This window comes from Streptomyces sp. sk2.1, from assembly GCF_008120935.1.
GTDB lineage: Bacteria > Actinomycetota > Actinomycetes > Streptomycetales > Streptomycetaceae > Streptomyces.
In genome coordinates this window covers 61,122-117,809 of record NZ_RDBO01000056.1, presented here as the reverse complement: position 1 = coordinate 117,809, position 56,688 = coordinate 61,122, and the positions used below count along the sequence as shown (strand labels likewise).

43 protein-coding genes and 1 pseudogene are annotated in these 56,688 nt (G+C 71.2%); 27 read left to right on the top strand and 17 right to left on the bottom strand.

Annotated features, from left to right (window positions below):
• From EAO76_RS21320 to EAO76_RS21280, 9 genes are all read left to right on the top strand, one after another.
• A partial coding sequence (locus EAO76_RS21320; protein ID WP_148837551.1) for an ABC transporter ATP-binding protein occupies window positions 1–1,818 on the top strand: 1,818 nt, incomplete at its 5' end.
• Window positions 1,805–2,626, top strand: coding sequence for a thioesterase II family protein (locus EAO76_RS21315; RefSeq protein ID WP_148837550.1), 822 nt, complete (start codon window positions 1,805–1,807; stop codon window positions 2,624–2,626). The genes EAO76_RS21320 and EAO76_RS21315, both read left to right, overlap by 14 nt.
• Before the next feature lie 79 nt (window positions 2,627–2,705).
• A complete protein-coding gene (locus tag EAO76_RS21310; RefSeq protein WP_148837549.1) occupies window positions 2,706–4,373 on the top strand; it encodes a condensation domain-containing protein in 1,668 nt (555 codons plus the stop codon).
• Entirely contained in the window at window positions 4,373–6,625 is a 2,253-nt protein-coding gene (locus tag EAO76_RS21305; RefSeq protein WP_148837548.1) for a penicillin acylase family protein, read from the top strand. Before EAO76_RS21310 ends, EAO76_RS21305 begins: the two co-directional genes overlap by 1 nt.
• Complete coding sequence (locus EAO76_RS21300; protein ID WP_148837547.1) at window positions 6,622–8,178, top strand: amino acid adenylation domain-containing protein; 1,557 nt, start codon at window positions 6,622–6,624, stop codon at window positions 8,176–8,178. Before EAO76_RS21305 ends, EAO76_RS21300 begins: the two co-directional genes overlap by 4 nt.
• A gap of 73 nt (window positions 8,179–8,251) precedes the next feature.
• A complete protein-coding gene (locus tag EAO76_RS21295) occupies window positions 8,252–17,215 on the top strand; it encodes a non-ribosomal peptide synthetase (protein WP_148837546.1) in 8,964 nt (2,987 codons plus the stop codon).
• Window positions 17,193–17,405 carry an MbtH family protein gene (locus tag EAO76_RS21290; protein WP_148837545.1) on the top strand — a complete coding sequence of 71 codons (213 nt, stop codon included), beginning with the start codon at window positions 17,193–17,195 and terminating at the stop codon, window positions 17,403–17,405. Before EAO76_RS21295 ends, EAO76_RS21290 begins: the two co-directional genes overlap by 23 nt.
• A 4-nt stretch (window positions 17,406–17,409) precedes the next feature.
• The gene (locus EAO76_RS21285) at window positions 17,410–18,513 is read left to right on the top strand and encodes a DUF6421 family protein (protein ID WP_148837544.1); all 1,104 of its coding nucleotides are present in this window, start codon (window positions 17,410–17,412) and stop codon (window positions 18,511–18,513) included.
• Between the two features lie 14 nt (window positions 18,514–18,527).
• Window positions 18,528–19,367, top strand: coding sequence for a DUF6202 family protein (locus EAO76_RS21280; protein WP_148837543.1), 840 nt, complete (start codon window positions 18,528–18,530; stop codon window positions 19,365–19,367).
• Between the two features lie 197 nt (window positions 19,368–19,564).
• Here the strand turns inward: EAO76_RS21280 and EAO76_RS21275 are convergent, their stop codons facing one another.
• Together EAO76_RS21275 and EAO76_RS46445 are read right to left on the bottom strand one after the other, a co-directional pair.
• A complete protein-coding gene (locus EAO76_RS21275) occupies window positions 19,565–20,155 on the bottom strand; it encodes a hypothetical protein (RefSeq protein ID WP_148837542.1) in 591 nt (196 codons plus the stop codon).
• Window positions 20,156–20,238: 83 nt separating this feature from the next.
• A complete protein-coding gene (locus EAO76_RS46445; protein ID WP_262375630.1) occupies window positions 20,239–20,361 on the bottom strand; it encodes a transposase domain-containing protein in 123 nt (40 codons plus the stop codon).
• Window positions 20,362–20,932: 571 nt separating this feature from the next.
• Between EAO76_RS46445 and EAO76_RS21265 the strand changes: the two genes are divergently transcribed.
• The 9 genes from EAO76_RS21265 (at window position 20,933) to EAO76_RS46430 (ending at window position 28,638) form a co-directional block, all read left to right on the top strand.
• Window positions 20,933–21,466 carry a hypothetical protein gene (locus tag EAO76_RS21265; RefSeq protein WP_148837540.1) on the top strand — a complete coding sequence of 178 codons (534 nt, stop codon included), beginning with the start codon at window positions 20,933–20,935 and terminating at the stop codon, window positions 21,464–21,466.
• Window positions 21,467–21,483: 17 nt separating this feature from the next.
• Window positions 21,484–22,494 carry a hypothetical protein gene (locus EAO76_RS21260; protein WP_187438725.1) on the top strand — a complete coding sequence of 337 codons (1,011 nt, stop codon included), beginning with the start codon at window positions 21,484–21,486 and terminating at the stop codon, window positions 22,492–22,494.
• A gap of 21 nt (window positions 22,495–22,515) precedes the next feature.
• Window positions 22,516–23,850 (top strand): Dyp-type peroxidase, encoded by a 1,335-nt coding sequence (locus EAO76_RS21255; protein WP_148837539.1) that lies wholly within the window; start codon window positions 22,516–22,518, stop codon window positions 23,848–23,850.
• 17 nt (window positions 23,851–23,867) lie between these two features.
• Entirely contained in the window at window positions 23,868–24,743 is an 876-nt protein-coding gene (locus EAO76_RS21250) for a bile acid:sodium symporter family protein (protein ID WP_148837538.1), read from the top strand.
• A gap of 1,082 nt (window positions 24,744–25,825) precedes the next feature.
• Entirely contained in the window at window positions 25,826–26,188 is a 363-nt protein-coding gene (locus EAO76_RS21245) for a hypothetical protein (RefSeq protein WP_148837537.1), read from the top strand.
• On the top strand, window positions 26,185–26,844 hold the full coding sequence (locus EAO76_RS21240; protein ID WP_148837536.1) for a nucleotidyl transferase AbiEii/AbiGii toxin family protein: 660 nt from the start codon (window positions 26,185–26,187) through the stop codon (window positions 26,842–26,844). Before EAO76_RS21245 ends, EAO76_RS21240 begins: the two co-directional genes overlap by 4 nt.
• Before the next feature lie 102 nt (window positions 26,845–26,946).
• A complete protein-coding gene (locus tag EAO76_RS46440) occupies window positions 26,947–27,546 on the top strand; it encodes a transposase (RefSeq protein ID WP_262375629.1) in 600 nt (199 codons plus the stop codon).
• Entirely contained in the window at window positions 27,501–28,085 is a 585-nt protein-coding gene (locus EAO76_RS46435) for a hypothetical protein (RefSeq protein WP_262375632.1), read from the top strand. The genes EAO76_RS46440 and EAO76_RS46435 overlap by 46 nt, the downstream gene beginning before the upstream one ends.
• Window positions 27,976–28,638 carry a transposase gene (locus EAO76_RS46430; RefSeq protein ID WP_316248361.1) on the top strand — a complete coding sequence of 221 codons (663 nt, stop codon included), beginning with the start codon at window positions 27,976–27,978 and terminating at the stop codon, window positions 28,636–28,638. Before EAO76_RS46435 ends, EAO76_RS46430 begins: the two co-directional genes overlap by 110 nt.
• 256 nt (window positions 28,639–28,894) lie before the next feature.
• Here EAO76_RS46430 and EAO76_RS21225 read toward each other — a convergent pair whose 3' ends face one another.
• The 5 genes from EAO76_RS21225 to EAO76_RS21205 form a co-directional block, all read right to left on the bottom strand.
• A complete protein-coding gene (locus tag EAO76_RS21225; protein WP_148837534.1) occupies window positions 28,895–29,587 on the bottom strand; it encodes a hypothetical protein in 693 nt (230 codons plus the stop codon).
• The gene (locus EAO76_RS21220; protein WP_148837533.1) at window positions 29,584–31,797 is read right to left on the bottom strand and encodes a hypothetical protein; all 2,214 of its coding nucleotides are present in this window, start codon (window positions 31,795–31,797) and stop codon (window positions 29,584–29,586) included. The genes EAO76_RS21225 and EAO76_RS21220 overlap by 4 nt, the downstream gene beginning before the upstream one ends.
• A gap of 50 nt (window positions 31,798–31,847) precedes the next feature.
• Window positions 31,848–32,651 (bottom strand): hypothetical protein, encoded by an 804-nt coding sequence (locus tag EAO76_RS21215; protein ID WP_262375628.1) that lies wholly within the window; start codon window positions 32,649–32,651, stop codon window positions 31,848–31,850.
• Window positions 32,652–32,756: 105 nt separating this feature from the next.
• Entirely contained in the window at window positions 32,757–33,401 is a 645-nt protein-coding gene (locus EAO76_RS21210) for a Crp/Fnr family transcriptional regulator (protein ID WP_148837532.1), read from the bottom strand.
• 57 nt (window positions 33,402–33,458) lie between these two features.
• Window positions 33,459–33,977, bottom strand: coding sequence for a hypothetical protein (locus tag EAO76_RS21205; RefSeq protein WP_148837531.1), 519 nt, complete (start codon window positions 33,975–33,977; stop codon window positions 33,459–33,461).
• Between the two features lie 532 nt (window positions 33,978–34,509).
• Between EAO76_RS21205 and panD the strand changes: the two genes are divergently transcribed.
• Window positions 34,510–34,935 (top strand): aspartate 1-decarboxylase, encoded by a 426-nt coding sequence (gene panD / locus EAO76_RS21200; RefSeq protein ID WP_148837530.1) that lies wholly within the window; start codon window positions 34,510–34,512, stop codon window positions 34,933–34,935.
• Window positions 34,936–35,299: 364 nt separating this feature from the next.
• Here the strand turns inward: panD and EAO76_RS21195 are convergent, their stop codons facing one another.
• Entirely contained in the window at window positions 35,300–36,097 is a 798-nt protein-coding gene (locus tag EAO76_RS21195) for a family 1 encapsulin nanocompartment shell protein (RefSeq protein WP_148837529.1), read from the bottom strand.
• Window positions 36,098–36,111: 14 nt separating this feature from the next.
• Here EAO76_RS21195 and EAO76_RS46425 point away from each other — a divergent pair.
• The 3 genes and pseudogenes from EAO76_RS46425 to EAO76_RS21180 all read left to right on the top strand — a co-directional run.
• Window positions 36,112–36,246, top strand: a pseudogene (locus EAO76_RS46425) (encapsulin); the annotation flags it as partial.
• Between the two features lie 379 nt (window positions 36,247–36,625).
• Window positions 36,626–38,095, top strand: coding sequence for an ethanolamine permease (eat, locus tag EAO76_RS21185; RefSeq protein WP_148837527.1), 1,470 nt, complete (start codon window positions 36,626–36,628; stop codon window positions 38,093–38,095).
• Window positions 38,096–38,326: 231 nt separating this feature from the next.
• A complete protein-coding gene (locus tag EAO76_RS21180) occupies window positions 38,327–39,802 on the top strand; it encodes a transglycosylase family protein (RefSeq protein WP_148837526.1) in 1,476 nt (491 codons plus the stop codon).
• Here the strand turns inward: EAO76_RS21180 and EAO76_RS21175 are convergent.
• On the bottom strand, window positions 39,772–40,974 hold the full coding sequence (locus tag EAO76_RS21175; RefSeq protein WP_187438724.1) for a DMT family transporter: 1,203 nt from the start codon (window positions 40,972–40,974) through the stop codon (window positions 39,772–39,774). The genes EAO76_RS21180 and EAO76_RS21175 overlap by 31 nt on opposite strands.
• A gap of 218 nt (window positions 40,975–41,192) precedes the next feature.
• Here EAO76_RS21175 and EAO76_RS21170 point away from each other — a divergent pair, with 218 nt between their 5' ends.
• Window positions 41,193–41,876 carry a (2Fe-2S)-binding protein gene (locus EAO76_RS21170; protein WP_148837524.1) on the top strand — a complete coding sequence of 228 codons (684 nt, stop codon included), beginning with the start codon at window positions 41,193–41,195 and terminating at the stop codon, window positions 41,874–41,876.
• A 126-nt stretch (window positions 41,877–42,002) separates the two neighbouring features.
• Here EAO76_RS21170 and EAO76_RS21165 read toward each other — a convergent pair whose 3' ends face one another.
• Entirely contained in the window at window positions 42,003–42,458 is a 456-nt protein-coding gene (locus EAO76_RS21165) for an ATP-binding protein (protein WP_148837523.1), read from the bottom strand.
• A gap of 294 nt (window positions 42,459–42,752) precedes the next feature.
• Between EAO76_RS21165 and EAO76_RS21160 the strand changes: the two genes are divergently transcribed.
• Window positions 42,753–44,237: an SDR family NAD(P)-dependent oxidoreductase gene (locus tag EAO76_RS21160; RefSeq protein WP_148837522.1), complete on the top strand. Its 1,485-nt coding sequence runs from the start codon at window positions 42,753–42,755 to the stop codon at window positions 44,235–44,237.
• Between the two features lie 351 nt (window positions 44,238–44,588).
• Window positions 44,589–44,765, top strand: a complete 177-nt coding sequence (locus EAO76_RS44700; protein WP_187438727.1) for a hypothetical protein — start codon at window positions 44,589–44,591, stop codon at window positions 44,763–44,765.
• A gap of 108 nt (window positions 44,766–44,873) precedes the next feature.
• On the opposite strand, the gene EAO76_RS21155 is transcribed toward EAO76_RS44700, so the two are convergent.
• The 6 genes from EAO76_RS21155 to EAO76_RS21130 all read right to left on the bottom strand — a co-directional run bounded on the left by EAO76_RS21155 (window position 44,874) and on the right by EAO76_RS21130 (window position 51,496).
• Complete coding sequence (locus EAO76_RS21155; protein ID WP_148837521.1) at window positions 44,874–46,310, bottom strand: lipase maturation factor family protein; 1,437 nt, start codon at window positions 46,308–46,310, stop codon at window positions 44,874–44,876.
• Window positions 46,311–46,347: 37 nt separating this feature from the next.
• Complete coding sequence (locus EAO76_RS21150) at window positions 46,348–46,872, bottom strand: DUF1990 family protein (RefSeq protein WP_148837520.1); 525 nt, start codon at window positions 46,870–46,872, stop codon at window positions 46,348–46,350.
• Window positions 46,869–47,723, bottom strand: coding sequence for a YndJ family protein (locus EAO76_RS21145; protein ID WP_148837519.1), 855 nt, complete (start codon window positions 47,721–47,723; stop codon window positions 46,869–46,871). Before EAO76_RS21145 ends, EAO76_RS21150 begins: the two co-directional genes overlap by 4 nt.
• A 607-nt stretch (window positions 47,724–48,330) precedes the next feature.
• Window positions 48,331–49,395: an iron chelate uptake ABC transporter family permease subunit gene (locus tag EAO76_RS21140; RefSeq protein ID WP_148837518.1), complete on the bottom strand. Its 1,065-nt coding sequence runs from the start codon at window positions 49,393–49,395 to the stop codon at window positions 48,331–48,333.
• Window positions 49,392–50,429 carry an iron ABC transporter permease gene (locus EAO76_RS21135; protein WP_148837517.1) on the bottom strand — a complete coding sequence of 346 codons (1,038 nt, stop codon included), beginning with the start codon at window positions 50,427–50,429 and terminating at the stop codon, window positions 49,392–49,394. Before EAO76_RS21135 ends, EAO76_RS21140 begins: the two co-directional genes overlap by 4 nt.
• Before the next feature lie 17 nt (window positions 50,430–50,446).
• Window positions 50,447–51,496 carry an iron-siderophore ABC transporter substrate-binding protein gene (locus EAO76_RS21130; RefSeq protein ID WP_148837516.1) on the bottom strand — a complete coding sequence of 350 codons (1,050 nt, stop codon included), beginning with the start codon at window positions 51,494–51,496 and terminating at the stop codon, window positions 50,447–50,449.
• A 388-nt stretch (window positions 51,497–51,884) separates the two neighbouring features.
• Here EAO76_RS21130 and EAO76_RS21125 point away from each other — a divergent pair, with 388 nt between their 5' ends.
• Window positions 51,885–52,937, top strand: coding sequence for a chitinase (locus tag EAO76_RS21125; RefSeq protein WP_148837515.1), 1,053 nt, complete (start codon window positions 51,885–51,887; stop codon window positions 52,935–52,937).
• Between the two features lie 165 nt (window positions 52,938–53,102).
• On the opposite strand, the gene EAO76_RS21120 is transcribed toward EAO76_RS21125, so the two are convergent.
• Window positions 53,103–54,470 carry an FAD-dependent oxidoreductase gene (locus tag EAO76_RS21120; protein WP_148837514.1) on the bottom strand — a complete coding sequence of 456 codons (1,368 nt, stop codon included), beginning with the start codon at window positions 54,468–54,470 and terminating at the stop codon, window positions 53,103–53,105.
• Window positions 54,471–54,724: 254 nt separating this feature from the next.
• Between EAO76_RS21120 and EAO76_RS21115 the strand changes: the two genes are divergently transcribed.
• Window positions 54,725–56,688: SpoIIE family protein phosphatase (locus tag EAO76_RS21115; RefSeq protein WP_148837557.1), on the top strand; the 1,964-nt coding region annotated here is incomplete at its 3' end.

The window sequence follows — 56,688 nt, the reverse complement described above, 5'->3', positions numbered from 1 at the left end:
CCACCGGCATCCGCCGAACCCGCCCCCCGCTCCCCGCACGGAGGCCCGCTGCGGGCCGCCATCGGCCTCTCCCTGGAGGCGGACCGGCGGACCACGCTGCTCACCTTCGTCAACTTCGGGCTCAGACCCATCGTCCCGGTCGCGATCCTCTACCTCGTCAAGGTCGTCGTGGACGCCGCCGTGGCCCACGACAACGCCACCATGATCGCCGCCGCGGTGACCGTGGCCGTCGTCACGGCACTCACCGTCGGCACCTCGGCCTACGCCGTGGAACTCTCCATCCGGATGATCGAGAGCACTTCGGCCGTGGTCGACCACCGGCTCATGCGCCTGGTGGGCACCCTCCCGGGCGTCTCCGACCTCGACAATCCGGAGGTGCTCGACCGGATCGAGGTGCTGCGCCAGGAACGCGTGTACCTGTCCGAGGGCGCCGACGCCTTCTCCCTGGTCCTGGGAGCGACGACGCGAGCCCTGTTCACCGGCGTCATCCTCGCGCTCGTCGCACCGGTGCTGCTGCTCCTGCCGCTCCTCGCGCTGCCCGCGCTGCTCGTCACCCGCCGAGGTCAGCGGCGTCGGGCCGACGCGGTCGAGGCGGCGGCGGGGACCGCCCGGCTCGCCCAGCACTTCTACCGGACCGGCAGCGAGGTGCGGCACGCCGACGAGCTGAGGCTGTTCGGCACCGGCCGCCACATCACGTCGAGGTACCTGGCCTCGGCCGAGGCGGCCGACCGGACCGTCACCCGCGCCGTGTGGCGCAACCAGCTCGCCACCTCCGCGAGCGGCGCCGTCTTCGCCCTCGGCTACTGCGCGGCGCTGCTGCTGGTGCTGCGCGACTTCTCGCACGGCGCCGCCTCGCTCGGCGAAGTGGTGCTGATGCTCGGACTGGTCACGTCGATCAGCACCCAACTCGGCCAGGCCGTCCACTTCTTCGGCTTCCTCTCGCAGACCGTGGCGTCCTCCCGCCGACTGCTCTGGCTGGAGCGGTACGCCCGGGAAGCGGCCGGACGCGACCGGGGCACGAAGGCCCCCGCGGACCGACTGACCGACGGCATCCGGTTCGAGGGCGTCGGACTGCGCTACCCCGGCAGCGACACCTGGGCCCTGCGCGACATCGACGTGCACCTGCCCGCGGGGGCGCTGGTGGCCGTCGTCGGCACCAACGGAGCGGGCAAGTCCACACTGATCAAGCTGATGGCGGGGCTCTACTCGCCGTCCAGCGGCCGGATCACGGTCGACGGCGTCGATCTGGAGGAACTCAGCACCCAGGGGTGGCACACCCGGACCAGCGCCTGCTTCCAGGACTTCGGCCGCTTCGAGTTCGTGGTCCGGGAAAGCGTGGGCGTCGGCCACCTGCCCCATGTCGACGACGAGGAGAAGGTCTTCGAGGCCGTGGCCGCGGGAGCCGCCGCCGACATCGTGGAGAAGCTCCCCGACGGCCTGGACACCCGCCTCGGCCGTTCCTTCGACGACGGCACGGAACTCTCCGGCGGCCAGTGGCAGCGGCTCGCGCTCGGCAGGGCACGGATGCGCAGATCGCCCTCCCTGCTGGTGCTGGACGAACCGACCGCGGCGATCGACCCGCTCACCGAGGACGCCGTGCTCTCCTCCTACCTGGAGCAGGCGCGTCAGGCGTCCGCGGACGCCCGCGCCGTCACCGTCTTCGCCTCGCACCGGCTGGCGCTCGCCCGGCGGGCGGACCTGATAGTCGTGGTGGAACGGGGCGGGATCTCCCAACTCGGCTCCCACGCGGAGCTGATGGCACAGCCCGACGGCCTGTACCGCGACCTGTACGAGAGGCAGGCCCGTGCCTACACCTGACGGCCGGCCGGGCCCGCCCCGGCAGGAGGCGGCACACCACGCGGACTGGTTCCTCCGACCGGGCGGAGCGGGCACGGCGCCGGTACGACTGGTCTGCCTGCCCTACGCGGGCGGGTCGGGAGCGGTGTTCCGCACCTGGGCGGCGGGCCTGGACGGCGCGGCCGAGGTGCACGCCCTGACCCTGCCCGGCCACGCGCACCGCTGGCGGCAACCGCTGGCGGAGGACCCGTACCGGCTGGCCGACGACATCGCCGACGCCACCGCCTCCCTCCAGGACGAGCGGCCGCTCGTCCTGCTGGGGTACAGCCTCGGCGGACTGCTGGCCTTCGAGGTGGCGCGCAGGCTGCACCGGCGGGGCAGGGCACCGGAGCTGCTGATGGTGGCCGCCTGCCCCCCGCCCGCCCTGCTCCCGGAGGGCAGGAGCCGGCACACGCTGCCCGACCGGGAGTTCATCGCGCTGCTGCGGGACATGGGGGCGACCCCCGGGGCCATCCTGGACGAGCCCGAGATGATCGGGCTGCTGCTGCCCATGCTCCGCGCCGACTTCGCCCTCTCGGAGCGCTACCGGTACACCCCCGGGGAGCCGCTGCCGACACCGATCGTGGCGGTGGGGGGAAGCGACGACCCGGAGATCGCCCCGGCCACGATGGCGGGCTGGGCGGAGGAGACCGCCCTCTCCCTGACGCAGATCGTCGTGCCCGGCGGACACCTCTTCCTCCACGAGGACGAGGCGGGCCTGCTGGCCCACGTGCGCGACGCCGTGCGCACCGTCGCGAACACACCCGCGGGGGGCGGCGCGCGCTTCTGAGCACCACCCCGGACATGGACACCGCACCTCCGGCTCGCGGAGGGCGGTCACGACGCAGGTACGGGAAGGAGCACACAGCATGACCGAGGCACGTCCCGCTCAGGCGAGCGGCCCGCACGCCGAGGAGGTCACGACGGCGGAGCGGTGCCGCAGGATCTGGGGCGACCTTCTGCACGTGCCCGAGATCGGGGACGAGGACGACTTCTTCGTGCTGGGCGGCCACTCGATGCTCGCCACCCGGGCGATGACCCGGCTGCGCAAGGAACTCGGAGGCTTCGAACTGCCCGCCGGCATCATCTTCGAGCACCCGGTGTTCCACGAGTTCGTCACCGGGGTCGAGACCGCCCTCGGCCGGACGGCGGGGGACGCCTCCCGCGACACCGGCCGCGACAGCGGCCCGGTCTCCCTCCAACAGGAGGAACTGCTCCGGCTGGAGGCGGCTCTCGGCCCGTCGCCCGCCAACAACGTCGTCGTCCTGCTGGAGGTCCACGCCCGGCGGGACACCGAGGTCCTGCGGCGGGCCCTGCACGGCTTGCTCGATCGCCACCCCGCCCTCAGGACGGCCTTTCGGCCCGTCGGCGAGGGTTTCGAGCAGGCCGTCGTCCCGCCCCCGCCGGAACCGGGCGTGGAACTGGTCGTCCACGACGTGCCGGGCGCGCAGGAGGCCGCCACCCGGCGGATCCGCGCGCTGCTGCGGGAAGCACACCTGCGGCCCTTCGACCTGACGGCCGGCAGTCTCCTGCGCGCCCAGCTGTTCCGGCGCCCGGACGGTCCGGACCTGCTCGCCTGCCACCTCCACCACACGGCCTTCGACGGAGCCTCGGGACGGGTGCTGGCCGGGGAACTGGCCGGGGCGCTCGACGGCCGGGAGGACCCGGCGCCGCCGTACGGGGACCCGGTCACCGGCACGTCCGGGGCCGGACCCACCTACGTCGACTACGCCGTGCGCCAGCGGGAGGCGCTGGACGGGCTCCTCGCCCGAGGACGCGGCCACTGGCTGCGGACGGTCGGCGACCTCGCGGCCGACATGCTGGAACTGCCCCCGGCGGGCGACCGGCCGTCGCGTCACGTCCGGGCCGCGGCACGGGTGGAGGGCGATGTGCTGCGCCGTGTCCGGGAGTGGGCGCGGTCCGGCGGCGCGACCGACTTCGTCGTACTGGCCGGTGCCGTCGCCGCGGCCCTGGGGCGGCTGACCCACCGCTCCTGCCTGGGCATCGGCACGCTCCTGGACAACCGCGACCACTTCGGCCTGGACCGAACCGTCGGCGCCTTCGCCAACAGCACCCTGCTCGCCGTCCCGGTTCCGGACCGCACGACACCCGGGGAGGTCGCGGCGGAGGTGCGGCAGCGGCTGACGGAGGCGCGCCGCTGGGCCGACGTCCCGCTCGGCGTCCTGATCGAGGAGCCCTGCGGGAGGTTCGGCGTGCATCCGTCGGAACTCGTCGACGCGGTCTTCTGGTTCGACGGACCACCGGCCGAGGAGGAGGACCGTGCGGCGGTCCGGATCGCCGACCTGCGCGAGGTCGACGCCCGCCTGGTCGACCTGCCGTTCGGTCCCCGCCTCGGGATCGGCCTCTCCGTGGGACGCGCGGACGACGTGCACGTGTCGGTGGAGTACGCGGCACCGGAAGCGGGACCGACGGCCCAGGAGGTCGTCGACCGGATCGTGACGATGCTGAGGTTCTTCGCGGACGCGCCGGACGGCACCATCCCCGCGTCGGAAGGCCACCCGGCGGCGGTCCTGTGATGGCGCGGCCCGCCGGCGGACCCCGGCCCGCCCTGACCCTGACCTCCCCGTACGGACCGGTCGGGATCGAGTACGACGAACGGGAACGGCCGACGGTCCGGGCCCCGGACTGGACGGCGGCCGCCTTCGGCCTCGGCTGGGTCACCGCCCGGCACCGGCGCACCCAGATGGAGCTGCTGTGGCGGCGCAGCCACGGCCGCCTCGCGGAGGTGGCCGGCCCCTCCGCGCTGCCCGGAGACATCCGGCAGCGCACCCTGGACCTCGCCGGGGCCGCCCGGGAGTGCTGGTCGCTCCTCCCCGAGGAGGAACGGCGGATGCTGTCGGCCTACGCGGCCGGGGTGAACCTGGCCGCGGAGCGCACCGGGACCGGGGCCCCGGCCGACGCGGACCGCCCGCCGGACGTCACACCGTGGGAGCCCCCGCGCTCCATCGCCGTCGCCCAGGGGATGTTTCAGGAACTGGCCTCGGACGGAAGCGACAACCGGATGGTGGAGGTGATGCGGCGGACCCTGCCGGAACCGGTCGTCGACTTCCTGCTCGACCCGAGGGACGAGTACGCCACGGAGGCGGACGGCAGCCCCGCCCGGGAGACCCGCGCGGACCCGCCGCCCATGGCCGAGCTGCGTGCCCTGATGGCCGAACCCCCCGACGGCGGCGGGCGCCTGGTCGTGGCGGACGGGCGGCCGGTCGGCAGCAACGCGTGGGCGACGGTCCGGGACGGCCGCACCGTCCTGGCCAACGACATGCACCTGGAGCTGACCCGGCCCTCCGTGATGTACGCGGTCCGGCTGGCCGTTCCCGGAAGGACGGTCCAGGGCGTCACCGTCCCGGGCCTGCCCATCCTCGTCTCGGGCACCAACGGCTCGGTGGCCTGGGGATTCACCCGCCTCCCCGCGGACGGCTGCGACCTGACGGAGCTCGAACCCCGCGGGGACGGGACGCACCGGCGCGGGAGCGAGGAGGCGGCCGACCGCACCAGGACCGAGCGGATCGCCGTGCGCGGGGCGCACGACCACACCCTGGAGGTGGCCGACACCCCCTGGGGACCGGTCGTCGACCGCCTCGGCGACGCCGACATCGCCTTCAGCGCCACGTACACGGATCCGGCGGCCCTGGACTTCGGCGCCTGGCGGCTCTACGAGTCCGACAGCGTCGCCGAGGCGGCGGACGTCGTGAACGACAGCGGACTGCCCGCGCTGAACGCGGTGCTCGCCGATGCCCGCGGCGACATCTGCTGGACCGTCGCCGGCCGTTATCCGCACGGGCGCACGGGCACACCGCGCGGATTCGCGGACCGCGCCCCGGCCCGGGGCCCGGCCGACTGGGTACCGCCCCGCCTGCTGCCGCGCCTGCTGACACCCGCGAGCGGTGTGGTGGTGAGCTGCAACAACGGCAACACACCGATACGGGAGGCGGGCCTCGGCTGGAACCTCTTCACCGGGGTGCGGGCCCGGCGCGTCGCCACCCGGATCGCGGACGGCCACGGCGCGGACGAGGCGGGGGCGCTGGAACTGCAACTCGACCTGGACGCCGGCCTCTACCGGTTCTACCGGGACCTGGCCCTGCGCCGACTGGGCGCGGGCGGGCTCCCCGCACCGCTGGAGGCACTGAGGGCGGAGGTCTCCGCCTGGCGGGGCAGCTCCCACCGGGACGAGGAGGGGCTGGCCCTGCTCGTGGTCTTCCGCGAACTCCTGCGCGAGGAGATGTTCGCCGCCGCGACCCGCCCCTGCCAACGCCACGACCCGTCGTTCCGCTACTGCTACAACGGCCATGAAGGGCCTCTGCGCGCACTGCTCGGCGCGATGGACGACGGCCTGGTACCGGCCCCGTGGAAGAGCGCCCGGCAATTCGTCGTGGCCCAACTCGCCCTGGCGAGACAACTGCTGACGCAACGTACGGGTGACACGGCGCCGGTGCGCTGGGGCGCGGCCAACGCGCTCGGCGCCGCACCGCCCGGAACCGGCGGGCCGACGCCCCCGGTCGAGCTCTCCGGCTGCGCCGACAGCGTGCGGGTGGCCCAGCCCGATTTCGGCGCGGCGATGCGGCTCGTCGTCGACCCGGCACGCCCCCACCGGGCCCTGCTCGGGCTCCCCGGCAGCCAGTCGGGCCGTGAACCGTCCCAGACGAAGGCCCTGCTGGACTGGGCCTCGGGCGATACGCCGCCCCTGCTGCCGGACTCCGCGCGGCCCCGCCCCGAAACCGCACCGTCCCCCGATCACCGCTCCGGCGACGTGCCGAGGAGAGACGCATGAACCGAGAACCGCAGGCCGCGCCGCACCACGTGCCCGAGCTCCTGCGCCGCGCGGCACGGCGCCACCCCGACCGTCCCGCGCTGCGCTGCGCCCACCGCACCCTGTCCTACCGCGAACTGGACGAGGCCGTGGACGCGCTCACGTCCAGGCTGGCGAGGGCGGGCGTCGAGCCCGGCGGCCGGGTCGGTCTGTGCGTGGACCGGGGCCCGCTGGCGCTCCTCGGCGCGGCCGCGCTGATGCGGCTGGGCTGCGCCTATGTGCCGCTCGACCCCCGGCACCCCGGCGCACGGCTGCTCCACTGCGTCGACGACTCGGGAGCCTCGGCGCTGCTTGCCGACGGGGCCGGGGCGGATGCGCTCGCCGATCGAGCCGAGGACGTGGTGCCCCTCGGCCCCGACGACCTGACGCCCCGCCCCGGACCCCGGTGGGAGGGACCGGACCCCACCCCCGACTCGGCCGCGTACGTCATTTACACCTCCGGCACCACCGGCGTCCCCAAGGGCGTCGAGGTGACCCACGCCAACGTGCTCGCACTCCTGAGGGACGGGATCGGCGCCTTCGGCTTCGCCGCGCACGAGGTCTGGCCGATGCAGCACGCCCACACCTTCGACGTGAGCGTGTGGGAGATGTGGGCCGCCGTCGCGATCGGCGCCACCCTCGTCGCGGTGGAGGGGGAAGTGCCGCGCAACCCCGAACTCCTGGCGGAACTCCTGGTACGCGAACGGGTCACCCGCCTGCACATCGTGCCCAGCGTCTTCCGCCACCTCGCCGAGGCGGTGGAGGAGGAAGGCATCGAGATCCCCCTGCGGCACGTGACGTTCGCGGGCGAGGCCCTCAACTACGCCGCCGTCGGGAGCTGGACGAGGTCCCAGCCGGGACGCCCCACGGTCTGGTCCAACGCCTACGGGATCACCGAGACGACGGTGTACAACACCTTCCGACGGCTCACGGAACGGGATCTGGAACTCGCGGCGGCGGCGACACCCATCGGCCGGCCGTTCGCCAAGAGCCCCGCGCTGGTCCTGGACGAGGCACTGGAGCCGGTGCGGCCCGGGGACACCGGGGAGATCCTCATCGGCGGGGACCAGGTGGCCAAGGGGTACACGGGCGCCGGGGCGGCGACGAACGAGCGCTTCCTCCACGTTCCCGGGCGGGCGGGCCGCTGGTACCGCACCGGCGACCTGGGCTTCGCCGACGAGGCGGGCGGCCTGCACTACATCGGCCGCAAGGACGAGCAGACCAAGATCAGGGGCTTCCGCATCGAGCTGGGCGAGGTCGACCACGCCATGCGGGCGCTCCCCTGGGTCAGGGACGCGGCCGCCGTCGTACACCGCACCGCACGCGACGAGCCGATCCTCACGGCCTTCGTCGTACCGGAACCCGGCGCCGCCCCGGACACGCGCACGAGGCTGCGCGGCGACCTGGCGGCCCGCCTTCCCGAACACATGATTCCCGTACGCGTGGTGACTCTCGAACGGCTTCCGCGCAATAGCAGCGGGAAGACCGACCGCCGCGCCCTCGCCGAGCGTTCGCGTAACTCGCCGCTAACCTGAGGGCCCTAGATTCCACGGCAGTGCTGTTCTCAGTGAGTTCCCCAGAACGACACCGGCCGAAGGGAATTCGAGCGTGAGTCACAGGGCACCGCTCTCATTCAGTCAGGAATCGTTGTGGCTCACGGAGGAATTGCTTCCCGGGCTTTCCTCCTATGTGCTGGCCGCCGCCTGGGAAATCACCGGAGACCTCGACGGGGCCGCCCTCGGACGGGCCATCGGGCACTTCGTCGACCGGCACGAACTGCTGCGCAGCGAGCTGGCGGAGGTGGACGGCAGGCCGACGCAGACCGTCCGGGACCACGCCGGATGCGAACTGGGCGAGATCGACCTGACCGGACTTCCCGAAGCGGCCGCGGACGGTGCGGTCCGTGCCCTGTTCCGGCGCTGGTACGAAGAGCCCTTCTCATTCCGTCCGCCCCTCCTGCACGCCGAATTGATACGACGCGGAGCCGACCGCGGCGTTCTGGTTCTCGTGACGCATCACATCGTCTCCGACGAGTTGTCCCAGTCGCTCATGCTCCGGGAATTGTCCGAGCTCTACGCGGCGGAACTGGCGGGACGGGAACCGGAACTCCCCGACCCCGAGGTCCAGTACGCGGACTACGCCCAGTGGCAGCGCGAGGAGATCGAACCGGGACTCGCCGCGGGCCTGCGCTACTGGTCCGAGCGCCTCGCGGACCTGCCCGCCGGGGGACCGCCCACGGACCGGCCGAGGCCCCCGGTACGACGGTTCACCGCCGGTGTCCTGACCCGGGAACTGGACCCGGCGCTCGTCCGGCGCGTCGACGCCCTGGCCCGGAACGCCGGCACCACGCCGTACGCCGTGTACCTCGCCGCCTTCGGCGCCCTGCTCGGCCGCTGGGCGGCCACACCCCGAGTCGTCGTCGGCACCCCGGTGTCGGGACGCTCCGAACCCGAACTCGAGAACGTCTTCGGCTTCTTCGTCAACAACGTGGTACTGCCCCTGCACTGCCCCGAGGACGAGTCCTTCGACACCCTGCTCCGCCGGGTCACCACCGACCTGGCCGTGGACCTCGCCCATCAGGACGTGCCCTTCCACCGCGTGGTGGAGGCGGTCAATCCCCCCAGGGACCTGGGGCGCCACCCGCTGTACCAGGTCGCCCTCCAGGTCGTCGAGTCCGACACCCCGCTGCGGCTGCCCGGGGTCCGCGTCACCGGGCTCACCGAGGAATTCGAGCGGGTGTCGGGCGCCACCACCGAGTTCGACCTGCTGCTCGACGTCGTCACCGACACGACCGGCCCCCGCTGCGTGCTGCGCTTCGCCGAGGAACTCTTCGACGAGCGGACCGTCGAGGCCGTGGCGGACGCGTTCGTCGCGGTCCTGACGAACGCGACGACCACCCCGGAAGCCTCGCTCGGCACACTGTTCACCGGCCCCGACGGGGCGGCGGTACGGCTGAGCGGGCCGGCCGTCCCGTACGACGGGTCCACGGCCCGCGGACAGGACACCGCGCTCACCGCGCGCGTCACCGCCCTGTGGACCGAGACCCTGGGCACGGCCGCCGGACCCGACGAGGACTTCTTCGCGCTCGGCGGCAGCTCCCTGACGGCGGCCCGGCTCGTCCAGCGACTCCGCACCGAACTCGGCGTCCGGGCGACCCTCGTCGACCTCTTCGAGGCCGGCACCCTGCGGCGGCTGCTCGGGCTCCCCGCGCTGCGCCGCGCGGCGGGCGAGGACGATCCGGGCCGGGGCGACCCGGTGCCGGCCGGACCCGGACCGGACCCGCGGGGCCGGCCGGACCCGCTTCCGCTCTCCTACGCGCAGAACCGGCTGTGGTTCCTCAACCGGCTCGGCCACGGCTCGGCCGCGTACAACGTCCCGCTCGTGCTGCGCATGACCGGCGAGCTGGACGTACCGGCACTGCGCGCCGCCCTGCACGACCTCGTGGCCCGCCACGAGAGCCTGCGGACAGTCTTCGAGGAACACGAGGGACAGCCGGTCCAAAGGGTGCTCGACCCCGGCGAGGTGCCCCTCGCCCTCGACATCGAGACGGTGGCCCCCGAAACCCTCGGCGCCCTCCTGCGGGAGGCGGGCGCCCGCTGGATCGACCTCGCCGACGGAATTCCGTGGAGCGCACGGCTGCTGCGCACCGGCGAGAGGGACTGGACCCTGTCCCTGCTCATGCACCACATCGTCGCCGACGGCTGGTCGATGGCCCCGCTGCTGCGCGACCTCGCGCAGGCGTACACGGCCCGGCGGGAGGGCCGGCACCCCGGATGGCCGCCGCTGACGACCCAGTACGCCGACCACGCGCTGCGGCAGCGCGCGGCCCTGGCCGGCGAGGACGGACCCGGCGAACTCGCGCGTGACCAGCTCGCGTTCTGGCGCGAACGGCTTGACGGCATACCGGAACAACTGGAGCTGCGTCCCGACCTGACGCGCTCCACCGGCTCCGCGCACGACGGCGCCACCGTCGATTTCGCCATCGACGCGGAGACCCACCGCATGGTCCTGGAGCTGGCACGGCGCAGCCACTGTTCCGTCTTCATGGTGATGCAGACCGCGCTGGCCGCCACCCTCACACGCTTCGGCGCCGGCACCGACATCCCGCTCGGCACCCCGGTGGCGGGCCGGCCCACCCCCGACCTGGACGACGTCGTCGGGTTCTTCGTCAACACGCTCGTGCTGCGCACCGACACTTCTGGGAACCCCGGTTTCCGCGAGCTCCTGGACCGGGTGCGCGCCCTGGACCTGGCGGCCTTCGAACACCAGGACCTGCCCTTCGAGCACCTGGTCGAAATGCTCAACCCGACCCGGTCGTTCGACCGCAATCCGCTGTTCCAGGTCATGCTGGTCTTCCAGAACACCCCGTCGGCCGACGCGGAGTTCCCGGGCCTCGACACCCGGGTGGAATGGGTGAACACGGGAACGTCCCTGTTCGACCTGGTGTGGGAGATCACCGAGCGGCACACCGCCGACGGCGCACCCGACGGACTGGCGGGAGCCCTCGATCACAGCACCGGACTGTTCACCCGGGAGAGCGCCCTCAGGCTCACCGAGTGCTTCGGACGCCTGCTGGCCGACGCCGTCCGCCACCCGGACCGGCCGCTCCGCGACCTCGACATCCTCGGCCCCGAACAGTACGAACTCGTCGTGTCGAGGTTCAACGGAGCCGACCCGGTCCTCGAACACCCCGCTCCCACCCGGCTGTTCGAGGAACAGGTGCGGCGCACCCCGCACGCGACCGCGCTCGTCCACGGAGAGGAAGCCGTCGACTACGCCGAACTCAACACACGCGCCAATCGCCTGGCCCATCATCTGATCGGCCTCGGCGCGGGACCGGAGCGGCGCGTCGCCCTGGCCCTGGAGAAATCCACCGAGATGATCGTCGCCGTCCTGGCCGTGATGAAGACGGGAGCCGCCTTCGTCCCCCTCGGCATCGACGACCCCGAGGAGCGCGTGGCCTACACCCTCGGCGACGCGGCACCCTCCCTGCTCGTCACCACCACGACGGTGGCACGCCGCCTGCCGCCGCGACCCGCCCCCCTCCTCCTGCTCGACGACCCGGCGGTGCGCCGGGTCGTCGAGCACGGCCCGGTCACGGACCCCGAGGTGTTCCACTCCCCGCACACCTCGCTGCACCCCGCGTACATCGTCTACACCTCCGGCACCACCGGCCGCCCCAAGGGCCTCCTCATGCCGGGCGGGGTCCTGTCGAACCTGGTCACCTGGATGGCGCGCGAGATGCCCGGCGGCCCCGGCACGCGCCACGCACAACTGACCACCCTCACCTTCGACATCTCCTCGCAGGAGATCTTCTTCGCCCTCACCACCGGCCGCACACTGGTGGTGCCCGACGAGGACGTCCGGCGCGACCCGGTCGGGCTGGCCCGGTGGCTGGCCCGGCACGCGGTGAACGAACTGCTCGCCCCCAACCTCGTCATCAACGCCCTGTGCGAGGCCGCGGCCGAGGAGGGGATCGAACTCCCCGAACTGCGCGACGTGGTCCAGGGCGGCGAGCGGCTGGTCCTCGGGGAGGCCGCCCGGAACTTCTTCGCCCTTCCCGGGCACAGGCTGCACAACCACTACGGGACCAGCGAGGTCCATGTGATCAGCGGCCGGGAGCTGCCCGACCCCGAGCAGTACGACGGCTCGGTCGCGGCTCCCATCGGAGGCCCCCTCACCAACGCCCGCTACTACGTGCTGGACGACCGGCTGCGCCCGGTGCCGGTGGGCGTCACCGGCGAGCTCCACATCGGGGGCACACCTCTGGCCCGCGGATACCTGAACCGGCCCGCCATGACGGCCGGCCGCTTCGTCGCCGACCCCTTCGCGGCACCCGGAGCCCGCATGTACCGCACCGGCGACCTCGTGCGCTGGCGCCCGGACGGCGGCCTGGACTACCTGGACCGCACCGACCACCAGGTCAAGGTCCGCGGGTTCCGCATCGAACCCGCCGAGATCGAGGCCGTTCTCGCCGAACGCCCGGACGTGCGCGCAGCAGCCGTGCTCGTCCGGGAGGACCGTCCCGGCGACAGGCGCATCGTGGCCTACGTACAGGCGGGGCCCGGCATCGCCACGGGGCAGGAGCTGCGCCGCCACACCGCCCGGCACCTGCCGGACTACATGGTGCCGTCGGCCGTCGTGGTCCTGGACTCCTTCCCCCTCACCTCCAACGGAAAGCTCGACCGCTCGGCCCTGCCCGCCCCGCGCGGAACCACCCCCGGATCCCTCCGCCGTGCGCGGCACCCCGAGGAGGAACTGGTACGCGAACTCTTCGCCGACGTACTGGGCGTGGAAACCGTCGGCTTCGACGACGGCTTCTTCGAGCTCGGCGGCCACTCCCTGCTGGCGATGCGGCTGGTCAGCCGGATCCGCCGGGTCCTCGGCAGGGACGTGCCGGTCCGCGAGCTGTTCGAGGCCCCGACCCCGGCCGCGCTCGCGGAACGGCTGAGGGGCGCCACGCTCGCCCGGACGGCCCTGGTGGCCCGTCCCCGGCCGGCCGAACTGCCGCTGTCGTACGCCCAGCAGCGCCTGTGGTTCCTGTGGCGCATGGGCGCCGCGGGACCGGCGTACAACATCCCCCTCTGCTTCGGACTGAGCGGTGCCCTCCCCACCGACCGGCTGGCCGAGGTCCTCGGCAGGGCCGTCCAGGACGTGGTCGACCGGCACGAGTCCCTGCGCACCCGCTTCGTGGAACACGAGGGACGGCCCCGTCAGGAGATCCTGTCCTTCCCGGACGGCCGCTGCCCGCTGGACGTGGTGACCGTCACCGGCGACGCCGACGACGCCGTGACCCGCACCGCCAACGCCGGCTTCGACCTCTCGGCGGAGATCCCCGTCCGGGCGACCCTCTTCGTCACCGGACCCCAGGAGCACGTACTGCTCCTGGTCGTGCACCACATCGCCGCCGACGGCTGGTCCCTCGACCCCCTCGCGCGCGACCTGGCGACGGCCTTCACCGCACGGCTCGACGACCGGGAACCGCAGTGGGACGCCCTCGTCGCGCAGTACGCCGACTACACCCTCTGGCAGCGGGAACTGCTCGGCGACGCCGCGGAGGCGGACAGCGTGGCGGCAGGTCAGCTCTCCTTCTGGCGCAAGACATTGGACGGCATCCCGGAGGAGATCGCACTCCCCGCCGACCGCCCGCGCCCGGCCCTGCCGACCCGCCACGGGGCGACCGTCCCCCTCATGATCGACCCTGCCCTCCACCGTCGTCTCGTCGAGCTCGCGCGCCGCACCGGGACCACCCTCTTCATGGTGCTCCAGTCGGCCCTCGCCACCCTCCTCACCAGGCTCGGCGCCGGAACCGACATCCCCGTCGGCACGGCCGTCGCGGGACGCGGCGACGAGGCGCTCGACGAGCTCGTCGGCTTCTTCGTGAACAGCCTGGTGCTGCGCACCGACACCTCGGGCGCCCCGAGCTTCGAGCAGCTCCTCGCACGGACCCGGGAGACCGACCTGGCGGCTTTCGAGCACCAGGACATGCCCTTCGAGCACCTCGTGGAGATGCTCAACCCGCGACGGTCGCTCTCCCGGCACCCGCTCTTCCAGGTGATGCTCGTACTGCAGAACAACGCGCCCTTCACCCTCGACCTTCCGGGGCTGGTCGTGACCCCCCGCGAGGTGACCGTCGAGGAGGCCAAGGTCGACCTCGTGGTGCACGCCACCGAGCGATCGGGGGCCGACGGGGCACCGGACGGGGTGGACGTGGAGGTGCAGTACTCCACCGAGCTGTTCGACGAGGAGACGGTACGCGCCCTGGCCCGCCGCCTCGGCCGGGTGCTGCGCGCCGCGGCCGACGACCCGGGCCGGTCCATAGAGGCCCTGGACATCCTCGACGACGCGGAGCGCGACAGGATCGGGACGTGGTCCAGGGGCCCCGAGCCGTACCGGGCACGGCACACCCTGCCGGAGCTCTTCGCGGCCCAGGTGCGCCGGACCCCGGACCGGCCGGCACTGGAGGAGGGCGACGAGTCGATCACCTACGCCGAGCTCGACCGGCGGGTGGAGCGCCTGGCCGACTGCCTGCGGGCGCTCGGAGCCGCGCCCGAGGAACGCGTCGCCGTGCTGCTGCCCCGCTCGGCCGGAGCCGTCGTGTCCCTGCTGGCCGTGACCGGGGCCGGCGCGGCGTTCCTGCCGATCGACCCGGAGCAGCCCCGGGACCGCGTCGCGGCCATGCTGGCGGACGCCCGCCCCGTATGCGTCGTCACGGGCACCGGCACGGGCGTCCCGGTGCCGCCCGGGATTCCCCGTGTGGTGCTCGGCCCCTGGGGAAGCGTGGAGTCGGTACCGGTACCGGCGCCGGGTCCTGGGCCCGCCGGAACACGGACCCCGGCCTCCGAGGACCATGCCGCGTACGTGATCTACACGTCCGGCTCGACCGGACGCCCCAAGGGAGTCGTGGTCACCCACGCGGGCATCGCCGACCTCGTCGGCTCGCAGATCCGCCGTCTCGGCGTCGAACCGGACAGCAGGGTCCTGGCCTGCGCGTCGGTGAGCTTCGACGCGTCGATCTTCGAATGGGGCATGGCACTGTTCTCCGGAGCCCGTCTCGTCCTCGCACCGGCCGGCCGGCTCCTCGGCGAAGACCTCGCGGCACTCCTCCGGAACACCGGGGCGACCCACGTCACCCTGCCGCCCGCCGTCCTGGAGACCCTTCCGGAGAACGGAGTGCTCCCCGGCACGACACTGATCGTGGTCGGGGAGGCGTGCCGGCCCGGGGAGGCGGAACGCTGGTTCCCGGGGCGCGTGATGGTGAACGCCTACGGCCCGACCGAGACCACCGTCTGCGCCACGATGAGCGATCCGCTGACGGACGGCGGGAAACCGCCGATCGGACGCCCCGTTTCGGGAACGCGGGTGTACGTCCTGGACGAGCGGCTGCGCCCCGTACCACCGGGAGTGCCCGGCGAACTCCACGTGGCCGGCGCCGGCCTGGCCCGCGGCTACCTCGGACGACCGGACCTCACCGCCGGGCGCTTCGTCGCGGATCCGTTCGCCGGGGACGGCAGCCGCATGTACCGCAGCGGCGACCTCGTCCGCTGGCGGGCGGACGGACAGCTCGACTTCCTGGGCCGCACCGACGACCAGATCTCCTTGCACGGCCTGCGCATCGAGCCCGGCGAGATCCAGGCCGCCCTGCGCGCGGTCGACGGAGTGCGCGGGGCCGTCGTGGTCCGGCACGAGACCCCGAAGGGCGACGCCCGGCTGATCGCCTATGTGGTTCCCGACGGAACCGGCGATCCGACGCCGAACGCGCTGCGCCGCCGGCTGGCCCGCACCCTGCCGGCCGCCATGGTGCCGTCCGGCTACGTTCTCCTGGACGGCTTTCCGCTGAACCGCAACGGCAAGCTCGACCGGGCCGCGCTGCCCGATCCGGGGCGGGCGGCGACCGCGGACGACACCGGGCCACAGGCGCCGGGCTCGGGGCGGACGGCGGTGCTGTGCGGGCTCTTCGCCGACGCCCTGTCACTCGACCACGTCGGACCGGGCGACGACTTCTTCGACCTCGGCGGCCATTCCCTCCTGGCCGTGCGGCTGATCAGCCGGATCAAGGAGGTGACGGGCGCGGACCTCGGCATCCGCGCACTCTTCGAGGCACCGACTCCGGCTGCCCTCGCACAGGCGCTCGCCGGACTGTCCACGGGGTCGGCGGCCGACGACGCCGCCCCGGTGATCCCGCTGCGGAGCGGGGGCGAGGGCACACCGCTGTTCTGCGTCCACCCGGCAGCGGGCGTGAGCTGGATGTACGCGGGCCTGCTGCGCCACCTGGCCCCCGGAGCACCGGTGTACGGAGTGCAGACGCCCGCCCTGAGCCGGCCGGACTGGCAGCCCCTCGACTGGGACGGAACGATCGAGGAGTACCTCCGGTACATCCGCGAGGTACGGCCCCGCGGCCCCTACCGGCTCCTCGGCTGGTCCTTCGGCGGAGCCACCGCCCACGCCCTCGCCGTGCGGCTCCAGGAACAGGGCGAACAGGTGGAACTGCTCGCCCTCATGGACGCCTATCCGGGCGGTGCCGCCCCCGGACGGACGGCCCCGCGGAGCGAGCGGGAGGTCCTGGCCGCCCTGGCGCGCTCGCTCGGCAGGAGCGGCGACAACGATCCGGTGGGCCCCACGGCCGGGGGAGGCGGCGAGGGGGACGAGGATCCCGACACCGGACTGATCCGGTGGCTGAGCGCGCAGTACGACGTGCTCGGCCGGCTGGACGCGGACCGACTCGGCGCCCTGGCCCGGGTGTTCCGGCACCACACGACCCTCGCGGAGGGCTTCCGGCCGGCGTGCTTCGACGGCGACATCCTCTTCTTCGCCGCCACCGGTACCACGCGCGGTGCGGACGGCGCGGAGCACACCGGGAGCGGGGATCCGGTGGGGAGAGTGCTCGACCCCGCCGTCTGGGAGCGGCACTGCACAGGACACGTGGAGATCCACGAGATCGAGGGCGAGCACGGGGAGATGACCCGGCCGACGGCGCTGGCCCGGATCGGGCCGGTCCTCGCCGCCCGCATGACCGAGCCGGGTGACCGGCCTGAGCTGGAGGAGCACGATGACCAACCCGTTCGACGATGAGCAGGCGTCCTTCCGGGTCCTGCGCAACGAGGAGGGCCAGTACTCCCTGTGGCCCGAGTTCGCCGAGCTTCCCGGCGGCTGGACGCCGGTGTTCGGCCCGCAGGAGCGTTCCTCGTGCGTGGCGTACGTGGAGGAGCACTGGTCCGACATGCGGCCGCTCAGTCTCGTGCGCGCCATGGAAGGCCGGTGAGCCGGTGAGTGAAGTCCTCAGAGAGATAGACGAGTTGAGGCAGAGCCTTCCGGACCGGACCCGGCTCCGGGACGAGGACGTGCTCAAGGACCTGGCGCTCGCCCTGGAGTCGAGCCCCGTCCTGCGGCGCCTGCCCGCGGCCGAGGCACTCCTGGAGGATCTCCGGACGTTCGCTCCCGGGTCCCGGATGGAGGCGACGAAACAGCACATCAACTCACAACGCGACCCCCATGTCTTCTCCCTCTTCGACGCCTCCTACTTCCCGTCGCTCGGCCTGGACTGGCTGACCTACGAGACCCTCCCGACCGATCCGCACCTGGTGGAGCGGTACGCCAGCAACACACTGCCGGTGAACGTCGTCGGACGCACCCGCGGATTCGCCTCCCGCGTCGTCGTCGCCCTCTTTCCGGAGAACCACCTGGACGGGATCCAGGAGCCCGACGACGTCATCTTCTACTTCATCGACAAGTTCGTCGAACGGCACCGGCGGATCACCCGGCTCATGATCGACGAGGTCATGGCCCCCGGCAGCTTCCCGACGATCCAACAGGCGTCCGGGAAGCAGATCGAGCAGGCCGCCACCTGGTGGGTCCGGCTCCACGAGTACCACCACCGCCACGGCGACATGCCGATCCCCGAGTTCCTCGCGGCGAAGAAGGCCAAGCCGCTCGCCGGCCTCGAAGAGCTCAGGGTCGACGTCTCGGGGATGCTGACCTGCCTGGACGACGAGCGACTGCCCCGGCAGGAGGCCCGAACGGCCTTCGAGTTCATCCTCGCCGAACGGTTGCTCCGGTACGCGGTCGAGGGCATCCCCAGGCCCAACTACGACGCGGTCGCCTCGCAGGTGCTCTTCACCTACCTCGTACAGCACGAGGGGATCCGCCTGCACGAGGACCGGATCGTCCTGCTGCCGGGCCTGACGTCCGTGCTCCGTGACTTCCTCGGAGCCATCCGGAGGATCGAGGCGGGAATCCACGACCGCCCCCTCGAAGCGGTGCGTGAGGAGCTCCTGGCCTTCACCCGTCGCTACACCGACTACGACCCCGCGGTCCGCGACTACCGGCACATTCCCTACTTCGCCCAGATCAAGCAGCGACTCGGCGTCTGAAACGAGGATCGACGATGACCGCAGCCCAGGCCACCGCACAACTCCGTGCGGAGCTCGACCGACTTGTGGACCACGAACTCACACGTGCCCGGTTGCGCCGCCAGGACAACCCCTTCTTCGGCAGGGCCCGCGAGACCGAAACGGTCACGGCGCGCGGCGCACTGGCGATCGCCGTGCAATGGCGGGCGATGACCAAGGCGTTCATGTTCACCACCCTCGCGGGCCTGGGCGAGACGGCCCGTGTGCTGTCGGCCCGGCACGCCCCCGACGAGGACGTGCTGGCCGCGTTCCAGACCATGTTCCGCGTCATCGGGGACGATCTGGACAACCTCGCACCGGTCTTCCGCGCGGTGGCGCCCGGGGGAACCGCGGGCATCCACTACATCTGGTGGGAGGATTCCGTCGTCACCCCCCTCCGGAACGCCGTCCCCGCCGAGGTCGGGAGCGCCGCCGAGTCGCTGCCCGCCGGGGTGAGCGAACTCATCGACAACATGGAGCGGCTGGCACACAGCCCGCTGGGGGCCGCGATCCAGCTCCGGGTCGTGGAGACCATAGCCCTGGACATCGCCGTGGCCTTCCGCAGGATCTACGCGAAGGTGGCGATCGACGGGGTGAAACCGTTCTCCCGGACGGACGACTTCGCCTGGATCGACTCCCACATCAAGGCCGAGACCGGCCACGCCCAGCAGGTGAGCGACGACGAGACCGGTACGACCGGTCTGGTGACGACGGAGGAGGAGGCGAAGGACTTCGCCGAACTCACCGCCGAGTACGCACGGAGCTGGTCGCGGGCGCTGGACGAGTTCGCGGCGTCCCTCGGCGCGGACGCGGACGCGCTCGCCCCGGCGACCTGAGATCCCGTACGACCGGGCAGACACCTCACCGACGGGCCCACGGCTCCTCGGTGAGGTGCGGGGCGGTTCGCGGAGCACCCGGGGAGAGCCGACCGGGACGCGAATGGTCGTGCGCTCCGATCACCGCCCTCGGGCCGGAACGGATGGCGTGCACGCCCCGACGGTCCGCCCGCGGCATGGAGCCCTTCGTCGCGCCCTCACCCGTACTCGATCCGCTTCCGCGACGCGCTGGGCAAGCGGCGTGAGGAGACGGCGAGGCGCGGGCGGTCAACGCCGACAACGTCGTGGCACAGGGCGCCCGCCGAGTACACGAGCAGATTCATTCCGACACGCCGAAAGACGTGCCCAAGGGGCGGGACCGATCGGCGTTCCGTCTCCTGACGCGAAGCAACACCCGGTGGGTCCGGCCGACGGTCCGTGCTCGCCCGCCGATCGTGTGGCGGGAAGCATGGGCCGTCGTTGCCGTCGAAGCCGCAGTCCCACAGCACCGGCATGTCGGGGCCAAGATGGTGCAACAGTCGGGTGGCATAGGAGGTTTCGCCCTCCCGGGTGGGGCCGAAGACGGCTGCGATCACGGCCCGGGTGCCGGTCTCGACCAGTGTCATCAGCTCGACCCGGGGATAGCCGCCGCGCGGACACCGTCCCAGCCAGTCCCGGTTGCGCTCGCTGTCCGGCACTTTGATCGAGCTGCAGCCGTCGAACGGCACCGTTCGGTACGGGCCGAACCGTACGCCGGGCGTAGTCGGCCGGGCCAACGGTCCTGCCAGTACCTCGAACAACGTCTGCATCGGCGCGCTGCCGAGTCTGCGGCGCAGGTCACGTAGCGCTTTCGTGTTCGGACAGACGACAGGCATCCCCGACAGGTCGGCGGTCAGTTTGCCCGGACCAGTCGATAACCGACCTCGGGGAACAGGCACATCGCCAGGAGGAAGTACACGCCGACCCGCGAGGGCAGATCACGCAATCGGCGCTGTACGGCCCTGGTCTCGGACAAGACCCCATCGACGAGTTCGAACGGCACGACCGGCGTCAGCGCTCCCAGATGTCCGGGAGCGAACCGCCCCGCGGCCACAGTCACCGTACGGGTGATGGCCGACAATGCCGGTGACGAGACAGAATGAACAGGCAACGGAGCTCCTTGCGGTACAAGCTGTCCTGGACGACTGCCTGTACCAACGGGCTCCGTTGCTCTGTGGGCAGGAGTTCTTCAAATCCCTTGCGTGACCTGTGGAAACGCTAACTGCCCGGCCTTGGGGAAACTTCAGACGAAGCCACTCCCCGATGGGGCCACCGTCCCCTCCCCGTCGATCCCCGTGGTGCAGCCCGCGGCAACACTCGGTATTGCTCCGAACGCGGCGAGTGCCCCATCGGCCGGGAGTTGGAGAGAAGGTGGCTGCACCGTCGAACGCGACTACCGCGTCCGGCCCCGCTGACCCCGCTGACCCCGCGGCCCGGGAATGGCGGGGAGCGGCTCCACCTGCGCTTCTCCTGCTCAGCAGGCGCGCCCGGTGATGGGGCGGGAAGATGGGATCGTCCGGGCCCGTCGGTCGGCTGGAGGAGCGGACATGGAGATCAAGCCTCAGGCGGTCGTCCTCCCCAAGGAGACGGATCATCTCGAACAGGGGAAGTACGGGCCCGTTTTCCCCAGGACTCCGGCATGTTACGGGTTCACCATCGTCGCGCGGGTCAAGCCCGGCCACGCCGATGCGATGCGCCAGTACGGCCACGCGCTGGCCGAAGCGCTCGAACAGGACCCCTACCTTCTCGCGCCGCTGAAGCTGCACTACCTCCGCTGGGTGCTCTTCGACGACGACACCCGCTTCATGTACCAGGGAATCTTCGACACCGACTTCGACAAGTACACCGAGGACGCCATCGCGCTGTTCTCGAAGGCGGGCGTGAGCACGGCGTTCGAGCATCTGGAGGGGTTCCCGGAGGACTGGCGGACCAACCCGGAGGCGTTCGTCAGGTTCGTCCGTGAGCACCACTGTCCGAGCTTCATCGAGTACGGGGAGTATCCGTACGTGACTGCGGACGAGATCAAGAAGGCGTTGCGGATCAAGAGCGCTCTGTCAGAGATGCTCGACCAGATGCAGTGAGGGCTGGGAGCTGGGCGATGAGCGAGACCAGAACCGCGCGGGTCTACAACCAGCGGCACATTCCCCGGAAGTACACGCCCGCGGGACGGCGAGTGAGCGTCTACGTCTCGTGGAGCTACCCGGCCGAGGCGGGCCGGAACGCGGCCGAGCTGGACAACCGATTCTCCACCCTGACGGAGGTGCGCCGGGTGGCGTGGCCGGCCTATGAGGATCCGAAGTGGTCGGACCCCTATCGGTTCCAGCAGGGCATCGCGGGGTCGCTGGAGTTGTTCTTCTGGGCCTGGGTGCCGTTCCAGGATTTCGTCGAGGAGGTCACCGGGCATCCCGTCCCGGTCTACCAGCGCATCGACCAGGCCGGTTTCCGCACCCCGCTCGATGAGCGGGTGCTCGATGACACGGACGTCCTGTTCGTCTTCGGACTGGACCACATGATCACCGGGCAGGAAGCCGAGCCGGGGGAGATCGAGGCGCTGCGGGCCTTTCTCGCCCGGGAGGACGCCCGCCTGGTCCTGGGGCCCCACCACGACGTCGGCGCGTCGGACGAGCTGTCCGTGCGGGAGGTGGAGTACCGCCACCACGGCGATCCCCTGGTGCCTCGCCAGCAGCGGTTCGCCACCTACGTCAGGGATCTGATGAAGGGCCTGGGCGTGCCGGTCATCAACCGGTACGGGCTGCGTCCCGCCACCGGTGCGGACAACCGGATCGCCCCTCTGTCGACCGTCCCGGACCTGGATGACCAGGGGTGGCTGAACGGGGTGACGAACTTCAACTTCCACATGCACCTGCCGCACTACGCGGTGACCAGTGATGATCCGAAGGCCGTCCATGTGCTGGCCCGGCAGCCGATCGACACCTCCCGGCCCCATCCGTTCACCGACGACGGGAACACCGAGTTCAACATGTTCCTGTGGATGCCCCCGGCCGACGACCGCGCGGCCGATGTGCTGCTGGCCGACTCCACGATCTTCAGCACGCTCTTCGGTGCCGACGACAGTCTGCGGAATTTCTGGCGCAACCTCGTTACGTAGCGACGTCGCAGGGAGGCCGACGTGAGCGCATCCACCCACGTCACACTCGAACTCGACGACATCCAGCGCGGGATCCTCAGCCCACGCCCCACTCCGTACGCGGCCACGTACCTGGTCTTCCGCATCGACGACCGCTCCCAGGGCCGGGAGCTGATGCGACGGGCGAGCGCGGCGGCGACCTCAGCCGCCGACACCTCCAGCCCCCGGGGGGACACCTGGGTCAGTGTCGCCGTCACCTACTGGGGCCTTGAGGCTCTCGGGGTACCGCGCTCCTCGCTGGAGTCGTTCGCCTGGGAGTTCCGGCAGGGCATGGCGGCACGTGCCCGAGCACTGCTCGACGAGGGAGCCAGCAGCCCGCTGCACTGGGAAGCACCGCTCGGCACCCGCGACGTCCATGTGGTGATCACAGCGGTCGCACCCGACCTTCCGCGCCTGGAAGAGGCCATCGACCGAGCCCGCCCCGCCTACGACCGCCTGCCCGGCGTGACGGCGATCTGGCGGCAGGACTGCTACGCGCTGCCCACCGAGAAGGAACACTTCGGCTACCTCGACGGCGTCAGTCACCCGGCCGTCGAAGGCAGCGGCATCCCGGGGTCCAACAGGCTGGAAGCGCCCCTGAAGAGCGGGGAGTTCGTCCTCGGCTACCCGGATGAGATCGGCGGCCTCCAGACGCCGCAGCCGGCCGTGCTCGGCCGCAACGGCAGTTATGCGGCCTTCCGCAAGCTCCACCAGGACGTCGCCGCGTTCAGACGGTATCTGAGGGACAACTCCACCGGCGAGCGGGACGAGGAACTGATCGCCGCGAAGATCATGGGGCGCTGGCGCAGCGGGGCCCCTTTGGCGCTCGCCCCGGAGCACGACGATCCCGCCCTCGGCGCCGACCCCCACCGGCGTAACACCTTCCTGTACGAGCAGGACGATCCGACAGGATTCACCACTCCCGGCAGCTGCCACATCCGCCGGGCCAACCCGCGCGACGCCTCAGTGGCCGGGGAGGTACGGCTGCACCGCATGATCCGGCGCGGCGCCGTCTACGGCCCGCCACTGCCCGAAGGCGTGCTGGAGGACGACGGAGCGGACCGGGGCCTGATGTTCGCGTTCATCGGCGCCCACCTGGGCCGACAGTTCGAGTTCGTCCAGTCGCAGTGGATGAACGACGGCGTCTTCTTCGGGGCCGGCATCACGAAGGACCCCGTCGTCGGCGCCGCGGACGGGGAGACGGGCTACACCATCCCCCGGCGGCCCGTGCGGCGCCGCCTCGCCCCACTGCCCCGGTTCGTCGTCACCCGTGGAGGCGAGTACTGCTTCCTGCCGAGCCTCAGCGCGTTGCGCTGGCTCGGGGACCTCCACGACTGACAGGGTGGACAAGCGTCATGGACACCCTGCATCTCGTCCTCAACGCGGTCACCGTCATCTTCATCGCGGCAACCATGTTCGCCGCCGGCCTGCGTGCCACCGTCCCAGCACTGCGCGGCGTCTTCACCGACGTCCCCCTGCTGTCGCTGGCGCTGATCGCCAACATGGTGGTCATCCCGCTGCTCGGCTGGGGCATCGGCGCACTGTTCAGTCTCCCTTCGACCGCCTTCATCGCCCTCGTCCTGATCGCCTCGTCCCCGGGCGGCCCCTTCGGGGCGAAACTGGCGACCGTGCAGCAGGGCGACATCGTCGCGGGCGCGGCGATGCAGGTACTGCTCGCCTCCCTCGGCAGCCTCACCTTCGCCCCCACGGCCAACGCCATCCTCACCGCCGCCGACATCGGCACCACGGTCTCCCTCGACGTCGGCGCGCTGGTGCGAACGGTGGCACTGCTGCAGCTCGTCCCGTTCGCCATCGGCCTGCTCCTGCGCCACTACGCCGAACCCACCGCACGGGCATGGCACCCCACGACAGCCGCCGTCTCCAACGTCACCTTCCTGATCGTGCTGGCGGGCATGCTGCTCGGCAGCTGGCACGACGTCGCCGACCTCTTCGGCTCACTCGCCCTGCTCGCGGGCTTCCTGCTCGCCGTCTTCGCCTTCGCCGTGGGAACCCTGCTGGCCGTCGGTCCGACGACGCGCCGCACCACCATGGGCGGTGTCGCCTCGGTCCGCAACGCCGGCCCCGCCCTGGCCGCCATCGGCCTCGCCTTCGCCGACCAGCCAGCCGTCCTGGGCGCACTCGCCGCAATCCTCCTCAGCGGCCTCGCGGCAGCCCTCCCGATCGCCACTCTGCTCAGCAGGCACAGGAAGGCCCCAGACGCCGCCCCTTAAAACGTCCTGGACACCTGCCCTGTGCTACAGCCAGGAGCCACCGGGCGAGCTGCAGCCGTAGTCATGAGAATCGCCGGTTCGGCCAACCGGCGATCCGCTGCTGCGTTGCCGCGCCGTTTCGGCGCTCAGATTGCCCGATGGGTTATGGGCGTCTCTGCCTTTCGAGCGGGCCGACGGAGCTGGGCCGGCTGACATGCGGTGACGCGTAGCCTGCTCCTCGTCGGCCGCCTTCGCTCCCGACTGCCACCTGGATCGCCGGAGTGACGGTGATCACGGACGCCCTTCGGAGGGTGCTGCGTAGGCTTGTGCCGTCGTCGTGGCGGGCTCTGGGTGAGTGCTGAGCCTTCCTGCCGGTCGCCTGGCGATTCATCAGGAAAGTCGGCAAGTGGTCAGCATGAGTCCTGGAAAATCTGAGGAAAGCTGCCCGAACCTGCGACTCGTTGTAGGGTAGAAAACCGCCCTTGACCTGCAAAAACGCAGGCAGGGAGCCGTCTTCCAGGAGTCCAACATGCTGCGCACCATGTTCAAGTCCAAGATCTAGCGCTTGGGTGTTCTTGCAGGTCAGCGGCGTGATGGCCCTGCTCGGGTCAGCAAACGGTCAGCATCGGGCGCAGGAGCGTCCCAGCTTGCTGACCTGGTGGCCGCCGTGACGGGTGACCTCGACAGGTCTCTGGCTCCCGCTTGGAACGTTCGCTGCGTACTCGACAGGTCGACCGCGGCATGGGTCCTGACCTCGCCCGCCCCGGTTTCCTTCTCGTCCACTGTGCCGGCGTCATGGGCCTCGGCTTCGCCGCCGTCGTCACTTCCGACAGAGACACCGAAGCCGTAGCCGGTCCCACTGCGGCGGCCTCCGCGTGACCTGCTGTGTCATGATCACCCGTGCCCGCGGGCGGGGCTGGTCCTGGGTCGGCAGGGCGGCCGGTTGCCGCGCCACCTGGGGCCTGCGCGGGTAGACGATGATGCGCTGAGCGCGCCCTGGGTGGGATGTCCGAGGGAGTGGCGAGCGGCTGCCCGACCCGTACGTACGACAGGGGAGCCCCGTATCCACCATGCCGCCGCCTCCCAGCAGCGATACTGGATGCATGGACACGACGATCACCGCCCCCCGCGCCGAGGTGCTGCGGGACCGCTACCGCAGCCGACTGCCCGAGCGCTTGCAGGAGCTGGCCGGCCCCGTCGAGGGCAACGTGGACCTGCCGCTCCATATCGTCTGGTCCGGGCGGACGAGCTACAGCCTGGACCGTCCGAAGTCCCGCATGACGCTCTACCGGACCGTCCTCGCCGAAGGACTGAGCGAGGACCTGGTGGCCCTCCTGCACCACCGGCTGCTCACCGAGCAGTGGCCCGTGCTGCGGCGCTTGATCAGTCCCTGCATCCGCGAGGTCTGGGAGGACGCCTTCCCCGAGCTGCTCGGCACCGCTCCGGCCGACACGGCCGCCGCGTGAAGCTCACTCCGCTCCACGAGCGTCTCCTCGCCGACATCCTCGACCTCGGCTCCCCCTACCCTCTGGTTCTCACCGGCGGATATGCCGTGCAGGCCCACGGCCTGGTCGAACGCTTCAGCCGCGACCTTGACGTCGCCACCGAGAACCCCGCTCCGATGCAGGAGATCGTCGCCTCACTCACAGCAGGTCTCAGCGCGCGCGGATGGCGGACCACGCACGTCCAGACCGATTCGCTCAGCGGCCGGTTCCTCGTCACCGATCCGGACACTGGCGAGGAGTGCGAGGTCGACGTTCTCAAGGAGGCGTTCTGGGCTCCACCAGCCCAGACCCCCTACGGTCCCGTTCTTTCCCTCGACGACGTGATCGGCACCAAGGTCCGTGCCCTCGCCGACCGCGGCACCGTCCGCGACCTCATCGACGTCCAGGCTGCCTCCCGCCACCGCTCCACCGCCGACCTCGAGTCCCTGGGTCGCCGTCGAGCCCATGACGAGTTCAGCCTCGAAGACCTCCGGGACCGGCTGATCGGCGCGGACTGGTACGAGGATGAGGACTACACCGCGTACGGGCTCACCTCCCGGCAGATCGAAGAACTCAAGGCGTGGGCGCTGGAGTGGGCGGAGGATCTGGGTGCGCGGATCCATGACGAGAACGCCTGAGCTTGACTCTGTCGGGGATCTTGGAGTTTCCCGGTGCGGCATCATGATCAACGGGCATGCTCGGGGCTGTTCCGCAGGCCTGTGTAGCTGTTGAGGTGTCCGTTGTCGCTCCGTTTCCGTTCCGGTGAGCAAGTTCCTTCTCCGGCCGCGCAGATCGCACGGGCGAGCAACCCGGACGGCACCACGGTGATGTGGCTGCGTGACCGGCTGGACGGGTTGTGGCAGGACGGGGATTTCGCCGGCTGGTATCCGCGCGACGGGCTTCCGGGTTCCTCGCCTGCCCAGCTGGCCACCGTCTGCGTGCTGCAGTTCCTGCTCGGCCTGTCGGACCGGCAGGCGGCGGAAGCGGTCCGCTGCCGCATCGACTTCAAGTACGCCCTGGCCATGGAGCTGGATGATCCCGGCTTCCACCACAGCGTGCTGTCTGATTTCCGTGAGCGCCTCGCCCAGGACGACCGTGCCGACCGTCTCCTCGATCTGGCGCTCGCGCGCCTGAAGGAGGCCGGACTCGTGCGCGAGCGCATCACGCAGCGCACCGATTCCACCCATGTCCTGGCCGCGGTGCGCGACCTGACCGGCTGGAACTGGTCACCGAGGCGGTCCGCGCCGCGCTGGAGGAAGTCGCCCGCACAGCCGGACATCTGCTGGTCGGCCTGGTGGACGAGGACTGGGGGCGCCGCTACGGCCGTCCGATCCGCTTAGGCAAGAACCCCACCCGGCCCAAGACCAGGATCCTTGCCGTCGGCGACGACGCATGCCGGCTGCTGGAGCACCTCCACCGGCACGGATCGGGCTATCGGCCCGGCCCGCAGGCCGAGGCACTGCAACAGATCATTGTGCAGAACTACTACCGCGACACGGCAGGCCGCCTGTGCTGGCGCACTGCTGATAACGGCGGGCTGCCGCCCTCCTCCTCGGCGATCGTCTCGCCCTACGACACCACGGCGTGCTATGTCCGTCACGGGCACATCATCCGTCGGAAGGGGGTCGCCGCGCATGTCACCGAGATGTGTGCCTCCGACAGCGTCAACGTGATCACGGACATGGCCACCACCTCGGCCGCCACGAACGACGCCCAGGCCCTGCCTGGCATCCCCACCCGCCTGGCGCGGGCTGCTGCCCGCCGAGCACCTGGTCGACGGCGGCTACACCTCCCTGGTCCCCCTGGAACGAGCCCAGCGGGAACACCAGATCACCGTCAGCGGGCCACTGCCGGGCAACCCCACCCGCCAGCACCGTAGGAACGAAGGCTTCGACCGGGACGACTTCCACATCGACTTCGACCGCCGGCAAGTCACCTGCCCGCAGAGTCAGGTCAGCCAGGGCTGGCACGGCCCCTACCCGACCTCCTCACCCACCGCCGCCCCGTTGATCGTGGCGCGGTTCACCAAGAGCCAGTGCCAGCCGTGTCCGGACCGTCCCCGGTGCGCCAGTTCCCGCGAGGGCGCCCAGAACGTGGGCTTTCCCCCACGAGAACTCCGCGACCTGCAAGTCCGCGTCCGCACAGAGCAGCAGACATTCGACTGGAAGGCCCGCTACGCGGTCCGCTCAGGAGCGGAGGGCACCATCAACGAGTTCGCCCACGGACACGGCATGCGCCACTGCCGCTACCGAGGACAGCCGAAAGCCCACCTGCAACACGTACTCACGGCCATCGCCGTGAACATCGAGCGACTCAGCGGCCGGTCAGTTACCGAGGAAACCTCTTCACCGACGCCGCCGACCGCCTTCCAGGCCTTCCTGGACCAGCACGGGATCCCCCGGTCGAAGTCCTGGCGAACCCTTGGAAGCTGACCCCGATATCAAGATCCCCGACAGAGTCAAGCTTACGGAAGGCGGTACGTCTTTCCGTCCGGTTGCGCAGGGCCTCCCTCGTCCTCGATGGGGAACTGGTGGCCGTGCAGCCGGTAGACCATCTCGTCTGGCGCAGCCAGCATCCGTGCCTGCCGCCAGGCTGCATCGAATGACAGGTGGCTGCCCGCTTCGCGTCGCAGGCGAAGCGCACGCCAGGAAGAGAGGGGAGCCAGGACGATCCGCCACAGAGCCAGGCTCATTCCTTGCGCTGTCCTTCCGCTGCACCAGGAGAAGGGACGGAGGCGTCGTCCGACGCGTCATCGCCCTTCAGCTTCTGGAGCGCATCGCAGAGCGCGAGCATGGCCCGGTTCTGCAGTTCGATGTCGTTGAAGCCCTGGCCGACCTTTTCCCACTGGTCGAGCATGGGCTGCCACCATTCGTCAGCCGCGACCATCCACCGTGCCAGCCGCTGCCATTCGGCAACCTGCTCAGCGCCCGGCCAATCGCACTGCTGCTCGATTCGGTCCAGCACGAAAAGGTCGGGCTGCTCGTACAGGTTCGTGCGCAGGAACCGCAGCCGCCGTACCCGTGCCTCGTCAGCCTGCTGTTGAGCAAGGTCCTCCAGTGCGCTCTCCGAGAGCGCCAGTTCCACACGGGCAGCCAGGCACCGGTACCCGGTGGCGCGGGTGTGTTCTGGGGCGCCGAGCTCGGCGTTGATGGTGTCCTGCGCGGTGCGCACCTCGATGGCTGGGAAGAGCTGCGCAACTTCGCCGGCCCACGCTAGGGTCCGGCTGAGTACGAGGTCTTCGAGATTGGGCCGGGCCCGTAACGCGGGGCGCCACTCGATCGTGAACGTGGCCTGGAAGTGGATACCGGGGGTCGCGCAGCGGAGCATCCGTGGCTGGGTGCAGTGGATCGTGCGGGCCCGGCGCTGCCAGAACCACCTCATGCCGGGTCCCTGTTGAGCTGAATCACCGTGCGGACGCGCGGGTCTACGAGGCGGTCCCAGAAGTCGTTGGCCGCGTTCGTCTCCCCGTCGACTGAGACGTGCTCCAGTGCCTGCATCAGGCTCACGGAAGCTTTGAAGATCTTCTGGCCGCGCAGGACAGGGAGCAACCCGTCGCGGACGCGGGCGTAGTTGCTGGGGTCGGTTGCCGACTGCCTGATCCATGTGGTGAGGCGGTTGATGGCGTCCGGCGCGGTGGCGATGTCTCCCAACAGGTCCTGCAGTGCCCGCTTCACGTCCACTTCGGACGGGACTTCATTGGACAGCAGCCACGGGATGGTGGTGCCCGGCGCGGACATCAGAGCCAGGAAGGCCGCAGTGCCAGCACCTCGAGACCGACCCGACTGCTGCCATGCGCGGACCTCGGTGATGAGCCGGGCCACCCCGGCGGGGTGTTGCGCCTGCTCGACGAAGGCTTTGAGAGCATCAGACCAGGCTGATTCGTGCCCGCTGTTGGCGGCTCGCCGCAGCCGGACCATAGCCATCCTGGCCTGAGAAGACGTGACATCCGGGGAGTTCAGGACCTGTCGGCAGGCGGTCACCACCGTAGTCGCACGTTCCTTGCCTGATGCCCAGCCGTACAGAATGCCCCACGCTTGGCGGCCGATATGCTCGTCCTGCACTGCCTGGACCAAGAGGGCGCTGAGGAGTGCCTCCTTCACCGAGTAGGTCTGGGTGCCGAGTTGTACGAGGTGGTCGACGTTCCCGTGCCGCAGGGTCAGAGCGGCGATGGCGTCCACGACATGTTCGTTCGCCTCGCTGTCTTCCCCGGACGTGATCCACTTCAGCAAGGGCTCGCGCATGACCTCGTAGTTGTCCCAGACGTAGGTCAGGACGGCCCTGCCGTAGCCGGGTTGGTCGAAGACGACTTCGTCGTGGGTGCCAACTCCGGCTCCGGCATCGACGACACGGCGGCGCAACCCGCGGCTGGCGAATGCTGCACTTGTCGTCGAGGCGAAGCCGCTCTCGCCGACGTCGGCGCTGATGATTTGCTGCAGGTCCCGGGTGGCCTTGGCCACTACGGGCATTGGAGCGGATTGGTGCACAGCGAGGGCCAGCAGGAGGCAGCGGTCCTCCAGCGGCAGTGACGTGTCCTTGCCTCCATACACGGAGACTGTCTCTCCGAACAGGATGTCGAGTTTGTCCCGCCAGTCAGACAGGGCGGACGCGATCCGTTCGGCAAGCCCGGCATCGAGCGCGGACCACGACGACGGGACGTCCATGGGGAGCGAGGAATTGGTCAGCCGTTCGTGTTCCCGCCACGCGAGCACGACTGAGTCCGCCACACGGACCGCTTCCACGGCGTCGAGACGGCTTAGCGAAGCCTTGGTCTTGTCGGCGGAGTGAAGGTAGGCAATCAGACCGGGAGCCTTGCGAGCCCGCAGCCGGGCCTCCACGACACTCTGGGCCGACGGCGGCTCGTTGAGATGGACGACGTGAATGCCTGACTGTACCGGGACGTAGGGATCAGTCCAGAGGTCCTTGGCCACGTTCAGGACGAGGTAGGAGCCCAGCTTTTCGAGCAGCCCGGCATGCTGTTCGAGCATGGTGAGGAAGTCGGCTGAGACCCGGTCGTGGTTGGGGTCCTTGAGGTCGACCTGGTAGGCATGGCGCTCCTCGGCGGGAAGCCAGCCCACTTTGGGTGTCTTCCAGTCCGCGTCCAGTTTCACGATGTCGGTGTCCTCGGCCGTGTGCCGGGCGAGGAGGTGAAGGGCCAGGGTGGTCGATCCGTACGACCGCGGGGCCACAATGATCAGGACGTGCTTTCGCGGGTGTAACCCCGCCGGATCCAGAGCCTGCTGCCACGTCCCGGCCCATTGGCCTTCGCGGACGATCGGCTCCTGCTTGATCCGGTGACGAGGAAGAGTGGGGCCTTCGAGGACTCCCTGCTTGCGGGTCTCATTGATGATCTTGTCGGCGTGGTTGACGAAAAACTCCGGACGGTTCACCGTGATCGGCGCCGGCCCGGTGTCCGGGACGGGGGGCACGACGAGCGCTGCCGGGTGGGCCTGGCCTCCACCAGCGGCCTCCGTGCCTTGAGTAGCGTTACTGCTTGGGTCCGGCGGCCATGGAGCCATGCCATCTGCTCCCGTTGACGGAGAATCGGGCTCGTCGGGATGGCGGGGCGGAAGAAGAGGACGGTCATCGGACATGCGCTCTCTGGTTCCTTTCGATGCGGCTCGGTGCGACGGCACGGGCAGGGTCAGATCCGGCGCCGGTCGATGCGCATCGTTCCGACCTTGTTGATCACGGTGGTGTCGGTCATTTCGCCGTTGAACTGGAAGACGGCGCCAGCCGGGTTATTCGGGCTGGCCGACGATGTCGGCGCAGTTGTTCCACCCCCACCTCCGAGCGGCTCCGGGCTGATGAGCGGGGCGAGGGCTTGCGGTGTCATCTGAGGTACGAATAGCCAGCACGGCTCCTCGAATGCCTTGCCGTGCACCCGCGCCGTGGCGCGGAGGAAGCGTTCCTTGTCGAGGTCCGGTGTGCGTCCCGCACGGACGGTCCGCCGGAACGCAGCCTCTGAGACGACGGCGGCCAGAAAGCCACCCCGATGTTCCCGGGCCATGGTGAGGCCCGCGCGCACGACCTGGCTGTCGAGCAGTCGGCACACCTCGTTGATGGCATCGCCACGGTGGTCGGGCAGGGAGAGCGGACCGACGTGCACAGAGGCACGCAATCGGATCGCCGGTGCGCTGGCGGGCCGTTCACGGTCGTACTGGACGAGCGCTGTGTGCACGTGTTCCAGCAGTGGGTCGACCAGCCGTGCGATGTCCTTGGCCGGCATAACGAAGATGGCCCCATCACCGGTGTCCTTGTATGCACCGGGCCGGTCTCGTGGATTCCGCAGCCCAACGTGGGCCAGCACATTGGTGAGGACGCCGTCCAGGTCCGAACGGACAGGCGCCATCTTCGCTTCCGGAATCTGGCTGTAGCCCTGCATATCCACGGCGAAGAGCGCCTGCTCCGGAGGCACGTTGACGAACGAAGGTGAAGCAAGGGGCATGCTGCCACGGACCTTTCGGTTACGACGGAGGAATTGAGTGCCCCATGCTGATCGGTCTGGAGGCGCCCTGGTGCCCACTACTGGGCACTACCCGGGTGCAGCCGGTCACATCGTGCTGCGGGCGTGGGCCACGATCGATGTGATGTCGTGGATCAGGAGTCCACCGCTCGGATCCGTCTCCAGCCAGCCCTTTTCCCGCCACGGCTTGATCGCCGCACCGACGGCGTTGCGGGATGCACCGATCATCTGGGAGAGATCTTCCTGAGTCAGTCGGACACTGACCGCTGGCTGATTAGTCGCAGCCGCATCCACAAGCCGGCGAAGGGCACCCGCCAGGCGTACGGGAACACACGCGGTGGCGAGTTCGAGCCTGACAGCCTCGGACTCCCTGACTTGCGCGATCGCATGGCGTAGCAACGGGTTGAGCAGGCCGTTGCTCTCGACAAATGAAAGGAAATCGGGGGCCGGAATGAGGTGCACGTGGCAGGATTCCGCGGCAATCACAGAAGCCGAGCGGGGCTGCGCATCCAGGACGGCCAGTTCGCCGAGCAGCTCACCAGGGCCGCGTATCGCGAGCAAAGCCCGTTCCCCGTTCGGCCCCGTCAGCGTCACGAGGGTCGACCCCGAGGCCAGCAGGACCACATGGGTGCCGGGATCCCCCTGCCGCAGGAGGACGCTGCGGGCAGGGCGCACCCGCATGGGGGCGAGGCCACGCAATTGCGACCACAGACTCTCGCCGATCACTGTCATGTGCGACTGATGTATATCCCCCCAAACGTAGGGACCAACCCATAGAGGGTGAGATTTTCAGGACGCGAGGAAGGTGAGCAACAGGACCAATCCGGCCATACTGATTGCGGCCACGGTGAGATCGACGGCTACCTTGACCGCCCGGAACTTTTGGCGTGCGAGGGTGGTCAGAACGGCCTCGCGTTCCGGTAACTCGGTGCAGCTCACCGGACGTCGCGGGACGGATGCCGACGAGTTCCTGCTTCCGCTGCCTCCGCCGACGAACTCCTCACGCCAAACGAGCCCGTCGTCCTTGGGGAAGATGGGGCGCAGGGCGATTAGTGCCGATACCAGGGCTGCCCCGAGCAATGCGCCCACCAGTGCCGCAGCCACACTGAGCATGCGCGACGAGTTGACCGGTGTGGACAGTGCCGTCCCCGCTGTGATCGCAAGTAGTGCACCGGTGACTCCGCTCAGTGCCGTCGCTTTCGTATCCGCACGCTGCACCTCGACGAACATCCTGTTCTCGCCACTCGTGGGCACACCGGTCGTAGTCGAGACGTGCAGCGGGACGGTCTGAGGCTCGGATTCTTCCACTGCCTTCTCCTTTCGTTGCCTTGCGGCTTGGAGTAGCAGTCTGGGCAAGCGGCCGGAACGCAGCTGCCCACCAAGTGGTAGCGATCGCGATTGATCGGTCACAGTCCGGGACTCGGTTTGTTTGAATCACACGACTGCCCGGATCGTGTGCTTCACAGGCGCCGGTGGGGCATCAGCCAGTCGCAGGTCCACTCGACCGCCTAGTGTTTCCATACCGGATGGCGCCTCCGGCTGCCAGGTGTGTTGAACGACTTCCAGGTCGATGCGGAGGACGGCCCTGTGCTCGACGAGGTGCTTGCCTGTCGCATCGTCAGATTAGGTCAGCATGAGCCCCCGGCACACACCGAGACAGGTGCCTGGTCGGCGATAGAGCAACAGCCTCATCCTTCGCGGGAGTGCAGCCGAGGAGCCTTCTTGCCCGAGTGGGATCGATGTTCCTCAGAATCTTCGAGTTCGAGGAGTGCCGGTGTACAGTGAAAAGCGCCCCTGACCTGCAGAAAGCAGGCAGGGAGCCGTCTTTCAGGAGTCCAACATGCTGCGCACCATGTTCAAGTCCAAGATCCACCGGGCCACCGTGACCCAGGCCGACCTGCACTATGTCGGCTCGGTCACCATCGACGCCGAGCTGATGGAAGCGGCGGACCTGTTGCCGGGCGAGCTGGTGCACATCGTCGACATCGACAACGGCGCCCGCTTGGAGACGTACGTCATCGAGGGCGAACGCGGTTCCGGCGTCATCGGTGTCAACGGGGCTGCCGCACACCTCGTCCACCCGGGTGACCTGGTCATTTTGATCAGTTACGCCCAGGTCGATGATGCCGGGGCCCGCGGCCTGGTCCCGCGGGTCGTGCATGTCGACGCCGACAACCGGATCGTCGAACTCGGCTCCGACGCGTCGGAACCCGTGCCCGGCACCGCCACCGAGCGGAGCCCGCACGCGGTTCCCGCCGCGCGCTGACCCGGCCGGGCCGGCGGGGTCGGTCGGGCGCGGCCCTCGTGGCAGGGGTGCGGCGGGGCATTCGGAACCCGTACGCACGGCCCCACCGGGCGCGGGCGGCGGGTCCGGGAGACGGTGGAAGCAAGATCCGTCCTGAACCGTTCGGAGGCTTCCGATGACCAACCCGTATCCCGACCCGGTACCTCCGGCACCCACCCCCGGGCCGATGCCCGGACCGCCGTCCCCGCTGCCGGAGCCACCGCCTCCGCCGCCCGGCCCGGTGSCACCGGGCCCGGCGCCGGACCCGATCCCGCCCACACCGCAGCCCGAACCCCAGCCGTCGCCCCAATAGGCCGGTCGGCCGGGCCCGTTCGGGCCCGGCCGCTCAGGCGACGATCGGCACCACGGCCTCGGGTGTCAGCATCCGGAAGGTGAACGACTGGTGGAAGTAGAGCCTGATACCGGTCGCGTCGTGGTCCTGGTAGCCGATGGAGAGGTCCTGGCCGAGGCACAGTTCGAAGTCGCCGCCACGGGTGGACAGCAGCACCCCGCCCGTGACGGCGGGGGCCCACAGGATCTGGTCGTCGAGCAGCCGGGCCAGATGGGTGGCCACCGGATACCCGTGGTCGGAGGTCTCGGTGGCCTCGGTGAAGGCGTCGGCGCCGAGCAGCAGCCGGTACGGGCCGTCGACCCCGGCCAGCCGCAGCCGGGTGAGTGCCTGGCTGACGGTGGTCGGGTAGTCGCGGGCGTCGGCGGGCAGGGGGAGCGGGGTGTGCGAGGAACCGTCCCGCAGCCCGGTGATTCCGGCCGAGGCGTAGCCGTCGATGATCGCCGTGTCCTCGGCGAACGCGCAGGTGCGGGCGGCGTCCTTGACGGGCTGCCAGTCGCTGTCGTCCGAGCCGCGCTCGACGTCGTCCACGGCCGACCGGGTCACCGTGAAGGGCACCCGCCATTCGATGACCGGCGTCGAGGTGCGGGCCCGCGCGATCACGTCCGGCGCGGGCGGGTCGATGTCGCGCAGATGGCCGTCGCCGATGGCGGCCAGTCCGGGGCCTTCCGGACCGGTCACGTCGACGACGCGGCGGCCCGCCAGATGGCGGCTGAAGGTGCGCCGGGCCTCCTCCTCGATCTGCGCCCAGGCGGCTTCCGTGACGGGGGCGAGTTCACGATGCAGGTTGTTCATCACCGGTCGCTTTCTTGCAGGCTGCCGATGCGCAGCGAACCGTCGGACGGGAGGCCCGGCGCACCTTCAGCCGCCATCTGGCGGGCCGCCGCGTCGTCGACGTGACCGGTCCGGAAGGCCCCGGACTGGCCGCCATCGGCGACGGCCATCGGCGAGGAGGGGGTCGGGGAGCCCGTCGCCGGTCGGAGGGGGATGCCGGAGGGATGATTCCGCCGTCGCCCGGGAAGGGTGTTCGCGCGGAGGCGGTGGGGCCGTGCGCAACGGCCGCGCGCAACATCGGTGCGCGGGCGCCGTTGTCGTCGTGGATGGCGTCGTCGTGGCGCCGTGCCGGCCGGCGCCTCCTCCCGGGGCGCGGCCGCCCGGCGTGCCCGGCGGTGGTGCGGTGCGCATCCGTAACCACTCTTTTGCGTACGCCCCTTGTGTTTCCCCCGGCGTTCCACAAAGGTGTGCCACCGAACCTTTGAAGAAGGCTCGCTCTTCGCCCCCACGCCCCGGCGCAGCGCCGCCGACACACGACTGGAGCGCCTCATGACCCAGGGAACCGGTACCACCACCAGCCCGCCGGGCGACCCCGGCGGCGGGGCGTCCGGCGCGGACGAGTACCTGCACCGCCGCACCCTGCGCCGGGGCAGCGCGGGCTGGCTCCTGTTGACCGGACTCGGCGTCGCCTACGTCGTGTCCGGCGACTACTCCGGCTGGAACATCGGTCTCTCCAAGGGCGGTTTCGGGGGACTGGCCGCGGCCACCGTGCTGATGGGCCTGATGTATGCGTGCCTGGTCTTCGCGCTGGCCGAACTCTCCGCCATCCTGCCCACCGCGGGCGGCGGTTACGGCTTCGCGCGGCGCGCCCTGGGGACCTGGGGCGGCTTCCTGACCGGTACGGCGATCCTCATCGAGTACATCCTCGCCCCGGCCGCCATCTCGCTGTTCATCGGCGACTACGTCGAATCCCTCGGCCTGTTCGGACTCACCTCCGGCTGGCCCGTCTACCTCGCGTGCTTCGCCGTCTTCATCGGCATCCACCTGTGGGGCGTCGGCGAGGCGCTGCGGTTCAGCCTGGTCGTGACCGCCATCGCCGTGGCCGCCCTGCTGGTCTTCGCCATCGGCGCGTTCACCGAGTTCGACGCGAGCCGCCTCGACGACATCCCGGTGGACACCGGCGCGTTCGGCTCCTCGTCCTGGCTGCCCTTCGGACTGCTCGGCATCTGGGCCGCCTTCCCCTTCGGCATGTGGTTCTTCCTGGGCGTCGAGGGCGTGCCGCTCGCCGCCGAGGAGGCCAAGGATCCGGTCAGGTCGATGCCGAAGGCGCTGGCCGTCTCGCTGACCGTGCTGGTGGGCCTGGCGGTGCTCACCTTCCTCTCCGCCACCGGGGCGCAGGGCGCGAAGGCCATCCAGGAGGCCGGCAACCCCCTCGTGGTCGCGCTGGAGGGCGACGGCGGCCCCACCGGCCTGAGCCGGTTCGTCAACTACGCGGGCCTCGCCGGTCTGGTGGCCTCGTTCTTCTCGCTGATCTTCGCCGGCTCCCGCCAGCTGTTCGCGCTGTCCCGGGCCGGGTACCTGCCGCGTTTCCTCTCGCTGACCAACCGCCGCAGGTCCCCCTACCTCGGCCTGCTGATCCCCGGCGCGATCGGCTTCGTGCTGGCCGCCTGGGTCGGCAACGGCGGCCGGATGCTGAACGTCGCCGTCTTCGGCGCCACCATCAGCTACGCGCTGATGGCGCTCTCCCACATCGTGCTGCGCCGCCGCGAGCCGAATCTCGAACGGCCCTACCGCACGCCCGGCGGCGCGCTCACCTCGTCGGTGGCCTTCGTGCTGGCCTGCTCGGCGCTGGTGGCGACCTTCCTGGTGGACCGGAACGCGGCGTTCATCGCCCTCGGGGTGTACGGGGTGGCACTGGCCTACTTCGCCCTGTACAGCCGGCACCGGCTCGTCGCGAACGCCCCGGAGGAGGAGTTCGCCGCCCTGGCGGCGGCCGAGGCCGAACTGGCGCGGGACTGACCGGCCGGACCCGACGGGTGCTCAGAACCCTGCGGGGGTCCTTACGGACCACCAGCAGTTCCGGACAATTCCGCACGTTCGGGTGCTCCGCTCGACCCCGCCGTGCCGTGCCGCGGCGGGGGGCGGGGTGGATGTGACGGGTGAATACGGGTGCTCTCTTGTCATCTCCCTTTGACTGCACATAAGTTGGGCGCTTGCGACGTGTCCTATTGCCTGTGGGGGAGCCAAGTCATGGCCGCGAACGGACGGCACCGCAAATATCAGCCCAGTCGGATCAACCGTGCCTCGCTCACGGTCACCGCGGGCGGTGCGGGCCTCGCGCTCCCGCTCCTGGCGGCGGCCCCGGCGGGCGCCACGTCCCCGGACGTCTGGGAGAAGGTCGCCGCCTGCGAGTCCACCGGCAACTGGCACATCAACAGCGGCAACGGCTACTTCGGCGGACTGCAGTTCACCCGCTCGACCTGGGCGGCCTACGGCGGCACGCTCTACGCCCCGCGCGCCGATCTGGCCACCAAGGACCAGCAGATAGCCATCGCCGAGAAGGTCCTCGAAGGGCAGGGCCCCGGCGCCTGGCCGGGCTGCTCGACGAAGGCCGGACTGACCAGGAGCGGCGACACCCCCGACATCGCCCCGCAGTCGCAGCGCACCGATCAGGTACGGGCGTCGGAGAAGCAGGAGAAGCAGAAGCAGGAGCAGGCCGCCGACCGGAAGGCGCGGGCGAAGCGGGCGGCCGAGGCCGCCTCGCCGACCACCGTGCCCGGCAAGCGCGAGTCGTACACCGTGGCCCGCGGCGACTCGCTCTCCGCGATCGCGGCCTCCGAGCACGTCCGGGGCGGCTGGCAGCGCCTCTACGAGGCCAACCGCGAGGTCGTGGGGGACGACCCCGACCTCATCTTCCCCGGGCAGCGGCTGAGCATCGACCCGGCCGCCCGGTCGCGGAGCACGGCCCGGGCCCCCGAGGCGAAGCCGAAGGCGGAGACCCCGGCCCGGACGAAGCCGCCGAAGGCGAGCGCGGCGGAGCCCGAGCACCGCGCGGCGGCCCCCGAGCGCCAAGCGGCCAGGTCCCACGACCGGACCACCGGGACCGGGACGAAGACTCGGCCGGTCGTCTCGCAGCAGCACCAGGAGGCGAAGCCGAAGACCCGGCCGACGGCCCCCGAGCAACAGCAGGCGGCGAAGCCGAAGCCGCAGCAGAGCGCGAAGCCGCACCAGAGCACGGAGCCGAAGCCGCAGCAGAGCGCGAAGCCCAAGCCGCACCCGAAGAAGACCGAGAGCCACCGGCCCAAGGAGCGTCCGGAGCGGCACACCGGCCTCGTCGCCCCCGTCTCGGCCGGCATCGGAACCCCGTACCACCAGGCCGGTTCCTGGTCCAGCGGTTACCACACCGGGGTCGACTTCCCCGTCCCCACCGGTACGTCGGTGAAGGCGGTGGCCTCCGGCACGGTCGTCTCGGCGGGCTGGGGAGGGGCGTACGGCTACCAGGTCGTCATCCGGCACAGCGACGGCAAGTACAGCCAGTACGCGCACCTGTCGGCGCTCCACGTGCGCGAGGGACGGCATGTCACCGCGGGCCAGCGCATCGCGCGCTCCGGCTCCACCGGGAACAGCACCGGACCGCACCTGCACTTCGAGATCCGCACCGGCCCCGGCTACGGCTCGGACATCGACCCGCTGGCCTACCTCAGGGCGGGCGGCGCCAGGGTCTGAACGGTCCCATGGGTCCCGGCCGCGTCGTCCGGCGCGGCGGGCCCGTCGGACGGGCGTCCCCGGAGCGCGGCGTCGGAACGGGGACGCCCGTCCGCGAACTCCACCTGCTCCAGACACATCAGCGGCATCAACAACGGCAGCCGGCGCCGCTCGGGCACCGTCTCCGGGACGGGCTCGGCCGCGAACGGCTCCGGGACGGGGCCCGCGGCCCGGGGCGTCGCCGTCTCCCTGCCGGGCACCTCCTCCGCGGCCCGCGCCCCCCGCTCGTCCGCCACGACGTCCGGAAGTCCACTGCTCGCCGCGGCGTCCGGGAGCTCGCCGTCCGCCGCCCGTGCGGCCTGCCGCTCCGCGCCCAGGCGTTCCGTCGTGAGCAGGATCAGGCCTCCCGCGGCGAGCACCGCGCAGGCCTGGGCGAGCACGGCCCCGGTCGTGCCGTGCCGGAACCCCTCCCCGAAGAGCGTGAGGCCGACGACCGCGGCCACCACCGGGTTCACCACGGTCACCGTGGCCAGCGGCGCGGTCAGCCCGGCACCCCGGTACGCGGACTGGGAGAGCAGGAGGCCGGCGGCGGCGAAACCGCCGATCGCCACCAGGGCCGGCAGCCCGGCGCCCACCGCGCCGGAGGTCAGCCCGACCGCCACCGTCTTGGTGAACACGGAGGCGATGCCGAACGCGACCCCCGCCGCACCGGCCAGGACCACGCTGCGGACCACCGGCCGGCGCACGCCCCTGGAGGCCAGCAGGAGCGTCGCGATCGTGCCGAGCGTCAGACCGGCGAGCAGCAGCTGGTCCGGGGCGTTCAGGGCCCGCGACTCGGCGTTCCCGGTGAGCGCGAGCAGACCGGCCAGCCCGACCGTCGTCATGATCGCGCCGCGCCACGCGGTGGCCCCCGCCCTGCGGCGCACGAAGAGCGCCGCCATCGGCAGGGCGAAGACGATGGTGAGCGCCCCGAGCGGCTGGACGAGGCTGAGCGGGCCGTAGGCCAGTGCCACGACGTGCAGCACCGCGCCCACCCCGTTCAGCGTCACGGCGGCCCACCAGACGCGGTTGCGCAGCGGTGCGAGCGAGTCGCCGTCCCCGTCCGCGGCCACGCGTTCCTGGACGATCGCCCCGGCCGCGTACGCGACCGCGGAGACCAGTGACAGAAGCACGGACAGCGCGAGGGAACTCATGTGCACCACGATGTCCCTTCGGGACGGCCGCGTCGTCGTCCTTGAGGCTGCGATTCGGCGTACTGCCCAAGTAGTACGGGTGTGGTCCCGGTGTCCTCCTCCCGAGGGTAGCTCTCCCTCCGGAGAACCTCGGACCATTACGGTGAACGCCGCGGCGCGGGCGTCCGGGCCCGCGCGCCGAGCCGGCGGACGGGCGGACGCCGGGAGGGAGCAGAGGGATGGTGGACGGGTCCGCGGCGGCCTCGATGGGCGGGTTCTTCGCACTGCGGACCGGGGCACCGCCCGACGGCGCGCCCCGCCCGCTGGCGGAGCTGTACGCGGGGGAGTCCGCCCCGCTCACCGACCGCATCGACACCGTCGCCGCCCGGCTGCGCACGTCCGAGCGCCGGGTCGCCGCCTCGATCGCGCACCTGGGACTGGCCTCGCGCCTCTGGTCGGTCGCGCTCGGATCCGCCGCGCTGACCGGCGTTTTCCCCGCGCTCACGCCCGGTCTTCTGTGCTGGGCCCCGGAACGGCCAGCCCCCGACGACCTGTGGCTGGAGGACACCGTGCCGCTGCCCGGCACCGCCCGGCGCATCCGGGAGGAGGTCCAGTACGGCCACCTCGTGCCCCTCGCCGAGGCGATCCACCGGGACGGCCCGCTGTCCGACCGGCTGCTGTGGGGCAACGCGGGATCGGCACTGGCCGGCTCGCTGCGCCAACTGGTCACCTGGGCGCGCACGCACCGGCGCCCCGACGTCGGCGCGCGGGCCCGCGCGCTGACCGCCGAGCTCTTCGACCACCCGGACCTGCGGGACACCGGGGCCCCGCACGACCCGGCGTTCCGCAGGCGGAGCTGCTGCCTGTACTACCGGGTTCCGGGCGGCGGACTGTGCGGGGACTGCGTCCTGGAGAGGAACTGACGCACCACCGGTGCCGGGCGGGAAGGGCGCTTCCCGTCCGGGCGCCCCACGACCGCGGGCGCCCGTACCGCTCGCGCCGGGGCGGCCGTGGTCGTGGGGCGGGCGGCGTCCCGCCCGCCCCACAGCTCAACTGCTCAGCTGGAACTCGGCCCGGATGCGCTTGCCCACCGGCACGCGCTCGGCGGTCAGCCGGTCGCACAGCGCCACGACGATCTCCATGCCGTGCCCGCCGGGGCGCGCCGGGTCGGGGGCGAAGAACAGCGGCAGGGCGGCGCTGCTGTCGTACACCGTGACACTGACGCGCTCCGCGGTGCCCTCCAGCTCCAGCAGATAGGGGCCCTGGCTGTAGCGGTCCGCGTTGGTGACCAGCTCGCTCACCGCCAGCATCAGGTCGCCGCGGGTGCGTTCGCCGAACACCGCGAGCCACTCGGCGGCCAGCCGGACCAGGAAACGGTCGGCCAGCGCCCGTGCCCGCGCGATGCAGCCGGGCTCGCCGGCGAACACCTCGGCGCTGTGCAGCACCTCCGGGTACCGGTCCGGGGCGGGCGGGCCGGCCGGGCGCGAGGTGACCTGTTCGTTCATGTGCTCCAGCCAGGGCGAGCGGGAAAGTCCGGTGACAGCTTCTCGACGTCCGCCTACCCGCGGGGAACGGTCCCACTCCGAGGAGAACCCACCAGTTTTCGGCCACGGCCGGACCGGCCGGTCACCCCCCTTCCCGCGCGCCGCCCGTCGGGCCGGTCCGACGGGGCGCCGCACGATGTCACGCGAACGGAGCAGCGCCGGGTGCATGGCAGACTTGACCGGGGCGTTCGGCCCGGCAGAGCAGGTCAGGTACGGCGGTCGGCGCCACGAGAGACGGATGACAGAGGAACGGCGATGACGGTGACAGAGGACAGCCCGGAGCTCGCTCCCGGAACCGGGGAGTTCGGTCCCGGCATCGACCCGGAGCGGCTGGCCGTCTGCCTGAGCGTGCTCGACGAGCTCGACACGATCGAGATCGACCACCCCGACGCCATCGCCGTGCGCCGCGCCACCGCCGGGATCTACCGGACCGTGAAGCAGCGCCGCCGCCAGGAGCGCCGCGCCGCCAAGACCGCGCACGACAAGGCGGTCACCGAGGCCACCGCGACCGGCTCGGCCGACCGGATCGACGACGAGACCCAGGGCGTCCTGCCGTCCTCGTCCACCCGCGGCGAGATCGCCGGGGTGCTCCAGCGCCCCCGCTCCTGCTACATCTGCAAGACCCGGTACGTCGAGGTGGACGCGTTCTACCACCAGCTGTGCCAGTCGTGCGCGCAGGAGAACCGCGCGCGCCGCGACGCCCGGACCGACCTCACGGGCCGGCGCGCGCTGCTGACCGGCGGCCGGGCGAAGATCGGCATGTACATCGCGCTGCGGCTGCTGCGCGACGGCGCGCACACCACCATCACCACCCGCTTCCCCAACGACGCGATCCGCCGCTTCAAGGCGATGCCGGACAGCGGGGAGTGGATCCACCGGCTGAAGGTCGTCGGCATCGACCTGCGCGACCCCGCCCAGGTCGTCGCGCTCGCCGACTCGGTGGCGGCCGAGGGCCCGCTGGACATCCTGATCAACAACGCGGCGCAGACCGTGCGCCGCTCCGCGAACGCGTACAGCGAGCTGGTCAACGCCGAGTCCGCGCCGCTCCCGGCGGGCGAACTGCCCGCGTCGGAGGTCATCGGCACCTTCGGCAGCGGCACCGTCGACCGGGTCACCGCGCTCCCGGCCGCCCGCAAGGAGGGCCTGAGCGCGCAGGACGTCACCGAACTGGCCCTGGTCACCGGCTCCGCCTCGCTGGAGCGGATCGCCGCCGGAACGGCGATCGACGCGGGCGGTCTCGTCCCCGACCTGCACCACACCAACAGCTGGGTCCAGACCGTCGACGAGGTCGGGCCGATCGAGCTGCTGGAGGTCCAGCTCTGCAACTCCACCGCCCCGTTCATCCTGATCAGCAGGTTGCGCCCGGCGATGGCGGCGACCGCGGCCGGGCGTGCCTACGTGGTCAACGTCTCCGCGATGGAGGGCGTGTTCGGCCGCGGCTACAAGGGAGCGGGCCACCCGCACACCAACATGGCCAAGGCCGCGCTGAACATGCTCACCCGCACCAGCGCCCAGGAGATGTTCGAGAAGGACCGCATCCTGATGACGGCCGTCGACACCGGCTGGATCACCGACGAGCGCCCGCACCCCGACAAGATCCGTCTCGCCGAGGAGGGTTTCCACGCCCCGCTCGACCTGGTCGACGGCGCCGCCCGCGTCTACGACCCGATCGTGCGCGGCGAGGCGGGCGAGGAGCTGTACGGCTGCTTCCTCAAGGACTACGCGCCGGGCAAGTGGTAGCCCGTCCGGCGGCGCGGTGACGCGCGAGCTGCCGCGGACCCGGCCGGGAGGCATTCCTGGCCGGGTCTTTCGCGTACGAGGTGGCCGAAAGTGACCAGTAGCACACATTCCATCGAGCGCAGTGGCGCTCATTTGGTTACTCTGATGTGAACGGACGTAATCGAGGAGTCCACAAACTCTCCTCGACTGTCCTGGGACAGGCTTGTCAACCAAGTCGCCGTCCCGCCCCCTGTACCCGGCGCCACCGCGACCGAACTGTTCTTGCCCCTGCCCCCATGAGTGGCCGATCTCCCGGTGATGAGGCCGGAACGTCGGCGACGCCCGGGGCTACGCGACACGAAGGAGTGCGCGGTGACGACACCGGAAATGACGAAGCACGAGAAACGATCCGCCGACCGGCACGGGGAGCGGGCCCGCAGGCCCGAGAAGCTCCGGAACATCGAGGTCTGGGCCAGGTCCGCGCCGATCCGGCTGGCCGGCTACGAGGACGACCTCGCCGAGCCGCACATCCTGCCCGGCATCGACTGAGACCGCTCCACGGATCTCCGTTTGAACGACTGAGCTCCGGTCCGCGCGCTGCGGACCGGAGCTCGGCCGTTCCGGGCGTCCCGGCCCGCCGGGCGGCGCGCCCGTGGCTCAGGACCGCCGGCCCGGACCGGTCCGGGCGGGGCCGAGCGAGACCGGGGGCATGAACTCCCGCACATGGGTCCGGTGCCACCAGCGCCCGGTGGCCCGCAGCTCGCGCCAGGTGGTGTACCGGTAGCGGTACACCCGGGCGCGGACATGGACGGGCGGGGCGTCGGGGAAGGGGTTGTGGCGCAGCAGCCGCAGCGTGTCCCGGTCGTTCTCCAGCAGCCGCTCCACGAACGGGCCGAACCAGGGCCGGGCGTACGCGGGGGAGAGCGCCGCGAACCACATCAGCCAGTCGAGCCGCAGATGGTACGGGGCGAACTGGCGGGGCATCCGGCGCGGATCGCCCGGCTTGCCGCGGAAGCCGTACTCCTGCCAGCGGGTGCCGTCGTGGAGCACCCGCTCGTCCGTGCCCTCGACCACCACCTCCAGCCGGACCCGGCTGATGCTGCCGAAGGCGCCGTAGGTGTTGACCAGGTGCAGCGGGTCGAACGAGCGGTTCATCACCTGGCGGCGGGAGACGAGGTTGCGCGCCGGGCGGTAGCTGAGGAGGACGACCAGCGCGGTGACCGCGATGACGACGACCTCGTACCAGAGCGGCGGCGCGGACTGCGCGGGCATCCGGACGAACGGGGACCAGTCGACGGCGGACAGGGCGAGGGTGATGGTCAGCCAGTTCAGCCAGGCGAAGTTCCCCGAGAGCACCAGCCACAGCTGGGTGACGATCATCAGTCCGGCGGCGGCGCCCGCCACCGGCTGCGGGGTGAACAGGAGCACCGGAACCAGGAGCTGGGTGACGTGGTTGGCCGCCACCTCGGCCCGGTGGAGGGGCTTCGGCAGCCGGTGGAAGAACCAGCTCAGCGGACCCGGCATCGGCTGGGTCTCGTGATGGAAGTACAGGCACGTCAGCCTGCGCCAGCACGCGTCGCCCCGGATCTTGATCAGCCCGGCGCCGAACTCCACCCGGAACAGCACCCAGCGCAGCAGCCACAGCACCAGCACCGGCGGGGACGTGGGCCCGTTGCCGAGGAAGACGGCGAGGAAGCCGGTCTCCAGCAGCAGCGATTCCCAGCCGAAGCCGTACCAGGTCTGACCGACCTGGACGATCGAGAGGTAGAGGAACCAGGGCAGCGCCCACAGCAGCATCGCCGCCCAGAGCGGGACGTACGAGTCCACGCCCGCGAGCAGGGCGACGGCGAGCGCGCAGCCGGTCCAGGCGACGAGGGCGAAGAAGCGGTCGGAGTAGTGGAGTCGGAAGAGGCCGGGGCCCTCGCGCCAGTCCGTGCGCCGCAGGAGGTCGGGCACCGGCAGCATGCCGCGTTCCCCGATCAGGGCCCGGAACTGGAGCGCGGCGGTGAGGAAGGCGAACAGGTACACACCGGCGAGAGCCCGCTGGAAGACCAGCCGGCTGAGCCAGTACCCGTCCGCGGTGAACCACTCCATCACTTCCAGTATCGGGGTGGCGCCCCGCTCCGGCCCCTCAGTCCCGCCCGCCGCGCTCCTTGGCCACGACGCGGCGGAGCACGGTGCCCAGCCACCGGGCGTAGCACCGCTGGAGCACCGGGACGACCGGGCCCGCGAGCCGGGTGTACCAGACGGCCGGGCGGCTGAACGCCAGGACGGTGAACCACACCGTCCCGTCGTCCGCCAGCTCCACCACGAAGGACTCCTCGCCGCGTTCCGGGTGCCGGATCTCGGTCCCGTAGGCGAACCCGATGCGGCCCTGCTCGTACGCGGCCCAGACGACCCGGCAGGGGGCGGTGAACCGGAGCGGGCCGACGCCCAGCGAGATCCGGACGCGGACCCCGGCGTCGGCGCGGTCCGCCGACGCGCGGACCCGGGCCCCGCCGGTGCGGTGCATGCGCCATTCGGTGACCGCCGCGCCCGCCGCCTCGAAGTCGGCCCGGCCGCGCCCGACCCGGGTCCGGTGGTGCAGGTGGTGGTACCCGTCGGGGAGCGGGCCGAGCCGGGTGGCGCCGACCTCGGAGTAGGTGAGGGTGCTCATGCGGTCCTGCTTTCGTGGTCGGTGCCGGTGCGGAGCCGCTGCCAGGCGAGCAGCGAGCAGAGGGCGAAGCCCAGGGCGTTGCCGAGGCCGTGGGTGGCGGCCATCCAGGTCAGTGTGGGGTGCGGGATTCCGGTGGCCTCGCCGAGCGCCCAGCTCAGGGCGAGGACCATGGTGACGGCGAGCACGGCGGACGAGACGGCGAGCAGCACCCGGGTGGTGCGGTCCCGCTGCCCGGTGCGGACCGACCGCCAGGTGAGGAGGGCGACGGCCCACATCCCCGCGGTCAGGACGACCGCGCCGGCCAGCTCGGCCCAGTCCCCGATGAAGTAGCCGACCAGGACGAGCAGGGTGCCCAGCGGAACGCTCAGCGCGGCGAACCCGCCCGCGGGGCTTTCGGCGATCCCGCAGACGAGCCCCGCGACCAGCGCGGCGGCGAATCCGGCGAAGTGGAAGTGCGGCACGGTCAGCGCGAGGATGTCGAGCCCGAAGCCGAAGAGCGCGTGCCCCGAGCGTTCGGCGACCAGCGCGGCGGCGGCGATCGACGGGGTGACCAGCGCGGTGAGCAGGGCGATCTCGGCGGGTGCCACGGCAGGGCTCCCGGACGCCCGGAGACCGCGGAGCAGCCGGGGCGGGGCGTGCAGCGCGAGGAGCACGGTCCCGAGCGCGTAACAGACCGCCAGTGCGGTGGCGGCGGTGCCGCGCGGCAGCCACAGGGCGACGGCGCCGGGGACGGCGAAGAGCGGCCACAACCGCCGCATCCGGTCCAGCTCGGGCGCGGCGATCAGCCGCAGCCCCGCGGGAACCACCACCAGCATGCCCAGCATCACGATCGAATTGACCAGCACCGACACGGCCGCCCCCTGATTTGAACGTGTTCAACTCTGTTCGGCGCCGACTCTACGAGCTTTCTTGAACGCGTTCAAGAAGGGGGTCGGGGAAGGGTGGGGAGGGACGGGCCCGGCGCCGATGGCAGGATGCCGCCATGGAGGTCCTTCCCGGGCGCGGCGCGGCCCCGTCATGACCGGGGACCACCGGAGCCGGGTCGAGGAACGCATCGGTCCGCCGCGTGCCCCCTCGGCCGCGCCCCCTTCGTCTGCGCCACCACGCCGCCGCTGGTGATCACCTGCGCCCCCGACGACACCGTCGAGGTCGTCGAGGTCGGATACGGCGGGCAGGGCGGCGGGGCCTGGGCGGGCTACGACAGGATCGGGCCGGCCCACCGGCTGATCGACATCGTCGTGGCGGAACGGCACGCCAGGGGGCTCACCAGCACCCCGTGCGACATCGGCCACGACTTCCACACCGGGTTCTCCGTCTGGTCCACGCACGTGCCGGAGGCGCGCGGGGTGGACCAGACGGCGGGGGAGGGCGACCCGCGGCGCGCCGTCGGAGGAGTGTCCGCGGCGCCGTACGACTGCTTCGTCCGCCCGGGCGGCGCGTGGCGTCCGGCGCCGGACCTCACAGGGCTCCCCGGCGCCATTCCCGGACCAGCAGATGGCCGAGGTAGCCACCGCCGATGGCCATCGTGTAGATGCCCACGGGCAGGTTGTCGAAGAGCGGCAGCTGCTGGGCGCACAGGTCCGCGAGCACCAGCAGCAGCGCGCCGGTCAGGGCCGAGAGCGCCAGGTGCGGGCCGGAGACCCGGGTGATCCGCTTGGCGACCTGCGGGGCCGTCAGTGCGATGAACGCGATGGGGCCGGCGACGCTGACGGCGGCCGCCGAGAGCACGATCGCCAGCACGACGGCGGCCGTCTTCGTACGACGGGGCTCGGAACCGAGCGCGTCCGCGATGTCGTCGCCCATCTCCCCGATGTCCAGCCGGCGCGAGAGCAGCGCGGTGAGCGGCGCCACGGCCAGCAGCACCAGCCAGATCGTGGTGGCGTCCTCCCACGACCGCGCCGACAGGCTGCCGTTGACGTAGGCGCTGAGGACGGAGGCCCGGTCGCGCTCCATGGCGTAGACGACGTACTGGGTGATCGCGGTGCCGATCGCGGCGACCCCGATGCCCGCGATGACGAGCCGGGCCGGGTTGCGGAATCCGGTCCCGGTCGACACGTAGACCAGGGCCATGGCGAGGAGGGCGCCGAGCAGCGCGCCGAGCGCCACCGGAACGGTGTCCGGGAACAGCAGCGCGGAGATCGCGGCACCCGCGCCGGCGCCGGACGCCAGCCCGATCACGTCGGGGCTGCCGAGCGGGTTGCGGGTGACGGACTGGAACAGGGCGCCGGAGAGCCCGAGCGCCGCACCGGTGCCCACGGCCACCGTCAGCCGGGGACCGCGCAGCCGCTCCAGGACGAACGCGTCCTTGCCCTCGGCCCCGCCGGTCACCGCCCCGGGCAGATCGGCGAGCGGAATGCCGAGCCGCCCGAGCGACAGCGTGGCGACGGCGCCCGCCACGAGCAGCACCAGCAGGACGAGGCCGGTCAGCACCGACACCCGCCGGACCGGCAGGGCCACCCTCCCGCCGATCCTCAGCACCTTCCTGGGCGATGCGGCGCGGATCGCGGTCCGTTGCGACGTCATGCGTTGCCCCTCATCCTGCGTACGGCGACGAGCAGTGCGGGAGCCCCGACGAACGCGGTCACGACACCGACCATCAGCTCCTGCGGGCGCATGACCACCCGGCCCACGACGTCCGCGAGGAGCAGCAGCGCCGGACCCACCAGCGCCGAGAAAAGGATCTGCATGCGGAAGTCGACGCCGACCACGGCCCGCACCACGTGCGGCACGGCCAGGCCGACGAAGGCGATCGGACCGACCGCCGCCGTCGCCGCCGCGCTCAGCAGCGTGGCCGCGAGCAGCCCGCCCGCCCGCACCAGTGCCGGGCTCGCCCCCAGGGACGCCGCCGTCGAGTCGCCGAGCGCGAGCGCGTTGAGGCCGGGGCCCAGCACGGCGGCGGTCACCAGACCGGCCACCGCGAACGGCAGGACCGACCACAGGACGTCGAAGTCCCGTCCGCCGAGCGCCCCGACGACCCAGTACCGGTAGCTGTCGAAGACCTGCGGCCGGCTCAGCGTCACCGCCTGGATGAACGCGGTGAGCACGGCGGAGAGCACCGCGCCGGCGAGCACGAGCCGGACGAGCCCGCCGCCCGACCCCGCGGAGCCGATCGCGTGGACGAGCAGCCCCGCGAGCAACGCGCCGGGCAGTGCCCACCACATGGTCTCCGTGCTGCCCGACGCCCCCAGGAACGCCGTCGCGGCGACGATGCTCGCGGACGCGCCCGCGTTGATCCCGAGGAGGCCCGGGTCGGCCAGCGGATTGCGGGACACCCCTTGCATGAGGGTGCCCGCGACGGCGAGGCAGAGACCGGCCAGCACACCGAGCGCGGTCCGCGGATAGCGGCTCTCGACGATGGTGGTGACATTCGGGTCCGCGGTGCCGGACAGGACGTCCAGCACGTCGCCGAACGAGGTGGTGCGGCTGCCGAACATGACGCTCGCGAGCACGGCGAGTGCGAGGACGGCGAGCGCGAGCAGGACGGAGAACACCCGCCGAGCGGTGCCGGTCCGTGAGGTACCGGCACCGCTCGGCGGTGCGTGCGTGGTGGCGGCCATGGGTGCGGGGTTCGGCCTCAGCCCTTGTCGGCGGCCTCGACGGCCTTGTCGATCAGCGGCAGGTAACGGTCGATCACCCACGGCACGGTGAGCGGGTTGATGATCGAGGAGGCGGTGACGAAGGAGTTGTCCTTGCCGGCCACCACGGCGCCGCTCTTGACCGCGGGGATCGCCGCGTACAGCGGCTGGGCCTCGATCTCCTTGCGGGACTTGTCGTCCGTGTAGAAGGTGAAGACCAGGTCGCTGTCCTTCAGCTTCTCCGCGTTCTCCAGGCCGATGAGCGCGGAGTCGGTGCCCTTGGTCTCCTTGAAGGTGTTCACCACCGGGTCGACCGTGAGGCCGAGCGAGGAGACCATCTTGACGCGCTGCTCATCGGGCTTGAACACCCCGAGGGTGCCGGGGCCGGTGTTGTAGATGTACGAGAACGTGTGCTTCTTGTAGTTCGGCCGGGTCGCCGCCGCGTCGGCCAGCTGCTTCTCGATCTTCGAGGTGAGGGTCTTCGCCTCGTCGGGCTTCCCCAGCGCCTTGGCGATGATCTCGATCTGCTGGTCCCAGTCCGTGCTCCACGGCAGGTCCGGGTAGGCGACGGTGGGGGCGATGTCCTTGAGGATGTCGTAGTCCTTCTGCGTGATCCCGGACCACGGCGCGAGGATGACGTCCGGCTCCAGCTCGGTGATCGCCTCGAAGTCGATGTCCTCGCCGCCCGTGAACTGGGTCGGCAGCTTGTCGCCGGACTTCTTCACCGCCTCGTGGACCCAGGGCAGGTAGCCCGTCTTGTCGCTTCCCCACTCGTACTTCTCGATGCCCACCGGGGTGTGGCCGAGCGCGATGGCGGTCTCGGCCGAGCCCTGGCCGAGGGTGACGACCCGTTCGGGCTGCTCCTTGATCTCGGCCGTGCCGAGGGCGCTCTTGATGGAGACGGGGAAGGCCCCGCCGCTCTTCCCGGACGCGCCGGAGTCCTTCTCGTCCCCGTCGCTCGACGAGCAGCCACCGAGGGCGAGAACGAGGGCCGCGGCGGCGGCAGTTGCGGCGAACGTCCGGCGACGCGCGCGGGTGAACCGGGACATGGAGGTTCCTCAGGTTTGGCGGATGGAGCAAGGGGCCCCGCGCCGGCGAGCGGGGTCGCCGACATGGCGGTCGCAGCCGGAACGCGCGGAGCACGTCCGATGCAGATCGCAAAGGGTTAGGCAAGCCTAAGCTAAGCCTTTGTGTGGCGACAACCGGCCCCCCGGAAGTGCCTCGGGGTGGAGGTGGGGGATTCAAGGGCGCCCTCTTTGGTCCAGACCTATTGACGGAAGGTCTGGACCTCTTTAGCGTGTGGCGCACCGTGAGGTGCAGGAATCCGTACAGCGTTGTCAGGGGCATGACTTTCATGTGCCCGGCGCGCCCCGTGCCGGATCGTTCCCGGGGGTGCCGCCCCGGTGCCGTCCGGCGGTGACAGGAAGGGAACTGGGTATGTTGGGACGGACATCGCGCCTGCTGGGGGTCGGCCTCGCGGCGGCATGTGTCGTACAGCTGTTGGTGGGCGCGACGCCGAGTGCGGCGCAGGACGACACCTGTGCCGTCAAGTCGAAGCCCGCGGGCAAGGTCCTCCAGGGGTACTGGGAGAACTGGGACGGCGCGTCGAACGGCGTGCATCCGCCGCTCGGTTGGATCCCGATCACCGACAGCCGGATCACGCAGCACGGCTACAACGTGATCAACGCGGCCTTCCCGGTGATCCTGTCGGACGGCACCGTCCTGTGGGAGGACGGGATGGACGCCACCGTGAAGGTCCCGACCCCGGCCGAGATGTGCCGGGCGAAGGAGTCCGGACTCACCACCCTGATGTCCATCGGCGGCGCGACCGCCGGCATCGACCTCAACTCCACCGCCGTCGCCGACCGGTTCGTCGAGACGATCGTGCCGATCCTCAAGAAGTACAACTTCGACGGCATCGACATCGACATCGAGACCGGCCTGACCGGCAGCGGCAACATCAACCAGCTGTCGACCTCGCAGGCCAACCTGATCCGCATCATCGACGGCGTGCTCGAACGGATGCCGTCGAACTTCGGCCTGACGATGGCGCCGGAGACGGCCTACGTCACCGGCGGGAGCGTCGTGTACGGATCGATCTGGGGCGCGTACCTGCCCATCGTGAAGAAGTACGCGGACAACGGCCGCCTGTGGTGGCTGAACATGCAGTACTACAACGGCAGCATGTACGGCTGCTCCGGCGACTCGTACTCCGCGGGCACGGTCGAGGGCTTCACGAAGCAGACGGACTGTCTGGACAAGGGGCTCGTCATCCAGGGCACCACGATCAAGGTTCCCTACGACAAGCAGGTGCCGGGGCTGCCGGCCCAGCCGGGCGCGGGCGGCGGCCACATGTCGACGGGTCAGGTCTCGCAGGCATGGAACCACTACGGCAACAGCCTCAAGGGCCTGATGACCTGGTCGCTCAACTGGGACGGCTCGAAGGGTTGGACCTTCGGGGACAACGTCAGGTCGCTCCAGGGGCGCTGAGCCGACGCAGCCGCCCCCGGGACGGTGCTCCGGGGGCGGAGGGGCGCGGACGGGCGGCTTCGCCGAAGGGGGCGGGGCCGCCCGTCCGCGCGCCCGCCGACGGGCCTGTGCGTACGTGCGTCCGCCCGCCGGTGGGGCGGGCGGACGCACGGAGGCGTCGTGCGGTCAGTCGCGGGGCTCGGAGGCGTCCAGCATGGCCTCGCGCTCCACGACCTTGATCCGCTCGCGTCCCTGCTCCGCGCCCAGGGCCTGCTCGTGCGCGTCCAGGCGGTGCCAGCCCTCACGGGTGGTGTAGCGGACGCCGCGCTCCTCCAGGAAGGCGGTGACGGCCTCCGGCTCGGGCCGGACGGGGGCGGGCAGCCGGCCCTCGGCCCGGTCCTCCAGCAGGCAGGCCACCGTCTCGTTGGCGTCGCCCTTGGTGTGGCCGATGAGGCCGACCGGACCGCGCTTGATCCAGCCCGTGACGTACACCGAGGGCATGTGCTCCCCGCCGTCCACGACCCGTCCCGCGGCGTGCGGGACGGTGCCGGAGACCACGTCGAACGGGAGCTTCGACAGCTCGCGCGAGTAGTAGCCGACCGCGCGGTAGACGCTCTGCACGTCCCAGTCGGTGAAGGTGCCGGTGCCCTTGACGTTGCCGGTGCCGTCCAGCTCGGTCCGCTCGGTGCGCAGGCCGACGACCCTGCCGTCCTCGCCGAGGATCTCCATCGGGGACTCGAAGAAGTGCAGGAACAGCTTGTGCGGCCGGTCGCCGACGTCGCGGATGGCCCAGTTCTCCAGCGTGGAGGCGACCATGTTGGCCTGCTTGTTGCCCCGCCGGGTCTCGATCGAGCCCGCGTCGTAGTCGATGTCCTCGGGGTTGACGATGACCTCGATGTTCGGCGAGTGGTCCAGCTCCCGCAGCTCCATCGGGCTGAACTTGGCCTGCGCCGGGCCGCGGCGCCCGAAGACGTGCACCTCCAGCGCCTTGTTGGCCTTGAGGCCCTCGTAGACGTTGGCGGGGATCTCGGTGGGCAGCAGCTCGTCCGCCGTCTTGGCGAGGATGCGCGCCACGTCCAGGGCCACGTTGCCCACGCCCAGCACGGCGACCTTCTCGGCCTCCAGGGGCCAGGTGCGCGCCACGTCGGGGTGGCCGTCGTACCAGGAGACGAAGTCGGCGGCGCCGTGGGAGCCCTCCAGGTCGTTGCCCGGGATGTCGAGCGCGCGGTCCGCGTCGGCGCCGGTGGAGAAGATCACCGCGTCGTAGAACGACCGCAGGTCGTCCAGGCCGATGTCGTTGGGGTAGTCGACATTGCCGAAGAGCCGCAGCTGCGGCTTGTCGAGGACCTGGTGGAGCGCCTGGACGATGCCCTTGATCCGGGGGTGGTCCGGGGCCACTCCGTAGCGGATCAGGCCGAAGGGGGCGGGCATCCGCTCGAACAGGTCGATCGAAACACCCGGGTCCTGGGCGGCCTCGGATTTCAGCAGCGCGTCCGCCGCGTAGATGCCGGCGGGGCCGGCTCCGACTATGGCGACGCGGACGGGGCGGGTCATGGAGGTGCTGGTCCTTAGAACGAGCTGATGCGGACAGTGAGGCGCGGGGTAAAGGTAAGGCTGGGCTTACCGCGCTTCACGCACACCGTATCCGTTACCCGTCCGTCACCCCGGGACGGTTCGTTCTGCGAGACATTCGGTCTCGTGACATCGATCACCCGGCTGCGGAGCGAAGCGGTTTCGAAGCCGCCGGATTCGGCTTCCTGCGCGCAGTTCGCTCGAAGAATCGGGCAAATGATGGCAGAGTGACCCACATGGATGATCGGGTAGCGGGTGCCCTGTCACTCCCGGACGACTGGCCCGCCCACCCGGATCTCAGCCTCGCCCTGAACCGTATGGGCAGCTTCGACTGGGACCTCGACAGTGGCCTGATGCACATGGACCGGCCCGCCCTCGACGTGTTCGACCTGCGGGCCGAGGAATACGACGACCGGCCGGAGACCCTCGGGCTCCGGGTGCCGACGGACGAGGGTGTCCGGCTCGACGCCATGGTCTCGCAGGCCCTCAAGAGCGGGCAGACCAACTACGGCGCGTACTTCAGGCTACGCAGGCGCGACGGCAGTCTGCGCTGGACCCACACCCAGGGCTTCATCCGGCGCGACGGGACCGGCCGCCCCAGGCGCATCATCGGCATCGTCCGCGACGCGACGCAGGAACTGGCCGACTCCACGGCCCGCCGCGAACTGGACCTGGAACGCCGGCGTCGCACCAGCCTGGTGGACGGCACCACGGCCGCGCTGGCCCACGCCCGCACCGTCCGGGACGTCATCGACGTGCTGAAGAACTCCCAGGGACTGGCGCACCTCGGGGCGACCAGCCTGGTCATGGGGCTGATCGAGGCCGGGCGCATCCACCTGGTGGCCGACGGGCCGGAGGACTCGTTCGTGCCCGGCACCCGTTACACCCGGACGGACGAGCAGTACCCGATGAGCGAGGTCGTGCGCACGCTCTCGCCGCGCTTCATCGAGTCGGCCACCGACTTCGCCACCTCGTACCCGATCCTGTGGCCCCACATCAACCACCTCGGCATCACCTCCGCCGCCTATCTGCCGCTGATCGCCCAGGCCCGGCCCATCGGCGCGCTCGGCCTGCTCTACAGCGACAAGGACGGGTTCACCGGCGACGAGCGCAACCTGCTGGTCGCGCTCGGCAGCTCCATCGCGCAGAGCCTGCAGCGGGCCATGCTCTACGAGCAGGAGCACGATCTCGCCGAGGGCCTCCAGCAGGCCATGCTGCCGCGCCGCATCCCGGACGTGCCGGGCGCGCAGGTCGCGGTCCGGTACCGCTCGGCCCGGCTGGGCCGGGACATCGGGGGCGACTGGTACGACGTCATCCCGCTGCCCGGTGGCCGGGTCGGGGCCGTCATCGGGGACGTGCAGGGTCACGACACCCACGCCGCGGCCGTCATGGGGCAGCTGCGCATCGTGCTGCGCGCCTACGCGGCCGAGGGGCACAGTCCCGCCACGGTGATGGCCCGCGCCTCCGTCTTCCTCCACGAGCTGGACACGGACCGCTTCGCGACCTGCACCTACGCCGAGGCCGACCTGACGACCGGGGTGGTGCAGCTGGTCCGGGCGGGCCACGTCGACCCGCTGGTGCGCGAGAGCGACGGCTCCTGTCGCCGGCTGCCCGTGGAGGGCGGGCTGCCACTGGGGCTCTCCGCCGAGTTCGGACGGCTGGAGTACCCGGTGAGCACGGTGGAGCTGGACCCCGGGCAGACCCTGGTGATGTTCACCGACGGCCTCGTGGAACTGCCCGGCGCCGACCTCGACGAGGGCATGCAACTGCTGACCGCCCTGGTGCGCAGCGGCCCGCAGGACCTCCAGAAGCTGGCCGACCGGCTCTGCGAGGAGGTCGACGAGCGCCGGGGCGAGGACGACGTGGCGGTGCTGCTGCTGCGCCGCAAGGCCGCCCACGCGCCCCAGCCGGGCGGACGGCTCCAGCAGCACGTCGCGCAGAGCGATCCGGAGGCGCTGAGCTCGGCGCGGCACATGATCCGGGCCGCGGTGCGGGCCTGGGGCGCCAAGGCGCGGGCCGACGAGGTCGAACTGGCCGCCGACGAGCTGATCACCAACGCGCTGATGCACACCGACGGCGGGGCGATCGTCACGATCCGGGTGCTCACCGGGCCGGAGCGGCGCCTGCGGGTCGACGTCGAGGACCGGTCCAGCGCGCTGCCCAGGCGCCGGGACGCGGGGGAGGCCGGGGTGTCCGGGCG

Bases quoted from the DNA above. Each gene is read 5' to 3' on its own strand.
- EAO76_RS21310 (WP_148837549.1), top strand. From the start codon at position 2,706: ATGACCGAGGCACGTCCCGCTCAGGCGAGCGGCCCGCACGCCGAGGAG.
- EAO76_RS21305 (WP_148837548.1), top strand. From the start codon at position 4,373: ATGGCGCGGCCCGCCGGCGGACCCCGGCCCGCCCTGACCCTGACCTCC.
- EAO76_RS21300 (WP_148837547.1), top strand. From the start codon at position 6,622: ATGAACCGAGAACCGCAGGCCGCGCCGCACCACGTGCCCGAGCTCCTG.
- EAO76_RS21290 (WP_148837545.1), top strand. From the start codon at position 17,193: ATGACCAACCCGTTCGACGATGAGCAGGCGTCCTTCCGGGTCCTGCGC.
- EAO76_RS21280 (WP_148837543.1), top strand. From the start codon at position 18,528: ATGACCGCAGCCCAGGCCACCGCACAACTCCGTGCGGAGCTCGACCGA.
- EAO76_RS21275 (WP_148837542.1), bottom strand. From the start codon at position 20,155: ATGCAGACGTTGTTCGAGGTACTGGCAGGACCGTTGGCCCGGCCGACT.
- EAO76_RS21265 (WP_148837540.1), top strand. From the start codon at position 20,933: ATGGAGATCAAGCCTCAGGCGGTCGTCCTCCCCAAGGAGACGGATCAT.
- EAO76_RS21260 (WP_187438725.1), top strand. From the start codon at position 21,484: ATGAGCGAGACCAGAACCGCGCGGGTCTACAACCAGCGGCACATTCCC.
- EAO76_RS21250 (WP_148837538.1), top strand. From the start codon at position 23,868: ATGGACACCCTGCATCTCGTCCTCAACGCGGTCACCGTCATCTTCATC.
- EAO76_RS21245 (WP_148837537.1), top strand. From the start codon at position 25,826: ATGGACACGACGATCACCGCCCCCCGCGCCGAGGTGCTGCGGGACCGC.
- EAO76_RS21225 (WP_148837534.1), bottom strand. From the start codon at position 29,587: ATGAGGTGGTTCTGGCAGCGCCGGGCCCGCACGATCCACTGCACCCAG.
- EAO76_RS21220 (WP_148837533.1), bottom strand. From the start codon at position 31,797: ATGTCCGATGACCGTCCTCTTCTTCCGCCCCGCCATCCCGACGAGCCC.
- EAO76_RS21215 (WP_262375628.1), bottom strand. From the start codon at position 32,651: ATGCCCCTTGCTTCACCTTCGTTCGTCAACGTGCCTCCGGAGCAGGCG.
- EAO76_RS21210 (WP_148837532.1), bottom strand. From the start codon at position 33,401: ATGACAGTGATCGGCGAGAGTCTGTGGTCGCAATTGCGTGGCCTCGCC.
- panD (WP_148837530.1), top strand. From the start codon at position 34,510: ATGCTGCGCACCATGTTCAAGTCCAAGATCCACCGGGCCACCGTGACC.
- EAO76_RS21195 (WP_148837529.1), bottom strand. From the start codon at position 36,097: ATGAACAACCTGCATCGTGAACTCGCCCCCGTCACGGAAGCCGCCTGG.
- eat (WP_148837527.1), top strand. From the start codon at position 36,626: ATGACCCAGGGAACCGGTACCACCACCAGCCCGCCGGGCGACCCCGGC.
- EAO76_RS21180 (WP_148837526.1), top strand. From the start codon at position 38,327: ATGGCCGCGAACGGACGGCACCGCAAATATCAGCCCAGTCGGATCAAC.
- EAO76_RS21175 (WP_187438724.1), bottom strand. From the start codon at position 40,974: ATGAGTTCCCTCGCGCTGTCCGTGCTTCTGTCACTGGTCTCCGCGGTC.
- EAO76_RS21170 (WP_148837524.1), top strand. From the start codon at position 41,193: ATGGTGGACGGGTCCGCGGCGGCCTCGATGGGCGGGTTCTTCGCACTG.
- EAO76_RS21165 (WP_148837523.1), bottom strand. From the start codon at position 42,458: ATGAACGAACAGGTCACCTCGCGCCCGGCCGGCCCGCCCGCCCCGGAC.
- EAO76_RS21160 (WP_148837522.1), top strand. From the start codon at position 42,753: ATGACGGTGACAGAGGACAGCCCGGAGCTCGCTCCCGGAACCGGGGAG.
- EAO76_RS21155 (WP_148837521.1), bottom strand. From the start codon at position 46,310: ATGGAGTGGTTCACCGCGGACGGGTACTGGCTCAGCCGGCTGGTCTTC.
- EAO76_RS21150 (WP_148837520.1), bottom strand. From the start codon at position 46,872: ATGAGCACCCTCACCTACTCCGAGGTCGGCGCCACCCGGCTCGGCCCG.
- EAO76_RS21140 (WP_148837518.1), bottom strand. From the start codon at position 49,395: ATGACGTCGCAACGGACCGCGATCCGCGCCGCATCGCCCAGGAAGGTG.
- EAO76_RS21135 (WP_148837517.1), bottom strand. From the start codon at position 50,429: ATGGCCGCCACCACGCACGCACCGCCGAGCGGTGCCGGTACCTCACGG.
- EAO76_RS21130 (WP_148837516.1), bottom strand. From the start codon at position 51,496: ATGTCCCGGTTCACCCGCGCGCGTCGCCGGACGTTCGCCGCAACTGCC.
- EAO76_RS21125 (WP_148837515.1), top strand. From the start codon at position 51,885: ATGTTGGGACGGACATCGCGCCTGCTGGGGGTCGGCCTCGCGGCGGCA.
- EAO76_RS21120 (WP_148837514.1), bottom strand. From the start codon at position 54,470: ATGACCCGCCCCGTCCGCGTCGCCATAGTCGGAGCCGGCCCCGCCGGC.